The sequence below is a fragment of the Amycolatopsis sp. NPDC049253 genome, from assembly GCF_040678995.1.
Classification (GTDB): domain Bacteria; phylum Actinomycetota; class Actinomycetes; order Mycobacteriales; family Pseudonocardiaceae; genus Amycolatopsis.
Window position 1 is genome coordinate 1 of the sequence record NZ_JBFAQX010000005.1, and the last position, 55,426, is coordinate 55,426.

The window sequence follows — 55,426 nt, forward strand, 5'->3', positions numbered from 1 at the left end:
ACCGCACCCCGGTCGAGGCCTACCGTGATCACCTCACCGCGAGCGCGGCCTGAGGCAACCCACCGAGGACCGTCCAAGAACCTTGACACACCCCAAGACCGACCTCGCCGGCAGCAAAGCGACCCCGACCTACCAGACCACGCTGGCCTACGACTCCGGTGGGCACCTCTCGACCGTTACCGACCCGGGCCATCGCACCTACACCCTGACCTGGAGCGGCAACCACATCATCGGCCTCATCGACAGCGCCGGGCGCCAAGTCGACTACGGCTACAACGCCGCGGGTGACCTCACCGACGTCTACGGCGTCGGAACCACGCGCACGCCCACACGTGCCGATGATGACCACACCCAATACACCTACGACGGCCATCACCTGATGACCTCGATGCGCAGCCCGAACAACTTCGGCGGCCCCGCAGGCGCGGCGACGACCATGGTCTACGACACGGCCGAACGCGTGCACACCCAGACCGACGCCGACGGCGACGTCACCACCTTCACCTATGGGCCGGACGGCGGACTCTCCGCAGGGCAGGTTCTCGTCACCGATCCCTCCGGGCACAAGACCCTCGACACGTACCAGAACGGCCTGCTCGTCTCCGAGACCCACGGCTACGGTACGTCCGATGCCGGAACCAGCTCGTACACCTATGATCCTGTGACGCTCGGAGTGTCCACCCAGACCGATCCCGACGGCGGCTTCGAGACGTTCACCTACGACGACCACGGCAACAAGTCGTCAGAGTCGAACGCGCTCGGCTACACCACGAACTACTCCTACGACGACGCCGGCAACGTGATCGAAACCATCGACCCGAACGGGATCGCCACGGTCAATCAGTACGACCAAGCAGGGCAAATCCCCGCCTCCGCAAACGGAATCCGAGACCTCACCTCCACCACGACCACCCAGGTCGACAACGTCGTCGAGTCCACCACCGGCAACTTCGGAACCGAACCGGTCCGCACCGTCACCTACCACTACGACGACCCCGCCCATCCCGCCGACCGCACCCGGACAACCGACCCGCGCAACAACACCACCACCGAGACATACGACGCATACGGAGACAACACCTCCAGCTCCGACCCCCTCGGCGACACCACGAAGTACGGGTACGACACCAACACCGGCCAGCGCACCTCCAGCGTCGACCCGAACGGCACCGCCGCCGGCGTCACACCGAGTTGCGCACCCCCCGCCACCGGCTGCACGACCTTCACCCTCAATGCCAAAGGGCAACTGCTGCAGACGACCGACGCACTCGGGCACACCACCAAGAACACCTACGACAGCGATGGCAACAAGACTTCTGCCACCGACGCGAACAACCACGCCACCACCTACACGTACGATCCGGCCGACCGCATGACAACAACAACCATGCCGGACAACAGCACCCGGAAAACCGACTACAACCCTGACGGCACCATTGCCGACACGATCGACGGAGTCGGCGCCCGGACCTCGTTCGGCTACGACGGCCAAGGCCGCAGCCACACCCGTACCGACCCCGACAACCGGACGATCACCACCAACCTCGACCACGCCGGACGCGTCCACACCATCGTCGACGCCGCCGGCCGCACCACCACCATGGGCTACGACCTGGCCGGTGAACTCGCGTCCGTCTCCTACTCCGACGGCGCCACCCCCGGCGTGACCTATGACTACGACCCCGCCGGCCAACGGGTCGACATGACCGACGGCACGGGCACCTCCACCTGGACCTACAATGCGTTCGGCGAAGTGACCGAAAGCCAACAAGGCTCCGGTTCCACCGTCACCTACGGCTACGACGATGCCGGAAACCAGAACGCGATCACCTACCCCGGCCAAAGCGCCGCCGTGGCCCGCGCATTCGATCCGGCCAACCGGCTCACAAGCGTCACTGACACTGCCGGCAACGCCACCACCTTCGGCTACACCCGCGACAGCGACGTGCTGACGACGACTTACCCCAACGGCGCCACCGTCACCAACGGCTATGACACCGCAGACCGACTGCACACCACCGTCGCCACCACCGGAAGCACCACCGACGTCACCCAGACCTTCGACCGAGACCCACTCGGACAGCTCACCACCGAAAGCACCGGCGCCACGAGCAAAACGTACGGCTACTCCAGCCGTGAACAGCTCTCCAGCGTCACCACAGCAGGCAACACCGCCGGATACGGCACCGACCCAGCCGACAACCCGACCACCGTCGGCACCGCCACCCAGACCTTCGACCCCGCCGGACAGCTCTGCTGGACACTCCCAACCGGAACCACCCCCAACCCAGCCTGCACCACAGCACCGACCGGCGCCACCGGGTACACGTACAACACCCAAGCCCAGCGCACAGCCGCCACCCCAGCGTCAGGCCCCGCCACGACCGAGGCCTACGACCAGGCGGGCCACCTCACCACCTTCACCGGCCCCGCCGGAACCGCCACCTACCGCTACGACGGGCTCGGACAACGCGCCTCGAAAACCACAGCGACCTCGACGACCGCCTTTACGTGGGACGGGTCGAGTACCCCGAACCTGCTCTTCGACGGCACGACGGCCTACCTCTACGGCCCTGACGGACTACCGATCGAACAAACCGGACCCACGGGCGCCAACTGGTTCGTCCACAACAACATCGGCTCCACCATCGCCCTGCTGACCAACACCGGAACCGTCGGCGCGACCTACGCCTACAGCCCCTACGGCACGCCCTCCCACACCGGGACCGCAACCACCTCGCTGCAGTACACCGGCCAGTACCTCGATAGCGAATCCGGATTCCTCTACCTGCACGCCCGCTACTACGACCCCACCACCGCCACGTTCCTCACTGTCGACCCCGACGTCGACACCACGCATGCGGCCTACGCCTACGCCGGCGACAACCCCGTCAACGCCAGCGATCCCGGAGGACTGGCCAGCCTCTGCACGTACGCGCAGGAAAAGCACGACCCAGCCCTGATCGCCCGCGACTGCAAAGCACCCACCCAAACGCCGGACCCCAACCGCTGCCCACGAATCAACGAGGACGGCCTCGGGTGCGCGGACGCGACCTGGAACCAAGCCCATCCCTTCAGCCAAGGCACCAGCGGCGTCTGCTTGGGCGGCACTCTCGCGGTAGGCGTTGGGGTCACCGGCAACATCTGCCTCGCGGCCACGGGATCCAGCATCGGAGTGACGGGAAGCTGCGGGATCGTTCTCGGCGTCAGCGGCGAATTCGGCCTGACAGGGTTCACCTCGAACGCCAAGAAGATCAGTGATCTCACAAGGGGCTTCGGGTCTACTTCCGGATCCGGCCTCGGACCGTTTGGTGTCTCCGATTCGTGGGGGCCCTCAGACGACGGCTTCGTCAACGTGCTCGGTCTCGCTGTCGGCTTGGGGGCGGGTTTTTGGACCGGCCCCACCTACACGTGGCTAATACTCGGTGGGTGAACCAGCAATGACGACTGTCCGGCCCGTGGGCTCGAGGCTCGTGGCCTTGGGCATGTGCCTCGGCCCCAGTGCGCTCGCGGTGAAACTGGTCGCCATGGCGCCGCACTTCGGCGCATCGCCTGGCACCACGACCCTCTCCGCCGTCGTGACGATCAAACGTTGGGGCGCCCGCATCACCGCCGCGGACGAGGTCGCCGCCACGCTGCCGATCGGGCTCGGTACGTATGGCCGCAAGCACGGCATCGCGTTCGAGCTCGCCGACGGGACACTGTCCCCGACCTCCGCGGCAACCGCGTGGGTTGGCTCGAACTCGCGGCGTATCCTGCTCGACGCTCTCGACACCCACGCGACAGCCCACGGAGTCACCGTCCGGATCATCAATCCGAACAACGGCGGCCTCTTCGGCATTGGCTGGGACATTCGCATCGGCGACGGCATCCCGCGACCAAAGAAAGCCCGCACGTGAACAAAGAATCCGCCACACGAACCGACAACGAGGACCTGTCGTGCGCATAATCGCCCTGTGGTGCGCGCTCGCGGTGGTCGCCTCTCTTGCAGTTCTCGTCGACTCATTCCTCCCGGGCGCGCCACATCTGCCATTGCCGGTGTTGTTCACCGCTCTCGTCGGGATCTTTCCAGTGGTCGGGATTGTGTTTGCGGCAGTTGCGCTCCGTCGTTCCGAGTTGCCTGTGGCGACGATCGCGCCCCGCCTGTTGCGGCTGCTTCCTGCCATGCTGCGGTGGGGTGCTCCGCTCGTCATCGCGGGCGCGGCCATCGTCGCTGTACTCACCGGCCCGCGAGCGCCCGCCGGCGCCCCTGAGATCACCCCAGGCGGCTACCTCATGGACACCCGCGACGGCGACTACCCGATCAGTGCCAGCGAATACCTCCACGCCCAGGCCGAGAACCGGAGGCTGTTCGCCGCGATCTCCATCGCGCTGAACACCGCAGCAGGCACCGGCGCGTTCGCCCTGCGGCCACAATCCCGACGCCAGCCGCGACTCGACTCGAAAAAGCCGACTTGACGGTGGCTGCTGTCGACGACGGTTCGAAGCTGATCGTCGGCGGTTGACGGCAGCTTCGTGGACCGCCTTGGCAACGCCTCGGAAGTCGTTCTTCAGGATCGCGGCGCCGTTGCTTGTAGCCTCCGCATTCGCCTGGATGTTCGGGTTGCGGGCGGTGGCCGCGCTGACAGCGACGCGGATGCGCGGCGAACTCCGGCAGCGGTGGCGAACAGCATTTTCGTGTCGTTTTCGAGGAACACGAAACGCATGTCGTGGACGGTGCCCGCATCGTCTGCCCCGGCGAGGTTGCCGCCGAACGGGCTCAGGAACGCGCGCAGCCGCTGCGCTCCGCCGGGCGTGAAGGGACGATGATCGTCAGTTCGGAGACCTTGCCGAGCCGGCTCCCCACCCGGCCGACGCTTTCCACCGGCGGTGGCGGCTGCTGCGACACGGACCGACGTCAGCCGCCTGAGCACGTTCTCCATCGCCGTCTTGCCCACCTCCGGTGCGTCGGCGAACAGTCGGCGGCATGTCGATCTTCTCCTCGACCGTCCGCGCTTCATCGGCGCGTGCTTCGCTGGGAACGTTGATGGTCATTGTTGTCCTCCGACTTGTGTCGCGCCGGTGCCACGGCCACCGGCGAGGTGCGCAGTAATGGCTGCCAGTGATGACGGCCTCGGTACCTGAATAGCGCTGGTTTCCTAGGGCCGCCGGTTGAGGGGCAGGATCCGCGGCCGGCCAGGGGCGCGGCCGCGCCGTTACAAGCCGCGGCGTTCGTCCTGAAGTTGTTCCAGCTTGGGCCTGGTCGCGCGTTCGACGAGGATGGGCAGGTAGGCGTGGATCCGCGCGTGGGCGAAGCGGGAGCGCTCCCGCGCGATCTGGTCGCGTACCACTGAGGAGTCGAGCGCGGTGAAGTTGCGCGCGAGCCGGTTCTCCAGATGGGTGAACTGGGTGTCCAGTTGCTCGGACGCAATGGAGTCCATCGTGTGTGCGTCCACTGTTGCCTCCGGTCCGGTGCGGCGTGCATGCACCGGTCTGCCAGTGGGTTCATAGCGCACTGAAAAAGTGAACGACAGATGAACAAACGGGCTGGCATCGTGCACTGCTATGCGGTTGGAGAGTCAAGGCGCGCTCGGCAGGCGGGCCGACCTGTAAGAGTTTGCGACGCGATTTGAAAACGTGCGACCCCGAGGAAACTGATGGGCATCGAGAACGACCCCCCGCATCGAGCACCGGCACACCCGGCGGGCGGAGCCGCCATGGGCCGTGGACCAGTTGGCCGGCGATTCAGAATGGAACATCATCCGCCACCAGACCAGCGGTCAGTGGGTCACGGCCGAATGGCAGGCCGAGCGGCGGGGAGCTCTGTGGCGAATCGGCCTGACTCCGGTTCGGCCCGGCATCGTCGCCGCGATGCTGTGGTCCGGCGATCGCCTCGTCGATCACGCTCGCGGGGCCCAGCCGGCGATGTGGGCGATGGTGTGCAGTTGGGTCAACGAGCTCGACCACGACGACGAACCCAGGCCGGCCGCCTCGCCCATGGTCACCGGCCCGCACGCTCGGTGACCTGGTCGGCGGAGGCCGGAGCTCGAGCGCCCGGTGGCCGACGTGGTGCAGGCGCCGCGCGCCTTCGCCGCGGTGATGCGGGGCAAGCGATGGCCTTCTCCGATCAGTTGGGGGTGTTCAGAATTCCCGCGAGCAGCGGTTCGATGCTGCGCCGGTTGCTCACCCCGAGCTTGGTGCGGATCCGTACCATGTGGTGCTCCACGGTCTTGCCGGAGATGTGCAACAACACGCCGATCTCGCGGTAGGTGTGGCCGTCGACCACGAGGCGGCCGATGTCGCGTTCGCGCGGGGTGAGGGTGGGCGGCTCGGCTGAGGACGGCTCCGCGCCGGCCGCGCCGCTGGTACTGGCGAATCGTCTGGCGGCGCGGAGAAGGGTCAGCATCTCGGTGCGGTCGGTCACCCGGATCGCGGCCTGCCCGGCGAGCCGGCCGGCATCCCACCGAAGTCCGGCGCGGTGCAGCCGCTCCGCAGCTGCGAGCACAACGCCGACGTTGACCTGATGATCCAGGACGACCAGCCACTGCTCACCAGCAGCGGCGAGCACCCCCGCGAACCGGCCGGCCACCGGAAATTCTCGCAGTGCTTCGCGGGCGGTGTCGTGGTTTCCGGCCGTGATGGCGCCGTGGAACCCCGACCACGTGAGCCACACCGTCCACAGTGGAGGATTGCCGTGGCGCTCGAGCAGAGCCGCGGCTCGGTCACGGTGCGCGGCGACGCGGAAGCCCTCCCCCACCCGGGCCGCGGCCACGAGCAGTTCACCCAGCGGGAGCAGGCTGAACAGGTCCAAGGGCTGGCGCATCAGGGCTTCGTAGGCGGCTCGCCAGTGCCTGGCAACGGTGTCCGGGGTGCCGGCCCGCCGCGCCAGCCCAAGGCGCAGGGCGTGCCGGAAGAGGTCGTCGCGGGGCGACAGGTCGCCGCGCAGCGCGGCCTGCTGTGCTTCGGCGGAGGCGAGGTCTCCGCACAGCAGCGCGGTCCAGCCGAGCAGCAGCAGGTGGCGGTCAGTCCGAGGAGCCCGGCTCAAACACCGCGAGCCAGGTCGAACTCGCCCGAGTGCAGCGCCACCAGCGCGGCAAGGGTCGCAGCCGAATCCGGCAACACGGTCCCGCCGGCCGAATCGGCCGCGGCCAGCAAGGTCGCCAACCCGACCTCGGGGCGAGCGGAGAGCGACTCGGTGATTCCCTTGAGCATCTGCCCGGTGAGGTGCCCGCACGCAGACACAGGCGCGGACTCCCTCTCCGGTGTGATGCTCTCGCCCAGCGCGAGCGCGGCCAGGTCGGCGAGCGGCTGTGCGCTGGGCTCGGCGGACCAGCGCAGAAGTTCTCCGCCACGGGCCAGGTCGCCGCGCTGCGCGATGATCGCGCCGGACACGAGGGCGCCGCGGGTCCGGGCGGCCGGATCGGCGGCGGAGAGCAGCTCGTTGCCCAGCTGAAGGGCGACGTCGAACCGCTGGGCCAACATCGCCGCTCGGCTCCAGCCCGGTGCAAGTCGCGCGCGGGGCGCGCCGTCGCGGACGGCCGCCGCGTAGAGGTCGGCGGCCAGCACCGGATCATCGTCGAGCACTTCCTCGGCGGCCGCTTCGAGCCCAGCCCGCACCACCACGCCGGTGGCACCGAGCCGCAGGAGTTCCCGGATCGGCGCCAGCACGGGTTGTCCGCCGGCCAGGCCGTGTTTCACCATCTTGAGGAGCACCAGCCCAAGCCGGTCCGGGCCGACGTAGTCGCGGACCGCCCGCAGCACGATCGGAGGCACTGCATCGTCTGCGGCCAGCATTCCGGCGGCCCGAACCCGGGCGATCACCGCGGAGACGTCGGCGATCGGGCGCTGCACTGCGACCGCGAGCAGTTCAAGGTCGCGCCCGGCCCCGGCACCGGCCGCGATGAGATAGGCCAGCTCCGATTCCCCGAGCGCGGCCAGCTCGGCACGCAAGCCGCCGACCAATTCGTCGACATTCGCCGCCTCGACGCGCCGAGCCGCCAACCGCGGCACCCCGGCGGTGGCCGCGTGGATCTCGACGGACCGCTCGGGCGGCACCGATCTGCCCAGCGTCGCTCTGGCGAACCGGGCGACGTCGCCACGCACAACGCGTCGGTGCCGCATCAGTTCGGATTGACCTGGTTGACCTCATTCACCAGACGGACGGCTCCCCAAATGACCAACAGGTGTCGGCATGGCTGGCCCAGCTAACCGATGAGGAGGTGCTCGACAAATTCTCGAGGCTGAAGGTGACCCATACCTACGAACCCAGCGTTCTGCTTCACAACGCCGACGTCTTGCTGCGTTTGCGCGACGAAGTCCGGAACTTCGCCCGCGCCGAGAAGTCCGCCGAAGAATGAGTCATTATTTATGGCCACCAGCAGAGGCGTAGGGGATCGAGCTCGAATACTTCGCACGACTTATGCACTATTCGGTGGATAGTCTGACGCGATCGACCGCGGGCAGTCTCTACGCCCGCTCATTTCCCGCGCCAGCACCGACGACGTCAACCCGCGGATGCAGCACGTCACAGCCTGAGGTACCTCGGCTGAACAAGCTGAGCCTCAGGCGCTCAGCGAGGCAGAAGCCCTGTTGCGCGTCTCTGTAACGCGAGTCCAGCTCACACCGCGGGCGGGAGACTTGCAAGAATCGATCGAGTTCTACTCGAAGCTGCTCGGCACCGCGCCCACAAAACGACGTCTCGGCCACATCAACTTCGCCGCTACCAAGCCGCCACTCAAGCTCGTGCTACTCGAAGGCGATCCGGCCAAACCTTGGGGCATGGCCACCGCGGCGTCGAAGTCGACTCCATTTACCAAGGCAACGCCGCCAAGCGCCGCGGCGCGCGACCGCCGACCCATCGGCATTTGCTACTCGTGTGCCACCGCGTAAACGGCACGTGCCGCTTCTGCTTACTGGAATCAAACACGTGTTCCATCATTACCGGAGGTGGAAGTAATCCCCCACGCGATCTGCCGGATAATTGAATCGACGTGATTAGTGAACTGCTCCATTAGCTCGACCACGTCCTGTGTCACATCCTTGGCAAGAGCGAACGCTGGGTCATCCCTTAGAACAAGATTGAACTCGTGCATGACAATATCACCCATACCCGCATCTGCGCCCTCTATGTAGAACAAGATCGAGCCATGCTCCGATGTTCCATCACCGCGACTCATGCGCCTTTTGGATTCCCCATTACTTCCCCACCAGAACATCTCGGGCCACCATACTCCCGGTATCAGTCGCCGACGCTTGTCGATGTTCCAGAGCTTATCAAGCCTGTAGAGGAGGTGCCATTCTGAATCGGAGCCGATCTCCTTCCCTGTGGCAACGCCGTGCGCATGGGCCCGTTCCAGCTCCACGAACGGCTGGAACGCATGAAATGAACTACGAGCATGATCACTATAAAGGTCTTTACGTTGCCTGAAGAAATCTTCAAAATCAGCCGGGATCTTCTTGATCGGAAACGTCGACTTCCCCTCTTGTGCCGGCGTTAGCATGCCGCCGTGGCTTCGGCGGGCTAGCTCAAACGCCACACTCTCCAGGGACGCGCGGAGATTGTGCAGAATATCGCCAACTGTCGTGCTGATCATGATCGGTTGCGGTCGCCATATATGAAGTCGATACGCTAGCCTTTCGGGCACGTCCGTGGATTCAGGCTTCACCGCGTACGGTTCCGAGGCCCGGTACTCATTCACCTGCATTCGCAATGCATGCAGATGCTCCCGTGCACGCTCCAGCTTCGCGTTCCACGACGTTTGTGGATCAAGCCAGGTCTGGTCTAGAGAGAGGGTCACACTTCCAGTGTCGCACCAAACGCCGAGGCCTCGCGGCGACGCCCGGAGTGTGCTCCGCTTAAGGAGACCTGCTCCTGAGGGTGACACGCGTCCAAGACTGCAAATGAGCTCGGCCTTGCCGCTTATGTCGGCGCCAGACTTGCAATGACTAACTTTCTTCGCCGGCAGAGGTCCGTAGCGCTTGGGGCAGCACCTCGGAACGCACGGTCGCACAGAGCGACCGTGCGGTCGTAGTTCCGACCCCCAGCTGCTTTCGCAGCGTCTCCGCAGAGATCGGACGCCGGTGTGTTGTCCAGTGCTCGGCGTTCAGGATGCGGGCTCGCTCCAGCTTCGCGCCATCAGGCTGCACACGGCGACCTGGCTTCGCACCGCCTGACTCGCTCGAGGCAGCGGCCGTTGAAATCGACGGTTTCGGCGAGTGCTGGGCGGCCATCTCAGTGGCGGTGCTCACGATCCGATCTGGCGTGGTCACCGCAGCTCTAGCTAGCCCCGGCGTCTCCGCCCGCACCTCGACGTCCTGGAGGCCGCACAGCAAGACCGGTCCCACTTCCGCCCAGCCGATTAGCAGCAGCGGTCCGACCGCGTCGAATGCCGCCTTGTCCCATCGCTCCGCACAGACGGGATCGGCGACGTTCAACGCAAGGGTCACAGCGCTGGCCGCGAGCAGCAAACGCCGGGCCGGCTGCACAACGTGGCCCGGAGCACCGTGAAGAGCGAGGTGGCGGGTACCCACCAGCAACCCGAGGACCGTCAGGTCAACGGCCGGAGCCACGAGCGGGGCCACGTACGAGGGGACACCGATCCTGAGAGCCAACGCCAAAACGTTCCCGAACCCGAAAAGGAAGGTCAGTCCGATCACGATGCCCATCACCGTGGTCACGAACCTGGTCACACTCGACGAGGTGCCCATCATGACCTCCCGCGCATCGACGCGAGGTCATATATGTCTTCGATGACCAGAGTGCCGGTCAGAGCGGGCTCGTCACGCGATGATGGTCTGCGTGGTGCCCCCGACGGGGTTCGAACCCGCACTGGGTCGATTTTAAGTCGACTGCCTCTGCCAATTGGGCTACGGGGGCACGAACACTTTAGCGGGGCCCCTGGGGCCCGTCAGATGCGCGGCGTGTGATCCGCCACAGCGGACGCCGGCGACAGCTCCGAAGCGCCGGCCGGGGCGAGTGCGTCCATCAGCAGGTCCAGGTATCGCCGCCAGCCGTCGGAAGCGGTAGCGGGGAAGGACGGCAGCGTTCCGACCAGCATCAACACCAGGCGCGGGACGTCGTCCGGTACGAGGTCCGCGCGGAAGGTCCCCGTGGCCTGGCCGGAGGCGACCAGGGCGGCCACCGGAGAGAAGAAGCGCCAAGCCAGGTCCATCGTCAGCGCGCCCACGTTGTTCGCCGCGGCGAACAGGGGCTGCTCGGCGGCGGCCAGACCCACGGCGGCCTCCAGCGCGACGTAAACGCCCTCCCGCGGATCGTCCAAGGAGGCGGCCCGGGCCAACACCGGCGCGATCACCTCGTCGAACCGCGCCTCCAGTACCGCGCGCACCAGGTCCTGCTTGTGGGGAAACCGCCGGTACAACGTCGCGACCCCGACACCGGCCGCGTCGGCGATCTCCTCCATCGGCACGGTGACGCCGCCGGCGGCGAAGACCGAGTAGGCCGCGTCGACGATGCGGCGGGCGTTGCGGGCGGCGTCAGCACGCAGCGGCTGTGGGGACATGCCCTACACTACCAACTGATAGTTCACTATCATTTGGACAGGAACTCCCATGGCAGAAGGCATCTCCCGTCGACGGCTGTTCAAAGCGACCGCCGCCACCGCGGCAATTCCGGCCAGAGCACGAACCGAGGTAGACCTCCGCACCTTTCCCTCGCCCGACCTCCCGCCCTACGTCGACGAGCTGCCGATCCCGCAGACCCTCCGCGGCGACCACCGCCTCGCCATGGCCGAGTCCACCCACCGCTTCCACCGCGACCTCGCCCCCGCGCCCACCTGGTCCTACGGCGGCGCCGAGTACCTCGGGCCCACCATCGAGGCCCACACGAACGAGCGCCTCGAGCTGACCTTCGACAACAACCTGGGCAAGCACCTCTTCGCGAAAGACGTCGACCCCACGCTCGACGGCGCCTCCGAGGAAAGCCGCACCCGACCCCACACTTCGGTCCACCTGCACGGCGCCGTCACGCCGCCCGAGATGGACGGCCATCCCATGGACGTCTTCCTCCCCGGCGAACACCGCACCTACCGCCACGAAAACCGCCAGCCCGCCGCCGGCCTCTGGTACCACGACCACGGCATGGGCCTCACGCGCCTGAACGTCCACGCGGGACTCGCGGGCCTCTACCTCCTGCGTGACGAAGGCGACACCGGCGAGCGCACCAACGCGTGGCGCCTGCCCAGCGGCGAGTTCGAGCTGCCGCTGATCCTGGCCGACCGGCGCTTCCACGCCGACGGCTCGCTCAACTACCGCACCCTCACCCTCGTCCCGCAGGGTCACTGGGACGGCGGCCAGATCGGCGACCGCATGACGGTCAACGGCAAGGTCTCGCCGTACACGAACGTCGCCCGCGGCCAGTACCGGTTCCGGGTGCTCAACGCGTCGAACTTCCGCGCCTACCACCTGTTCTTCAGCGACCGCCGCCCGTTCCACGTGATCGGCAACGACGCCGGCCTGCTCGACGCCCCTGTTGTCACCACCGACGTCCGCCTCACGCCCGGCGAGCGCGCTGACCTCGTGGTCGACTTCGCGGACCTCGAAAAGGGCGAACACGTCGACCTCGTCAACGACCAGCGCGAAGCCGCCCTCATCGCCCTCGTCACGGGCGCGCAGCCGCTGCCCGATGTCGTCCGCTTCACCAGCACCGGCGCGAAAGGGCACCGGCAGGCGCTGCCGACCCGCCTGCGCGTCACGAAAAAGCCGTCGGCGCCCGACCACCGCCGCGTCGTCACGCTCACCCAGGACCTCAAGCTCACGCGCTGGCCGCCGGTCGGCATGTCGCTCAACAACCTGTGCTTCGAGGACGACCCGATCGCGATGCCGCGCCAGGGCACCACGGAGCTGTGGGAAGTCGTGAACCTCACCGTCGAGGACCACCCCGTGCACCTGCACCTGGTGAACCTGCACCTGCTCAACCGGCAGATGTTCGACCCCGTCGCCTACTCACTGGCGAACCCGCGCCCGCCGATGCACACGGAGTGGGCGCCGCCCCCGGACGACTTCCTCCTCGGCGCGCCCCAGCCGCCCGCGCCGTGGGAGGCGGGTCCGAAGGACACCGTGAACTGCCCGCAGAACACGGTCACGCGCTTCCTCGTGCACTTCCCGACGGCCGACGAGCTCGGCTTCGACCCGGACGCGACGTTCACCCCGGCCGGAACCGCGATGTCCCACCACGACATGGACATGGACCTCCAGGGCTACGTCTGGCACTGCCACATCCTCGACCACGAAGACGACTGCATGATGGCCCGCTACCGCCTCGTCCGGTAGCCGAAAACGACCGAAGCCGGACCTCCCGACAGGAGGTCCGGCTTCGGCGGAAAAACAAACTCAGCCCTTCGAAACCCGGGCGAACTCTTCCTTCGGGTTGTTGATCTGCCCGAGCGAGATCACCTCACGGCGGAACAGGCCGCCGAGCATCCAGTCGAACAGGATGCGGATCTTGCGGTTCCACGTCGGCATCGCCTTGAGGTGGTACGCGCGGTGGAAGAGCCAGGCCGGGAAGCCCTTGATCTTCAGGTTCAGCGCGTCGGCGACACCCTTGTGCAGGCCGAGGCTGGCGACCGCACCCAGGTTCTTGTGGAAGTAGTCCTTCGGCTGGCCACCGCGCAGGACCTTGATGATGTTCTTGGCCAGCAGCGTCGCCTGGCGCACGGCGTGCTGCGCGTTGGGCGGGCACGTCGCCGTCGGGTCCTGCTCGGTGCGCGAGAGGTCGGGGATGGCGGCGTTGTCGCCCGCCGTCCACACCTCGGGGTGGCCGACGACCTGCATCGCGGCCGTGGCCTCGACGCGGCCGCGCTTGTCGAGCGGCAGGTCGGAGCCGGCGAGCACCGGGTTGGCCTTCACACCGGCCGTCCAGATGAGCGTGTCGGTGTCGAACTCGGTGCCGTCCGACAGCACGACGTGGCCGTTTTCGAACGACTTCGCCGCCGTCGACAGGTAGACCTCGATGCCGCGCTTCTCCAGCTGCTGCACGGTGTACACGCCGAGCGTCTCGCGGACCTCGGGCAGGATCCGCCCGGCGGCCTCGACGAGCACCCAGCGGATGTCGGCGGGCTTGATGTTCGGGTAGTAGTTCTCCACCGCGAACCGGGTCATGTCCTCGAGCTCGGCCAGCGCCTCGATGCCGGCGAAGCCGCCGCCGACGACCGTGAAGGTCAGCAGGCGCTTGCGCAGCTCGGGGTCGAGCGTGCTGGCCGCCTCGTCGAGCTTGGTCATGATGTGGTTGCGCAGGTAGATGGCCTCGCCGATGGTCTTGAAGGCGATGCCCTCCTCCGCCAGGCCCGGGATCGGGAGGATGCGGGCGACGGCACCGAGCGCGACCACGAGCACGTCGTAGTTCAGCGTCTCGATGTGGCCGTCGGCGGCCTCGACCGTGACGGCCTTGCGGTCGTTCTCGATCTTCGTCACGCGCGCGGTGAGAACGTGGCAGCGCTTGAGCACGCGGCGCAGGGGCACCACCACGTGCCGGGGTTCGATCGCGCCGGCCGCCGCCTCGGGCAGGAAGGGCGCGTAGGTCATGTGCGGCTGAGGGTCAACGACGGTCACGGAGGCCTCGTTGGCGCGCAGCATCTTCTGGAGCCCGTACGCGGTGTACAGGCCGACGTATCCACCACCGAGGATCAGGATCCGAGTCGGTTCCGACTTAACAGCCATGTCTCCATAGTCGCACTTGCCGAGCCGTATCGCTCGGGTACCCCGCCCCGCTGTGACCAGCGTCGCCATGCAGGCGGTAACGATTCAGAAGAGGCCTCCGGCCCTGGCCGCGGAGGTGATCACGTCACACACCATCGCGTGAGTCACACGGCCCGTCTGGACATTACGGGGTGACACGTGGTAGCAGCCGTGCAGCTGTAAGTCACCGACCTCGACGACGATCCCGTGCCCGAACGCCGGCCTCGGCGACGGCACTGGCAGGGCCGCCTCGGCGAGCACCGGCAGCAGCGCCTGCCAGCCGAACGCGCCGAGCACCACGACGGCCTTCAAAGTCGGGCGCAGCAGCCGCAGCTCGTCGGCGAGCCAGTGGCGGCAGGTGTCGCGCTCGGCCGGCGTCGGCTTGTTCTCGGGCGGCGCGCAGCGGACGGGTGAGACGAGGCGGGTGCCGCGGAGGGTGAGGCCGTCCGACCGGTCCACCGACGTCGGCTGCGAGGCCAGCCCCACCTCGTGCAGCACGCGGAAGAGGAAATCGCCCGACGGGTCCCCGGTGAACATCCGGCCGGTGCGGTTGCCGCCGTGCGCCGAGGGCGCGAGCCCGACCACGGCCAGTGCCGCGTCCGCCGGCCCGAAGCCGGGCACCGGCTTGGCCCAGTACTCGTCACCGGCGTAGGCAGCGCGTTTGGTGACCGCCACCTTTTCTCGCCACGCCACCAGCCTCGGGCACGCCCGGCACTCGGTGACGGCGGCGTCGAGGTCGGCGAGGGAGTCCATCAGCGGCCGGCCAGAGCCGCGCGGCACAGGTGATCGGCCGCCCGCGTCGTCTCGGGCAGGCGGTAGCGCGGGGTCAACGCGAGCGTGAGCCGGCAGGCGTGGTCGAGGCTGATCAAGTGGCCCGCGGACACGTAAACCGGTTTCACCCCGGGCCGCGTTCGCACGACGGCGCCGAGCTGCTCGCCGCCGTCCAGCAGTGGCGCGGTGTCGCCGGGTTCCGGGCCGGGCTCCGCGTGCGTGCCGACGAGCCGCGTCTTGCCGACGCCGAAGGCCGGGATCCCCGTCAGCACCCCGAGGTGGCACGCGAGCCCGAAGCGCCGCGGGTGGGCGAGGCCGTGTCCGTCGCAGGCGAACACCTCCGGCGGGTGCGTGAGCCCCGCGACGGCGTCGAGCAGCGGCGGCAGCTCGCGGAAGGCGAACAGGCCCGGCTCGTACGGGAAGGTGACCTCGCCCGTGACCACGCGTTCCTCGACCACGCGCAGATCGTCGAGGGCGAGCGTCACCGCGGCGGCGGCGATGCGCGTGCCGGCCGGGTCGTAGGCGACGTCGAGGCCGGTCACCGTCGCCGGCGCCGGGCAGGCGTCGGTGAGGTCCACGCGGCCGCGGAGCGCGTCCTGGGCCGCGCGGGCCGCGGGAATCGTAGCGGGCCAGCGCATTCCGCCAGCTTTCCACAGCCGGGTTGGCTAGGTTGGGTCCATGTCGGACACCACCGAAGAGACCCCCGAAAAGCCGGCCAACGCGGAGAAGCCGCCGGAGCCCGTCGACGACCTCGTGACCACGCACCACACACTGACGGTCAAACGCCGCAAACTGGCCTACACCGCGCAGGCCGGGCGCGTGGTGCTGCGCCAGGAGGTACTGAAGGACGGGAAGTCGGAGGGCCACAAGCCCAAGGCCGAGGTCTTCCTCACCTCGTACACGCTCGACGACGCCGACCCGGGCACGCGCCCGGTCACGTTCGCGTTCAACGGCGGCCCCGGCTCGTCCAGCATCTGGCTGCACATGGGCCTGCTGGGCCCGCGGCGGGTGCTCTCGGGTGACGTCGACGACCTGGTCCCGCCGCCGTACGGTCTCGAGGACAACGCCGAGACGCTGCTCCAGCACAGCGACCTCGTGTTCATCGACCCGGTCTCCACGGGCTACTCGCGCGTGACCGAGGGCGGCGAGTCGAAGGACTACACCGGGTTCCAGGGCGACATCGAGTCGGTCGCCGAGATCATCCGCCTGTGGGTCTCGCGCAACGAGCGCTGGCTGTCGCCGAAGTTCCTGGCCGGCGAGTCGTACGGCACCCTGCGCGCGGCCGCGCTGGCCGGGCACCTGCAGGAGCGCTACGGCCTGTACCTCAACGGCTTGCTGCTCATCTCGTCGGTGCTCGACATGGGCACGCTGCGGTTCTACGAGGGCAATGACCTGCCGTACTCGCTCTACGTGCCCACCTACGCGGCCATCGCGCACTACCACGGCTTCCACGGCGACCGCCCCCTCGACGACGTCCTGGCCGACGCCGAGGACTTCGCGGCCAAGGAACTGCCGTGGGCCCTGGCCCGCGGTGCTCGGCTGTCCACTCAGGACCGCGCGGAGACCGTGGCCACACTGGCTTCGCTGACGGGGCTTTCGGAGTCCTATGTGGACCGGGTGAACCTGCGGATCGAGCACGTGCGCTTCTTCACGGAGCTGCTGCGCGACCGCGGCCTGCTCGTCGGCCGCATGGACGGCCGCTTCACCACGTGGGAGGTCGACGGCGGCCGCGAGCACATGAGCGACGACGCGTCGATCTCGCGCATCATCGGCGCGTACTCGGCCGGCTTCAACCACTACATCCGCGCCGAGCTCGGCTACCAGAACGACCTGCCGTACGAGATCCTGTCCGGCGACGTCTTCAAGGCGTGGTCGTACAAGGACTTCGAGGGCCGGTTCGTGTCCGTTGTGGACTCCGTGAGCGCCGCCATGCGCGCGAACCCGCACCTGAAGGTCCACGTCGCGTTCGGTCACTACGACGGCGCCACGGCGTACTTCGCGAGCGAGCACGTGCTCGCCCACCTGCAGATCCCGGACGAACTGCGCGAGAACATCGAGACGGCCTACTACCCGGCCGGGCACATGATGTACGTGCACGAACCGACGCGGATCCAGCAGTCGAAGGATCTGGGGAAGTTCGTGAAGTCGGCTTCGAACCGCTGATTTTTTCGGGTCTTTCGGGTCTTTCGGTCTAGAGGACGAGGTCGGCCAGCCGGTCGACCTCGTCCGGATCCGCGACGGTCGGCGTGAACGTGAGCTCGTTGAGCCCCGCCGCCTCGAAGTCCCGCACGATGGCCCTGATCTTCTCCGCCGTCCGCACCGCTCCGTCGGCGATCGTGTCGGCGTGGTCTCCGGCGTAGGCGTAGTACGAGCGCAGGTATTCGTCGCCGCTCTCGGGTTGAGTCGCCGAGAAGTAGGCCAGACCGAGCAACCGCGGCTCGCCTCCCCGGCCGGCTTCCGCCCACGCGTCGCGGATTTCCTTGACCGTCGGCTCCGCCCGCGCCGGCCCGCCACCGGCGCCGGTCCACCCGGCCGCGTGCTCCACCGTCCGCCGCACCGCGCGCTTGCTGTGCCCACCGATCAGGATCGGAATCCCCGGCGGCTCCGGCACTACGGCCCTTTTCTCGCCCGGGAAATCCCCCTCGGCCACCGCTTCACCACGCCACGCCTGCTTGAGGTAGCTCAACTGCCGGTCGAACGCCGCCCCGCGCCCCGCGAACTCCCGCTCCACCGGCAGGTAGTCCGACTCCCGCGCCCCCACGCCGAGGCCGAGCGTCAACCGCCCTTCCGCCAGCGACGCCACGGTGCCGGCCACCTTCGCCAGCACCGCGTCCGGGTACGTCGGCCCCAGCACGGCGTTGGTGACCAGCCCGATCCCGCTCGTCGCCCCGGCCACGCCGGCGAGCGCCGTCAACGAGTCCAGCGAGGGGTACGCCACGCGCCCGATCGTGGACACGAAGGCGAACCCGCGCCGTTCCGCCCGGCGCGCCCACTCGAGCACCAACGGCCCACTCGTGCCGGGCACCGTGTTGGGAATTCCGATACCGATCTTCATGCCGCCAGTGTGCAACCCCCGGGCAGCCACCGCAGCGCTCGGCTTCGGCTCGCCTCGGCTCGCCTCGCCTCGGCCACCAAGCGCCCCAATGTGGCGTTCGGTGCGCTGAACGCACCGAACGCCACATTGGGTGCACTGAATGGGCAGGCAGGTATCGATGGCGCAACCAACGCCACATTGGGGCGGGGCGGGCCGAACCTACTTCACGTACTTCGCCCCACGCGTCACAGCCGCGTAAGCGTCCACCGCACCATGTCCGTAGAACCCGTTGAACGCGGCATCCCCCGCACAGGTGGCCGTGAACGACTCGTCGCGGCCCTCGTTCAGGTAATCCACCGTCCGGGGCACCGGGCAGGCAATCGGCGAAGCCGTCCCCTCCAGCACGCGCTGCACGGCGTCCGGGTCCATCCCAAAACCGGAACCCGACTTCTTGCCGTACTCCGAAACGATCAACGCCGCGACACCGGTGGCGTGCGGCGTGGCCATCGAAGTCCCCTGGAGCCACTGGTAGTACCCGACCCGGCCGTCACGAGCGACGGCCTTCTGCACACCCGCGGCAACCCCCGCCGGAGTCACGTTCCCGGCCGCATCGACGTTCCCCTCGGCCACCGCCACGTTGCGCGGGTAGGCCGACAGGATCTCGTTCTCCACCTTCTGGAACCAAGGCGTCCCGAAGCCGTCCCGGTAGTACCCGCCCGGCGCGGAAACCGAGATCTGCTCGGTGCCGTAATTGGAGTAGTCCGCCTTCGCCTGCGAAGGACCGAAAGCGGCGACACCGATCGTGTGCGGACCTTCCGTGGGCATCGTCAGGCAGGACGCGTTGTCGATCTGCCGCGGGTGCGCCGAGGTGCTCGGGTAGTCCGGGCTGGTCGCGTCGGGCTGCGGCGCGCCGAGGTCCGTGTGCTCGTTGCCGAGGGCGACGACCATCGAAACGCCCTTGCGGTGCGCGTAGTTCAGCGCCCGCGTGGTGGCCTCGATGACGGTGCGCTGCTCGGCCTGCTCCTCGGCGGAGTCGGCCGGGTTCGCGCGGCAGTTGTAGAGCCACGGGTCGGTGTAGAAGCTCATGTTCACCACGTCGATGCCCGCGTCACCGGCGTAGGTCAGCGCGTCGACAGTCGGCTGGAGGAAGAAGAAACCCGAGTCCTGGCCGGCGCGGATGTTGACCAGCGAGACGCCCGGCGCGACGCCCGAGACGCCGAAGCCGTTCACCGCCGCGCCGATCGTGCCGGCGACGTGGGTGCCGTGACCGTTGTCGTCGTGGTCCACGGGATCGACGCAGCCGCGATACTCACACGGGCCGTCCACCACGGCGCCGTTCACGTCCGCGACGATGTCCCGCGTGAAGTTGCGCGAGTCGGCGCGGTCGAAGTTCGGCGCGATGTCCGGGTGACTGGCGTCGACGCCGGTGTCGATGATACCGACCTTCACGCGCTTGTCACCGGGCTGCACGGTGCGCGCGAGGTCCGACCGGGTGGACTTCAGGCCCCAGAGCTGGTCGTCCAGCGGATCGGTCCCCGACGGACCGGAACCGGAACCCGACGCCTTCCCCCGGCCCTCCTTCTCGACCGCGTTGTGCTTCACCTTCTTGCCGTCCCGCGGCGCCGACCCGATCGCCTTCGACCGGGCCGCGCCGAACACCGCGCTGCTGGACGAAACCCGCGCGACGAATCCCGAAGCCGGCGCCGAAGCCGTGATCAGCCCGACGGCGTCGTTCCGGGCCACCACCGTCCCGCCGGCGGCCTCGACCGCGGCCACGGCGGCGCCGACGTCCGAACGCGCCAGCACCGTGTACTCCGTGACCGGGCCGGAAACCCCTGCCGACGCGACCGGAACGAACGAGGCCGCACCGAGCAGGGGTACCGCCAATACGGCGAGAAGCAGTCTGGGTCTTTTCACGAGTCCTCCTCAACGCGAAAACCGACACCGCAACGTACATACCGGACACACGTTGCAGCAATCGTCAGAAGGAGGAACCAGACTAAAGTCAGGGCACCACGGACCGGGCTTCCGCGAAGTGGCACGCCGAGAGGTGCCCGTCGGTGCGCGGCGAGAGCTCCGGGTCCTCGGTGGCGCAGATGTCCTGCGTCTTCCAGCACCGCGTGCGGAACCGGCAGCCCGACGGCGGGTCGAGCGGGCTCGGCGGGTCGCCCTCGAGCCGGATGATCTGCCGCTGCCCGCGCACTTCCGGGTCGGCCACGGGCACGGCCGAGAGCAGCGCCTGCGTGTACGGGTGCGAGGGCCGCTCGTAGATCTCGTCCTCGGTGCCGATCTCCACGATCTTGCCCAGGTACATCACGGCCACGCGCGTGGCGAGGTGGCGCACCACCGACAGGTCGTGCGCGATGAACACGTACGACAGCCCGAACTCCGTCTGCAGGTCGCCGAGCAGGTTCATCACCTGCGCCTGGATGGAGACGTCCAAAGCGGACACCGGCTCGTCGCAGATGATCACCTTCGGCCGCAGCGCGAGCGCCCGCGCGATGCCGATGCGCTGGCGCTGCCCGCCCGAGAACTGGTGCGGGTAGCGGTTGATGTGCTCGGGGTTGAGCCCCACCACCTCCAGCAGCTCACGCACCTTCTGCGCGCGCGAACCCTTGGGCGCGACCTCGGTGTGGATCTCGAACGGCTCGCCGACGATGTCGCCGACCGTCATCCTCGGGTTCAGCGACGTGTACGGGTCCTGCAGCACGATCTGGATCTCGCGCCGCAGCCGCCGCAGCTCGGCGCCGCGCAGCTTGAAGATGTCGCGGCCCTCGAACGTCGCCCCGCCCGCGGTCGGCTCCTCCAGGCGCATCAGCACCTGCGCGAGCGTCGACTTGCCGCAGCCCGACTCGCCCACCACGCCGAGCGTCTCGCCCGGCGCCAGGTCGAACGAGACGCCGTCGACGGCCTTCACGTGCCCGATGGTGCGCTTGAACAGCACGCCCTGGCGCACCGGGAAGTGCTTCACCAGCTCCTGCACGCGGAGAATCGGATCAGCCACGGGTTTCCACCACCTCTTCGGCGAAGTGACACGCACTGACCCGGCCGAAACCCAGGCTGTGCAACGACGGCCGTTCCTCCGAACAGCGTTGCTCCGCCCGCTTGCACCGCGGGTGGAACGGACAGCCCGAGGGGATGTCGAGCAGGCTCGGCGGCAGCCCCTTGATCGTCTCCAGCGTCTGGCCCTTGAGGTCCAGGCGCGGCAGTGAATCCATCAGCGCACCCGTGTACGGGTGGCCCGGCGATTTGAACAGCTCGTGCACATCGGCCTGCTCCACGATCCGGCCCGCGTACATCACGGCGATCCGGTCGGCGACCTCCGCGACCACACCGAGGTCGTGCGTGATGAGAACGAGCCCCATCTGCCGTTCGCGCTGGATCTCGCCGAGCAGGTCCATGATCTGGGCCTGCACGGTCACGTCGAGTGCCGTGGTCGGCTCGTCCGCGATCAGCAGCACGGGGTCGAGCGCCAGCGACATCGCGATCATCGCGCGCTGGCGCATGCCGCCCGAGAACTGGTGCGGGTAGTCCTTCACGCGCCGCGCGGCGGCGGGGATGCGCACCAGGTCCAGCAGCTCGATCGCGCGCTTGCGGGCGTCCTGTTTGGACATGCCCTGGCGCACGCGCAGCTGTTCTTCGATCTGGAACCCCACGGTGAACACGGGGTTCAGCGCCGAGAGCGCGTCCTGGAAGATCATCGCGATCTCGGTGCCGCGCAGCTCGCGCCGCCGCTCGGGCGTGGCCGTGAGCAGGTCCTCACCTCGGTAGCGGATCGAACCACCGGTGATCACGCCCGGCGGCATGTCGAGGATGCCCATGATGGTCTGCGCGGTCACGCTCTTGCCGGAACCGGATTCACCCAGCACCGCAAGGGTTTCGCCGGCGTGCACGGAGTAGCTCACGCCGTTGAGCACGTTGGCGACGCCGTCGGACGTGCGGAACTCCACCTGGAGGTCTTCGACCTCGAGCAGCAGCTCGTTCGTTGGTTCGGACATCGGGTGAGCTACCTCGACTTCGGGTCGAGCGCGTCGCGGATCCCGTCACCGAGCATCACGAACGCGAGCACGGTGATGGTGACGAACGCACCGGGGAACAAGAGCATGTGGGGGTCGGCCCGGAAGTAGTCGCGCGAGTCGCTGATCATCACGCCCCACGAGATCACCGGCGGCCGCACGCCGATGCCGAGGTACGCGAGCGTCGCCTCGGCGCCGATGGCCGCGCCCAGCGCGATGGTGGCGTAGACCAGCACCGGCGCGAGCGTGTTGGGCAGCAGGTGCCGGAACACGATGCGCGGCGTGCTGGCGCCGAGCGCGCGGGCGGCCTTCACGTAGTCGAGCTGCTTCGCGACCAGCGTCGCCGAGCGCATGATGCGCATCGCGACCGGCCAGGTCAACACCGCGATGGAGCAGACCACCTGCACGATGATCGTCACGGCACCGGGGTTGGAGCCGGGCGCGTTGAACGTGGTGAGGATGACGATCGCGCCGAGCACGAACGGCAGGCCGGCGAAGATGTCGCCCAGCCGCGAGAGCAGGCTGTCGATCAGGCGGCCGTAGTAGCCCGCGAGGATGCCGACCAGCGAGCCGAACACCACCGTCAGGATCGTCGCGAACACGCCGACCAGCAGCGACGCGCGGGCGCCGTAGATGGTGCGGGCGTAGACGTCGTAACCCTGGTTGTCGTAGCCGAACCAGGCCTCGGACGACGGGCCCTGGTTGGCCTTCGTCAGGTCGCTGAACCCGGCTTCGCGGTGGGAGAACAGGCCCGGGGCGATCGCGATCAGCACCACCAGCAGGATGATCACCGCGGAGATCACGAACGCCGGCTTGCGGCGCAGCTGGCGCCACGCGTCGCCCCACAAGCTGCGGGGCTTCTTCGTCTCGGTGGCGGAGTCGTCGACGCGCGACAGCTCCGCCGCGTCGACAGCCGTGCCTCCGACGAGGTTGGGGTCAGTCATAGCGGATCCTCGGGTCGAGAACGGCGTAGAGCAGGTCCACGATCAGGCTCATCAGCAGGTACACCAGTACGAGCAGCACCACGACGCCCACGACGGTGGCGCTCTCGCGGTTCTGGATGCCGCGGAAGATGAGCCCGCCCAGGCCGTTGATGTTGAACACGCCCTCGGTCACGATCGCGCCGCCCATCAGCGCGCCCAGGTCGGTGCCGAGGAACGTCAGCACCGGGATCACCGAGTTGCGCAGCAGGTGCACGCCGACCACGCGGCTGTTGGGCTGGCCCTTCGCGATGGCCGTGCGGATGTAGTCGGCGTGGCGGTTCTCCGCGATCGACGTTCTCGTGAGCCGCGCGACGTACGCCATCGAAAGGCTGCCCAGCGCGATGCCGGGCACGATCAGCTCGCCGAAGGACGGGTCGTCCGACACGCTCGTGTCGATGATGCCGAGCTCGGTGCCCAGCACGAGCTGCAGCACGATCGCGGTGACGAACACCGGCAGCGAGATCAGGAACGTGGTGGAGACGAGCACCAGGTTGTCGAGGAAACCTCTGCCGCGCAGGCCGGTCAGCACACCCGCGGTCAGGCCGATCACGGCCTCGATGAGCACCGCGACGAGCGCCAGGCGCAGCGTGATCGGGTAGGAGGTGGCGATCAGCTCGCCGACGGAGGTGCCGTTGAAGGTCTCGCCCCAGTCGCCCGTGAACAGGCTGCCGAGGTACTTGAGGTACTGGAGGATCAGGTTGTCGTTCAGGTGGAACTTCTCGGTCATCAGGTCGACGTAGGCCTGGGGGCAGGCCGTTTGGCCGCACTTGCCCGAGAAGGGATCACCCGGGACGGCCCACACCAGCACGTAGATCAGGAAGGTCGTTCCGAAGAACACCGGGATCAGCTGGAGCAGGCGTCGCAGGACGTAGCGAATCATGCGTCAGTTCCTAGGAGTGCGCGCCGGGCGAGCCGCGGACCGTCCTTTTGAGACGGTCCGCGGCGGCCTTGGTGTTGGGAGGTCTTCTCAGCGCGTCACTTGGTGACCTCGACCGACGAGTAGTCGGCGCGGCGGCGGAAGTCGAGCGTCACGGTCTTGGTGTGCTTGGACTTCGCGGCCACACCCTTCTCGTCCCAGACCGGGATCGAGGGCAGGTCCTTGGCGATGGCGTCCTCGGCCTGCTGGTAGATCTTGATCGCGGCGTCCTTGTCCGGCGTGGAGTCGGCCTGCTCCAGGAGCTGGTCGACGGCCGGGTTGGAGTAGACCGAGTCGTTCGACGAGGCACCCGTGCGGTAGATCGGGTTCAGGAAGTCCTCGATCGACGGGTAGTCGGCCGACCAGTCCGAACGACCCATGCCGGTCAGCTTGTGGCCCGTCACGATGCTGCGCCACTGGCCGAAGTCCGTGGCCGGCACGAAGTCGCACTCGACGCCGAGCACGTTCTTGATGCTGTTGCACGCGGCCACCAGCGGCTCCTTGCGGCCACCGTCGGCGTTCGAGGCGATGGTGAGCTTGCCCTTGAAGCCGGACTTCGCGAACGCCGCCTTGGCCGCGGCCGGGTCGAACTTGCAGAACTCGCACACGGCCGGGCGGTAGCCCTCGATGCCCTGCGAGACGTAGCCGTCGGCCGGCACGTAGGTGTCGTTCATGACGGTCTTGGTGATCTGCGTGCGGTCGATCGCCATGGAGATGGCCTTGCGCAGGTCGAGGTTGTCGTAGCCGGGCACGTAGTACGGCACGGCGATGGCGCTGATGCCGAGCAGGTGACCGGTGACCAGGTTGTCCTTGAGGTCGGTCTTGTACTTGCTGCCGGCCAGCGCCGAGGGCGGGAGCGTCTCGATGAAGTCGAGCTTGTTGCTCAGCAGGTCCTGGTACGCGGTTTCCTGGCTCGCGTAGATCTTGATGTCCAGGTCCTTGAACTTGACCTTGTCCTGGCCCTTGTAGTCGTCATTGCGCGTCAGCTTGATGTCGACGTTCGGCGTGCGGCTGACGAACTTCATCGGACCGTTGCCGATCGGGTGCTGCGCGAAAGCCTTGGGGTCCTTGAAGAACACGTCGGGCAGCGGCGCGAAGGCCGTGTAGCCGATCTTGGTGGCGAAGACCGAGAACGGCGCCTTCAGCGTCACCTGGAACTCGTAGTCGCCCTTCACGACCAGGCCGGACATCTTGTCCGTGGTCGGCTTGGCGTTGTCGTCGGCCGGGTGGACGTCGTCGTAGCCCTGGATGTTCTCGAAGAACGTGCTGTTGATCTGGCCGTTGGGCGAGTAGGCGCCGTAGTTCCAGGCGTCGACGAAGTTCTTTGCCTTGACCTCGGTGCCGTCGTGGAACTTCCAGCCCTGCTTGATCTTGATGTCGAAGACCTTGGAGTCGGTCGTGGTGATCGACTCGGCCATCTGGTTGTAGGGCTGCGCGTTGTCACCCTTGAACGCGACCAGCTCGGCGAACATCGCGTCGACGGCCTTCGAGCCACCCAGCTCGTTGGTGTTCGTGGGGATCAGCGTGTTCTGCGGCTCGGTGCCGTAGACGGTGAAGGTCCCGTTGGGATCCACCTCACCGGACGACCCGCTACTGCTGGAGCCACCACCGCACGCGGCAAGGACCAATGACAAGGTTGTCACCACCGCGGCGGCTCCCCAGAGCCTGCGTGAACGCCGCATGTTCCCCTCCATCTCGTGTTCCCGAAAAGTGAGATGGACGTTAGCGGGCGGTGGGGGTTTGTAACCAGATCACTCGGTTGCAAAAGAGTGACAACCTTTTCCTACACCCTGGCAGAGCACTACCAAGGTATTAATGATCACCCAGCGTGCCCACGCTGCTCCGCTCAGGCGAGAGAGAGCGCGATTCCGTCGAGGATGTCGTGTTCGCTCACGATCAGCTGGTCCGGACCACCGCGTTTCGCGAGCTGCTCGGCCAGCACCTGGACGATCACCGCACCCCCGCCGATCACGTCCATCCTGCCCGGATGGATCACCGGGTTGGCCGCGCGGGTGGCCCGGTCGGCCGCCAGCAGGCTCGTCGCGAGGCTGTCGATCTGGGCGTGGGAGAGCTTCGACAGGTGCGTGCGCTCCGAGTCGTACTCGGGCAGCTCCTGGGCGATCGCTGACAACGTGGTCACCGTGCCGGCGACCCCGATCCACGTCTTGGCCTTGGCCACGTCGACGACGTCGAACGCCTCCTGGAGGATGGTCTCGGCGAGCTGCTTCGCCTCGGTGATCTCGTCCGCGGTGGGCGGATCCTGCGTGAGGGCGCGCTCGGTGATGCGGACGCAGCCGATGTCCACTGACTTCGCGGCGAGCACCTCGGCGCGCTGCCCGTCCCACGTGCCCAGGACCAGCTCGGTCGAGCCGCCGCCGACGTCGACGACCACGAAGGGACCGTCGTCCGGGTCCTGCTCCCCGACCGCGCCGGTGAAGGACAGCCGCGCTTCCTCGTCACCGCTGATCACCTCGGCCTCGACGCCGAGCGTCTCGCGCGTCATGGCGAAGAACTCGTCGCGGTTACTGGCGTCCCTGGTGGCCGAGGTGGCGACCATCCTTACTTTTTCGACGCCTTTCCGACGGGCGGCGATCGTGTAGTCGGCGAGGGCGACGCGGGTGCGTTCGAGCGCTTCGGGCGCCAGGCGGCCGGTGGCGTCGACGCCTTGGCCGAGGCGCACGATGCGCATCTCGCGGTGCAGGTCGCGCAGGTCCACCGTGCCGTCGTGGCGCGGCGTCAGCTCGGCGACGAGCAGGCGGATGGAGTTGGTCCCACAGTCGATCGCGGCTACACGAGGCATGGCGTCGACCTTACTGGGTCGAGGTCAGGACGCTGGGGCGTTGCTCGTCGTGCTGTCTGTCGTGCTGTCTGTCGTGCTGCTGTCGTCGGGCGGTGTGGAGCTCTCTTGGCCGCATGGCGGGAGGCTCGGGGTGGTCGTCGTCGTGGTCGTGGTGCTCGGCGGTGTGCTGTCGGCTGTCGTACTGGATTCGCAGGTCGGCGTGCTGGTCGTGGTGTCCGTCGACGTGCTGCTGCTCGTGCTTCCGCTCGGCGGCAACGACGTCTGCGGCGGCCCACTCGGCGGCGTACTCGACACCGGTGGTGGCGGCACGGCCGGCGGCGGCGGGTTGACGCCCGCGTTGGGCGCGCCGACGGGAATCTGGCTGTCCGGCAGCGGCGCGACGCCGTTGCGGTAGGCCTCGGCCCAGAGGATGACGGTGTTCACGTAGACGTCGGAGTTGTTGTAGCGGTAGATGGCCGTGCGCAGCTGGTCCGGGTTCGCGACGTCCAGGCCGCCGGAGCAGAGGTAACGCGCCGTGGCGAGCGAGGCGTCGAAGAGGTTCTCCGGGTCGGCGGTGCCGTCGCCGTTCCCGTCGGACGCGTACTGGCGCCACGTCGCGGGGATGAACTGCGCCGGCCCCACCGCGCGGTCCCAGACGGTGTCGTGGTCCAGCGCGCCGCCGTCGGTGTCGGGGATCGCCGCGAAGGGCCCGCTCCCGTTGAGCTCCGGGCCGAGGATCGGTTCGAGCGCCGTGCCCGCCGCGTCGACGTACCCACCGCGCGCGTGGTTGGACTCGATCCGCCCGATGCTGGCGACCAGCGCCCAGTCGATGTGGCAGTTCGGCTGCTCGTGGGCCAGGATGTCGGCCGCGTTGTGATACGCGGCCAGCGCGGTGGCGGGGATGCCGAGGGGCCCGTTGGGCAACTCGTACGCGGGCAACGGCAACGGCACCGGCGACTCGGGCAGGCTCCCGTCCACGGCGACCTTTTCCACCTGGGGGTTCTGCGGGTCGTAACCCTGTTCGAGCGCCACGTCTTTGGTGTGGGTCGTCGGCAGGCCGGCCGTCCAGGCCCCGATCGCCAGCGTCGCGGCAATCGCCGGCACGACGGCCAAGATCCCGACGGAGACGGAGACGACGTTCCGGTGCCTGGCCGTGACCGTTCGGCCGCGGTACCGAACTTTCCGCGTCGCGACACGCAGCCTTCTCGGCCCACGCCCCGCCGAGACTTGGTCCGGCCTTGACCAGCGGCGGGGTCGGTTTTGGGCTTCGGTTGCTTCGCCTTGACCTGCTTCGGCTTCGGGGTCTGTTTCTGCTGTTTCTGCTGTTTCTGCTTCGCCGGCTTCGCTTACTTCGGCGGTGGCTCCGGCTTCGCCTTGACCCGCTTCACCCGCTTCTCCGGCTTCGCCCGCTTCGGCAATGACTCCAGCTTCGCCCTGACCTTCTTGGCCCGCTTCCGCTTCAGCCTCTGCTTCAGCTCCATCGCCGACTTCAGTGGTGGCATCGGCTTCAATCTCCGCAGCCTGGGCTTCACCGGCGGCTTCGCCTCGAACCTCGCCAACCTGGGCTTCCGCCTCAGCTTCGGCTTCGCCCGCCTCGGCCGGAGCTACGTCGCTTACGTCGGCGCGGGCAGCTGCGGCCCCTTCGGATTGGGCTGCGACTTCGCCGAACGTTTCGGCTTCGGCCGCCTCGGTACGGGCACCTTCGCCCTCGCACAGCTCGGTCAGGACCGCTTCGCCTGGCTCGGCGCGGGCAGCTGCGGCCCCTTCGGATTGGGCCGCGGCTTCGCCGAGCACTTCGGCTCGAACCCCTTCACCCTGGCCCGAGTCGATCGGAGCCGCTTCGCCTGGCTCGGCGTGGGCGACTTCGACCGCTTCGGATTGCGCTGCGGCTTCGCTGAGCGTTTCGGCTTCGGCCGCCTCGGCACGGGCGACTTCGTCGGCGGGGGCGCGCACGGCTTCCGTTGCCTCGGCTGCTGCAGTCGCTGCGTCGGCCCCAATCCCGTGGGCTCCGTCTACTGCTTCAGCGTCGGCAGCTTCGGCTTCGCTGGTGCTGGCGAGGGCCTCGGCGTCCCGAGCTGTGCGACCCTCGTCAGTCGGGTCGTCCTGTTCAGACCGAGCTTCTGGAGCATCGCCGGGCTGGTCGAGGTCCGTGGCGTCCACGTCGAGGTTGTGGTCGCGACCGTCCACATCGTTCGCCTCGGCTTCGGCCGGCGCCGAGGCGCGGGTGGCGTCGCTGTGGGGTCCATTGCGGAGCTTTCGGGCGATGTGCCCGAGTCCGCGTGGCGCCCGCATGGTCCGAACCCTCCTCGGGGTCACCCGGTGGTAAGCCCGATGGTTGCCTACGTCGTGTGAAGATTCCGTACCCAGCTTGGCGGCGGGTCACCCATACGGGAACCCACAGATGCAGTAACTGCCCGCCTGTCCGGACTATCTGCACACGAGACGGGAGCGTTACCCCTCTTCGGCGGCGGCGCACTCGCCCGACGGCCAGCCCTGGGTGTGGAGCCAGGCGAGGGTCTCGTCGCCGAACGGATTGACGCCCGGGCCGGCGGCGAGGGTGTGGGCGAGGTGGACGTGGAGGCACTTCACGCGCCCCGGCATGCCGCCGGCGGTGACCTGCGTGCCGAGGGACTCGATGGCGTCGCGCTCGGCGAGGTAGGTCTCGTGCGTGCGCAGGTACGCCGCGGCGAGCTCCGGGTCGGTCTCGAGCCGTGCGGTCATCTCCTTCATCACGCCGGACGCCTCCAGCGTGCCGACGAGCGACGTCAGCCGTGGGCACGTCAAGTAGTAGAGCGTGGGGAACGGGGTGCCGTTTTCGAGCCGCGGGCTCGTCTGCACCACCGACGGGTGCCCGCTCGGACACCGCGCCGCCACGGCCCGCAACGCGCGCGGCGGACGCCCGAGCTGCTCCCTGATGATCTCCCGGTCGGCATCGGTGACCGGCTCGAAGCGGGGGGTTTCCGTGCTGCTGTTGCTGCTGTTCACGCCACCCAGGTTAGTGCCGCCGACGACCGGCCCGGCCGCCACCTCCGCCTGAACCCCCGACTTATCCACAACTCGGTTCCCCTGTGGACAACTCGGCCCCCGACGGCCTCGACCGCCGTTTTCGTCGGCCCCCGCCGGTGGAATGGGACGGGGACGCCCCCCTTGGGGAGGGTCGCCTGTGGTCCAGGCGCGCCATCCGATTCGTGCTCAAACACGGCTAGGGCGCCGACGAGCCAGGCGTTACGGCGCGCCCGCACCATCCGCGTGCCGGATCACAACCCGCCGACACCAGGCGTTTTCACACCCACCCGAGGCACCTCACCCTCGGCGGCACTGTCGGCCCCCGTGTCGTCCGCTTCCCACCGCAGTAAATCCCCCGGCTGACACTCCAGCACCTCGCAAAGCGCCGCCAGCGTCGCAAAACGCACCGCCTTCGCGCGGCCGTTCTTCAGCACCGCCAGGTTCGCCGGGGTGATCCCGACGCGGTCCGCGAGCTCGCCCACCGACATCTTCCGCCGGGCCAGCATCACGTCGATGTCGACGGCGATGGGCATCAGATCACCTCGTCGAGCTCGGCCTGCAGTTGCGTCGCCTCGACGTCGCGGGCGACGGCCTGGGCCAGGAGCATCCGGAGCACCAGCACGATGAGCGCGACGCCCAGGATGGCCACGCCGATCCCGCCCATGATGAGGGTGACGCCGGGGTCGTCGCGCTGGCCGGGGGCGTTGATGGCCGTGACCGTGAACCACACGAGGGCCGCCCCGACGATCGCGCCGATGACGGTGTCGACGTAGCGGAAGGCGGCGGGCGAGAACACCGTGCCGCGGCGCACCATCGCCACCAGCCGCCACACGCAGACCACGGCGACCTGCACCGTCACCAGGCCCACGATCGTGACGAGGCGCAGCGCGGTCAGCGGCAGCGTCCCGTCCTCCGGGTCGCTGCCGGTGACGAGCACCCACACCATCAGCACCTGGATCAGCGCGGTTCCGGTGAGCACCACCGCGAGCACCGCGCGCAGTGCGTTCACTGCCAGCTTTCCCACAGGGCCATCCTCCCATCGAGTTACGATGGGAATCTATCGATTTTCGATAGGTAAGACAAGAAGAAAAACGACGGGGCACCCGAAGGCACCCCGCCGCTCAACCCAAACCAAGAACTCACCCGCCGGAAACCGAGTTCCACAGCTTCTCGTACCAAGACCCCTGCGGAACCGCCGCCGGGTTGGCCGCGGGCGGCGGCGCGGAAGGCTGGTCCTCCGGCAGCTGCACCATGTACGGCGTCTCCCCCGGCTTCACGTACCGCAGGCGCCGGCGGGCCTCCGCCTCGATCTGCGCCGGGTCGCTGAGCTGGGCCTTGCGATCACGCAGAACGTCGACTTCCTTCTGCAGCTGGGCCTGCTGCGCCTCCTGGTCACGCACTTCCGACCGCTGGCTGAGGTACGTCCGCAGCGGCACCGCGACGGTGAACGCCAGCGCACACACGACGATCGCCACCACAGCCGCGCGCCGGGTGGTCGACATGCCGAGCACCTTGGCCGCGCCGGACGCGCGTTTCGCCGCGAGGCCACGGCGCAGCCGAGCCCTCGTCGTCTCCGAAGCACCAGAAGCGCCTGAAGACACAGAGCGGCGCCGGGCCGACGCGGGGCGCCGGGCCCGCGTGGACCCACCTGCCTCAGCGCGCCGGGCCCGCGTGGACCCGGCGCCGGTAGCGCCGCGACGGCTGCGCGCCCTCCCCCGGTCGGCCATGGAACCCTCAGGCCTCCGCGGTGAACCGCGGGAAGGCGAGGTCGCCGGCGTAGCGCGCGGCGTCCGCCAGCGTCTCCTCGATGCGCAGGAGCTGGTTGTACTTCGCGATCCGCTCGCCGCGCGCCGGGGCGCCCGTCTTGATCTGCCCGACGCCGGTCGCGACCGCGAGGTCCGCGATGAACGTGTCCTCGGTCTCGCCGGAGCGGTGGCTCATCATCGACTTGTAGCCGTACGACGTGGCCAGCGAAACCGCGTCCAGCGTCTCCGACAGCGTGCCGATCTGGTTCACCTTCACCAGCAGCGCGTTGGCGGCGCGGCGGGTGATGCCCTCCTCGAGGCGGTCCGGGTTGGTGACGAACAGGTCGTCGCCCACGAGCTGGACCTTGTCGCCGACCTCGGCGGTCAGCTGGACCCAGCCGTCCCAGTCGTCCTCGCTCAGCGGGTCCTCGATGGACACGAGCGGGTAGTCGCGCAGCAGTTCGGCGTAGTAGGCCGACATCTGCTCGGCGCTGCGCTTGGTGCCCTCGAACGTGTAGGCGCCATCGGCGAAGAACTCGGTGGCGGCCACGTCGAGCGCGAGCGCGACGTCGCGGCCCGGCGCGTAGCCGGCCTTCTCGATCGCCTGCAGGATCAGGTCGAGCGCCTCGCGGTTGTTGCCCAGGCTCGGGGCGAAGCCGCCCTCGTCGCCGAGGCCGGTGGACAGCCCGCGGCCCTTCAGCACGCCCTTGAGCGCGTGGTAGACCTCGGTGCCCCAGCGCAGCGCCTCGCGGAACGACTCGGCGCCGATCGGCGCGATCATGAACTCCTGGATGTCCACGTCGGTGTCGGCGTGGGCGCCACCGTTGAGGATGTTGAGCATCGGCACGGGCAGCACGTGCGCGTTCGGCCCGCCCAGGTAGCGGAAGAGCTCCAGCTCGGCCGACTCGGCGGCGGCCTTCGCGACGGCCAGCGAAACGCCGAGGATCGCGTTGGCGCCCAAGCGCGACTTCGCGGGCGTGCCGTCGAGGTCCACGAGCTTCTGGTCGACGATCCGCTGGTCCACGGCGTCGACGCCCACCAGGTCCGGACCGATCTCGTCGAGCACCGCGGCGACCGCGCGCTCCACGCCCTTGCCGTTGTAGCGGCCGGTGTCCCCGTCACGCAGCTCGACTGCTTCGTGCTCGCCGGTGGACGCACCCGACGGGACAGCGGCCCGCGCCAGCGTGCCGTCGTCGAGCGCCACCTCCACCTCGACGGTCGGGTTGCCACGCGAGTCCAGAATCTCGCGCGCGCCTACCTGCTCGATGAGAGCCACGCCATGCTCCTCAGTGGGTCGTGCCTGCGGTGACGCCGCCCAGAGTAGCTGTCCGCGGCTTTCACCCGTTGGAGGCACGGCCGTTCCGCACAGTGCCCGTCAGTGGCCTTCCGAGCCCTCCGGCCGCACTTCGCGCCACCCGGACGGCAGCTCGACGGTCTCCGACGTCTGCTGCCAGAACGTCCAGCTGTTGCCCCCGGGGTCGGCCACCGTGAAGACGCGCGCGCCGTACGGCTGGTCCTGCGGCGGCTCCGGCTCGGCGTCCTCGCCCAGCGCCGAACGCACGCGCTCGTACTGCGCGTCGACGTCGGTCACGTAGATGATGTTGAGCTGCCCGACCGGTCCCTCGACGCCTTTGGCCGCCCAGTATTCGGGACCCACGCCGGCGAGCTGGACCGTTCCGGTGCCCGCGCAGAGCGTCGCCTGGAAGACCTCCCCGGACGCGTCCTCGAACCGAACTTCCTCCCGGAAGCCGAAGACCCTGGTCAGCCACTCCAGCGCCGCCGTCGCGTCGGTGTAGTAGAGGTAGGGCGCCAGGCCCAGGTAGCCGGGTTCCTGTCCGCTGCTCATGGCAGGACAGTTCACCACGACCCGTCCGCCGCCTCGTGCGAGCCCCTCCGGAGCGGTATCGTCGGAGTGACCATGACGGACGCCGCAGCAGCACCAGAGCCCACCGGCGAAGACCGTTTCCGCGCCTTCCGCCAGGCCGAGGATCTGGTCGAACGCCACCGCCCGCTCGACGCGCTCAAGGCGCTCGAACCCCTGCTCGACGAGACGGACAAACCGAGCGTCCAGCTCCTCGCGGGCCGCGCGTACTTCCATTCCGCGCAGCTGCGCCGGGCGGAGCGCGCGTTCACGCGAGTCCTCGAGCTGGATCCGACGGATCACTACGCCCGCTTCGTCCTCGGACGGACCCTCCAGCGCCTCGGCCGATTGGCCGAGGCGCTGGCGCAACTGCGGATGGCTTCGGCGATGAACCCCGTGCCGGAGTACCTGGAGGCGATCGCGGAAGTGACGGCGCGGATCACCTTGCAGGATCGCTGACGCCCGGTTCGGGCTCCGCGTTCAGGCTCGGACTTTCGGCTGGTCAGCCGTTCCGCGGGTGTGGCCGTTCGGCGCCACCGCTCGGCCGGTCGGCTGATCCGGCGGACCCCCTTCACGAGCGAACCTTGAGTCATCACGGAGAACGACCCGAGGAGCTCGAGATGAACGTCTTCACCTTCATCGCCGTCTACGCCGGCCTTGCCGTCCTGCTGCTGGCGGCGCTCTCGCCGGTGATCGTCGAGCTGGACGCGCGGTTCCCGGCCGGCCGCCGCAAGCGCGCCGCCGCCGCTTCGCCCGCCGCGCCGCGTCAGGCCAAGGCCCTCAAGGGCACGCGGATCACCGCGCACGCCTGAGGCGCGGGTCAGGGCGCGACGCTCGCCGCGGCGTAGGAGTCCGCGGCCGAGAACACGCTCTGCACGTAGTCCACCGAAGAGTTGTAGAACAGCATCGCGCGCCACCAGCCCGAGGGGGTGCCGAGGTCGTCGCCGCCGGAGCAGAGGTAGCGAGCGGCCGTGAAGGCGGCGTCGTCGATGTTCTGGGGGTTGGCGGGTTTGCCGTCACCGTTGGCGCGTTCGGCGTACTTCTTCCACGTCGCCGGCGTGAAGTGCAGCGGGCCGAGCTCGTGGTCGGCCTTGCGGTCACCGTCCAGGGCGCCGGAGTCGGTGTCCGCGCCCACGGAAGCGCCGACGACAGCGGGCGTCACGTCGCCCGAGGAAGACACCGCCAGGGAAGGCGTGGCCAGGTGGCCGATGCCCGCGAGAGTCGCCCAGGACAGGTGGCAGGCCGGCTTCTGGCGGCGCATCCACATTTCCGCGCGGCCGTACGCGGCGAGAACCCGGGCGGACAGCTGGGTCTTGCCCGCCACGCGAGCGGCCCACGCATCCAGTTCGGCCTGGTCCGATTCCGTCGGGCGGTCGGGTGGGGCGGCCAAGCCGGCGCGCGGCGCCGAAGCACCCGATTGGGGGCGCTGCGGGGGCACCGAGAACGACGACGTCGCAGCAGCAGGAGCGGGCGGAGCGGCCGAAGGAGCCGGGTCGCGCACCCCGATCGTCACCACCAGCACGATCCCCGTGAGCACCAGCCCCAGCGACAACGCGATCCGGCTGACGTAGCGGCGAGGCGGAGACGTCGTCTGAGTGGTATCGGCCACCCGGACAGGTTACTTCTCCCACCTTCGCGTGACGCCACATCGGGTGATCACGAACCCGAACGCCACGCGGCGGCTCGGAGGTCCTCCAGCCCGTACACGGCCCGGCTCCGAACGAACACTCCCCGCGGCCGTTCCGTCTCGCCAAAGGCAAGCGGACGGTTAACTCCCAGCCCCGGCCGCCCACGTCACACAATTCGTTATGGATCCGCCGCTCACCTCGCTGACCTGCGGTTACCCTAACCTAACCCGACCGGGTAGTCCGATTTGCCCGATCGCGGAGACGGCCTCGGGCGTACGCTCCTCTGGACTTACAGGCAAGGCTTACCTAAAAACATCAGGTCAGGTATGCGGAGGAGGGCTGAGCAGTGGTGTTTTCGAGCGCGCTCATCGGGTTGCGCGAAGGGCTCGAGGCCGCCCTCGTGGTCAGCATCCTGGTGGCGTTCCTGGTGAAGACGGACCGGCGCCACGCGCTGAAGTTCGTGTGGCCGGGCGTGGGCGCGGCAGTGCTGCTGTCGGTCGCCGTCGGCGCGATCCTGACCTACAGCACGGCGCAGCTGAGCTTCGAGCACCAGGAGCTGCTCGGCGGCAGCCTCTCGATCGTCGCGGTCGCGTTCGTCACGGCGATGATCTTCTGGATGCGCAAGGCGTCCAAGCAGATGGCCGCGGAGCTGCGCGGCAAGATGGAGGACGCGCTCAACGTCGGCCCCGCCGCCGTGCTGCTGCTGTCGTTCCTCGCCGTCGGCCGCGAAGGCCTCGAAACGGCCGTGTTCTTCTACTCCGCCGTGCAGACCGCGCAGTCGGACACGATCCAGCCGCTCATCGGCTTCGTGGTCGGCATCGCCGCCGCGATCGTGATCGCGTACCTGCTCTACCGCGGCGCCGTGCGGTTCAACCTCGCGAAGTTCTTCACCGTCACCGGCGTGCTGCTGGTGTTCGTCGCCGCCGGGGTGCTCGGCTACGGCTTGCACGACCTGCAGGAAGCCGGCTTCATCCCGGGCTTGACCACCCTCGCGTTCGACGCGTCGAGCTCGCTGCCGGAAACCTCGTGGTACGGCGCGCTGCTCAAGGGGATCTTCAACTACTCGCAGCAGACCACCGTGCTGCAGGCGATCGCGTGGGTCGCCTACGTGGTGATCGTGCTCCCGCTCTTCCTCAAGCCCACCAAGAAGAAAACCGTCACGGCTGAAGCCGCTGCGGCCGCTGCCAAGGAGTGACCGTGCCTCTGTCCCCCAGAACCCCGCTGGCCGTGCTGGCCGGAGTCGGCGCCCTCGTGGCCCTGTCCGCGTGTGACAGCACCGATTCCGCGTCGAGCGGCTCCGGCGCCGCGGGCCCGATCAAGGTCGAGGCTTCCGACAGCACGTGCGCCGTCGCCGTGAACACCGCCAACGCGGGCAACGTGACGTTCGAGATCACCAACAAGGGCACCAAGGTCACCGAGTTCTACCTCTACGCCGAGGGCGACCGGATCATGGGCGAGGTCGAGAACATCGCCCCCGGCCTCAACCGCCGGCTCATCGTCGAGGTCCCCGAGGCCGGCAAGTACCAGACGGCGTGCAAGCCCGGCATGGTCGGCAACGGCATCCGCGGCGACTTCACCGTCACCGGCGGCGCGCAGAAGCAGACCGACACCGACGCGCAGAAGGCCGAAGCCACCAAGAGCTACGCCACCTACGTCGCCAACAACACCGCCGCGCTCGAGACGGAGACGCAGAAGTTCGTCGACCTCGTCAAGGCCGGCAAGGTCGACGAGGCCAAGTCCGAGTACGCCACCACGCGCGTGTACTACGAGCGCATCGAGCCCGTCGCCGAGAAGTTCGGCGACCTCGACCCGCTGATCGACGTGCGTGAGGCCGACCTCGAGTCGGGCCAGCAGTTCACCGGTTTCCACCGGCTGGAGAAGGACCTGTGGGTCACCGGACTGCAGCCCGACAGCTCGCAGGTCGCCGACAAGCTGCTCACCGACGTCAAGGACCTGGTCACCAAGACCAAGACGCTGCAGCTGAGCGCGCTCGACCTCGCCAACGGCGCCAAGGGCCTGCTCGACGAGGTCGCCACCGGCAAGATCACCGGCGAGGAAGAGACCTTCTCGCACACGGACCTGTGGGACTTCCAGGCCAACGTGGACGGTTCGAAGGGCGCGATCGCTTCGCTGCGCCCGATCCTGCAGGAGCGCGACCCGGCCCTGGTGTCCACTCTGGACAAGCAGTTCGCCAACGTGCAGTCGCTGCTGGACAAGACGCGCGTGGGTGACGGGTTCAAGTACTACAACCAGCTGTCGCAGGACGAGATCAAGGCGTTCGCCTCGGCGGTCGACGCGCTGAGCGAGCCGCTGAGCAAGGTCGCGGAGGTTGTGTCGAAGTGAGTGAAGAGGGCACCCGCGTTTCTCGCCGGAAGCTGTTCGGCCTGGCGGGAGCGGGGGTCGCCCTGGCCGGCGCGGGGGCGGCGGCCGGGGTCGGCATCGACAGGATCGGCGGCGGTTCCACCGCGCAGGCCGCGGTGACCACTGTGGACTTCCACGGCGAGCACCAGGCCGGCATCGTCACGCCGACCCAGCAGAACTTGCACTTCGCCGCGTTCGACGTGACGACGACCGACGTCGGCGAGCTGCGGCAGCTGCTGCGCACGTGGACTTCCGCGGCGCGGCGGATGACGGCCGGGCAGGAGGTCGTGCCAAACGGCGCCGTCGGCGGCGCGGCCGAAGCACCGCCGGGCGACACGGGCGAGGCGCTGGATCTGCCCGCGTCCGACCTGACGTTGACGATCGGCTTCGGTCCGTCGCTGTTCGACGGCCGGTTCGGCCTGGCGGCGAAGCGGCCGGCGCAGCTGATCGACCTGCCGCTGTTCCCGAAGGACAAGCTCGACCCCGCGCGCACCGGCGGTGACCTGTGCATCCAGGCGTGCGCCAACGACCCGCAGGTCGCCGTGCACGCCGTGCGCAACCTCGCGCGGCTCGGCTTCGGCGTCACGGAGGTGCGCTGGTCGCAGCTCGGCTTCGGGCGCAGCGCGTCGACGTCGCGCGAGCAGGCCACGCCGCGCAACCTGTTCGGCTTCAAGGACGGCACCAACAACATCAAGTCCGAGGACACCGATTTCCTGCGCGACGAGGTGTGGGCCACGGCCGGCGACGGTCAGGCCTGGATGGCCGGCGGCTCGTACCTCGTGGCGCGGCGGATCCGGATGCACATCGAGACGTGGGACCGCGAACCGCTGGAGGGCCAGGAGCAGATCATCGGCCGCACCAAGGGTTCCGGGGCGCCGCTGGGCCAGACGGCGGAGTTCGACGACGTCGACCTCGGCGTCCGCGGCGAGGGCGGCGTGCCCCTGATCGCCGACGACGCGCACATCCGGCTGGCTTCGCACCAGACGTTGAACGGGACCCGGATCCTGCGCCGCGGCTACAACTTCGTCGACGGTTCCGACGGCGTCGGCCACCTCGAAGCCGGCCTGTTCTTCCTGGCCTTCAACCGGGATACGCGCAAGCAGTACGTGCCGATGCAGCAGGCGCTGTCGTCGAAGGACGCGATGATGGAGTACGTGCAGCACACGGGTTCGGCGCACTTCGCGGTTCCGCCGGGCCTGACCCCCACCTCGAACTGGGGCGACGGCCTGTTCGCTTGACTTCAAGTGGGGTTGAACTTGCACGGTGGAGTGCATGTTCACCTCAGCAGAACTCGACTACCTCGCCACGCAGGGTCTCGGCCGGCTCGCCACCCAGCAGCCGAACGGGACCCTGCAGGTCAGCCCCGTGGGCTTCACCTACAACGCCGAGGCCCAGGCCATCGACATCACCGGCTACCACCTGACGCAGAGCCGCAAGTACCGCAACGTCGCCGCCAACGGCCGGGCCGCCTTCGTGGTGGACGACCGGCCGTCGCTGAACCCGATGCGCGTGCGCTGCCTGGAGATCCGCGGCCGCGCGGAGGTGCTGACCGACGTGTTTGCCCCGGACGGCCACCTCGACGGCGCGGTCATCCGGCTCCACCCGGAGCGCATCATCAGCATGGGCATCGACGACGGTGATGTGCCGCCGTTGGAGATGAAGCCGAACAACCGCAACGTGTAAAGGCCGCTACCGGATCGTCGCCAGAACCCGCACTGGTGCTCGGCCGCCGCGTCCACCGGCCGGATCCGGTCGGGCACCAGCCGGAGCCGCCCGTGCGCCGTGCCGGCGGGCCACCTCGGTGCGCCGGCGTGGTCCGGGTCACCGGTGCGGGCGAACGTGGTCCAGTACGCTTTCATGCTCGCCGCCAGGTCCTGCTGGGGCTGGGTTTTCAGCAGGTCGAGCCCGCCCAGGTCGAACAGGTACGGCAGGTCGGACGCGTGCGCGGCGCCCGGGGAGAACCCGGGGACGTTGATGCCGTTGACGTTGGCGGCGCCGGGATCCGCCGGTTTGCCGCGCATCCACGCCAGTTCGTCACTCTGGCAGCCGATGCCGTGCGCGGCCTCGACGCCGTCGGCCTGGTCCTGCCGCAGCGACGTGTAAGGCCGGTCCGCCGGCGCGCCCGGGAACAGCGCACCGGCCGGCTGAGCCGGCACGGCCCGGAGGACATGATCGCTTTGTCGACCAGGCCGCGGGCCGGCGGCGAGGTCAGCTTCGCGCACGCCGACATCCCCCCGGCCGACTCGCCGAAGATGGTCAGGTTGTTCGGATCCCCGCCGAACGCGGCCGCTAGCGGGCCTGTCCAATCGGTGCGACTGACCGGAAACTGGTGGAGCGCCACGCACCGGTGCGCGATCATGCCTGCATGGCGAGCAAATCCGAGGACGGGCGTTATCCGTCGACCGAGCCACACGAGTCAGGCATGCTGGGGGTCGGAGACGGCCATGCGCTGTACTGGGAGGTGTCGGGCAACCCTGGCGGGAAGCCGGCCGTCGTGCTGCACGGCGGTCCCGGCTCGGGGAGCTCTCCGGGAACACGGAGCCTGTTCGACCCGGACCGCTACCGCGTGGTGCAGTTCGACCAGCGCAACTCCGGACGCAGCACCCCTTCGGCGACCGACCCGGTCGTCGACCTGTCCGCGAACACCACCCAGCACCTCGTCGCCGACATCGAGGCGCTGCGGGCCCACCTGGGAATCGAGCGCTGGCTCGTGTGGGGCGGCTCGTGGGGCGTCACCCTCGCTCTCGCCTACGCGCAGGCCTACCCGGAGCGGGTGACCGAATTGGTGCTCGCGGCCGTCACCAACGGCAACCGGAGCGAGACTGACTGGATCACGCGGGACATGGGCCGCGTTTTCCCGCGCGAGTGGGAACGGTTCCGCGACGGCGTGCCCGCCGCCGAACGCGACGGCGACCTGTCAGCCGCCTACAGCCGGCTGCTCCACGACCCCGACCCGGAGGTCCGCGCCGAGGCCGCACGCGCGTGGTGCGAGTGGGAGGACACGCACATGTCGCTGGCCCCCGACGCCGCACCGTTCCTGTCGGTCGCGGACCCAGCGTTTCAGCTGGCCTTCGCCCGCATCGTCACCCACTACTGGTCCCACGGCTGTTTTCTGGACGACGGGCAGCTGCTGCGTGACATCGAACGGCTCCACGGGATTCCCGCCGTGTTGATCCACGGGCGCTACGACGTGAGCGGTCCGCTCAGCACCGCCTTGGAGCTGCACCGGGCCTGGCCTGGAAGCGAGCTGGTGGTTCTCGAAGACACCGGCCACGGCGGCGGCAGCATGACGGCGGCGATCATCGCCGCCACCGATCGCTTCGCTCGCGACCATTGATCGGCAGAACCACAGCACCGGTTGCCGTACCCGCCCCTCGTGCGAGTACGACAACCGGCGGTCCCCCAGGTCAGCGGCGCGCCCCCACCGCCGAGTACACCCCCGCGCCCAGCACGAACAGTCCGCCCGCTAGCCACCACGACACCGCGACGTCCGAGGGCTGCAAGGGCCACGCCAGCACGTGGAACAGCCCCACCGGATCGGGCGGCGCGAAGAGCGCGAGCACGAGCCACAGCAAGGGCAGCGTCCACCCGAACTGGCCGCCGAAGGCGAACGCGGCCAGGCCCGCCAGGCCGACGAGGCCGAGGCCGTCGCGCAGGATCACGGGGGCCGGGACGGCCGAGGCGCGCACGAGGAGCAACACGCCGACCGCCACGACGCCCACCAGCACCAGGTGCACGAGCCGCCGCGGGAACCAGCCGAAGGCAGCGGTGCGGTCGAGGTCCACGTCCTGGCCCGAGAGCCCGGTGGCCGCGACGGCGACGGCCGCGCCGAGGGCCAGCGAGGCGAACAGCACGGACCAGTCGGCGCCGGCCAGGATCCGGATCACGAGCGGGCACAGGACCAGCGCCGCGAGAGACACCGGCAGGCGGCGTGAGCGGGCGTAGAGCGTCAGCCACCTCATCGCGACGCCCCGGTCAGCAACGCGTACGGGTCACCGGAGCAGGTCTGCTGAGCCTGGTACGCGGCGGAGACGCGCGCGAGCTGCTCGGCAGCGGGCAGGGCGCGCAATTGCGCCCCCACGTCGTGCATCGGCGTGGTCAGCCAGGAACCGTAGACGCCGGCGTGGGGCGGATCGCCCGGGTCGCCGAGAAGCCAGGCGGCGATGATGTAGCGCGCCTTCGTGGCGGTCGGCGGGCCGGAGCAGAAGGGGGCTGTCGCGAGGAGCTCGTACTCGAGGTCGCGGCCGGAGACGTCACGCAGTTCGGAGTCGTCGCGGCGGACGACGAGCGCGGACGGGTCGCCGGGGCCGTGGGCGATGTTCTCCGGTGTCGTCGTTTCGACGACGCGCGTCGGTGCGGAAGGCAGCTTTGCCAGCAGGGCCAGGGCGTCCTTGCCCGGTCCGGACACAGTGGACAGCCAATCGGCGTGCAGAGTGGTGACGCACACCGAACCTTCGCACACGGGCGCGGCGGCGCTGGGGTTGTCGACGAAGTTGTCGGTCACCGTAGCCGGGAAGATCGGGATGGCGACGGCCAGCCCGACGAGGGCCGGCAGCACGGCGAACCAGCGCCGGACCGCCAGCACCAGGAATCCCGTCGCAGCCAGTCCGAGTAGCCAGCACAGCTGACCGACCGACACCGAAACAACCGGGTCCACGAACGCGCTGTACGGCTGCCCACCCGCGGGCGAGAGCAGCGCGATCCGGTTCGGCACCGTTTGCTGCACGGCACTCCCGCGCACCCCTCCCACCTGCAGAAACACACCCACCACCAGCGCCACGACCCCGGCGGCGGGAGCCGTCAGCGGGTGCGGCAGCAGCCGCCCGACGGCAAGCCCGACGGCAGCGCCTGCCACGACCGAGGCCACGCCGACCAGCAACGGCAGCACCCACGTGAAGGTGAACATCCCGTCGTTCGCGATCACCTGCCCGAGCCCGACCGCGACGATCACGAGGTAACCGGCCACAGCGGACAGTCCGATCACGAGCCCGATCTTCGCCGTGCGCCGCGCGACGGGCAGCGGGGTCGTGGCCAGCAGCTCCTCCATTCCGGACCGCCGGTCGCGCATCCCCTGCAGCGCAGCGCCGCACACGATGATGGGCCACAGCAGGGAAAGCAGGTAGCGCGACCACAGGATCGACGGCGTCCACTGCAGGTCCCAGGCGCTGGCGTTCTTCCACCACGGCCCACTGAACAGGAAGAAGAACCCCAGCCCGACGGCCAGGAGCACGAACACGAGCCAGGGCGCGATCGTCCGCCGCGCCTCGGTGCGCAGCACGCTCACCAGGAACCCCTCCCCCGGTCGTGGTTGAGCAGCGCCGAGTAGCCACGCTCGATGGGGCTGTCGCCGATGTCCTCGGGCGTGCCCGCGGCGGCCAGCTGGTCGGGCGTGCCCTGGAAGACGAGCTTGCCCTCGGCGAACAGCACCACGTCGGTGCACGCCGTGGCGACGTCTTCCACCAGGTGCGTCGACACGACGACACACGCGTCCTGCCCGAGCTGCGCCATGAGCTCGCGGAACCGCACGCGTTGCGCCGGGTCGAGGCCCGCGGTGGGCTCGTCGAGCAGCAAGATCTGCGGGTCGTTCACGATGGCCTGCGCGATGCCGACGCGGCGGACCATGCCGCCCGAGAGGGTTTTGAGCTTGTCGTCGGCGCGGTCCGCGAGGCCCACACGTTCGATCGCGCGCTGCACGGCGGCGGGGATGTCCTTTTTGGACATCTCTTTCAGCCACGCCAGGTACTCGACGAACTCACGCACCGTGAACCGCTTGTAGTAGCCGAACGTCTGCGGCAGGTAGCCGATCCGCCGGCGCAGGCGGCGCTGGTCGATGTGTCCCCCGACCGACTCACCGAGCAACGCCAGCCCGCCTTCCGCCGGCCGGAGCACCGTCGCCAGTGCCCTGATCAGCGTGGTCTTGCCGGCCCCATTGGGCCCGAGCAGGCCGTGGACTCCCTTGCCCAGAGACAGATCCAGGCCGTCGACGGCCATTTTTCGCCGCCCCACCCGTACTTTCAGCGCTTCCGCCTGGATTTCCCAGGCATAGGTCGACGGAGCGACCTCCGCGGCTTCGACTGCCCGCATGTCCATTGTCCCCTTCCTCCCTCAGTGATGCGCGCTGAGCCGGGTGAAAGCGCTCCTGCGGAGCACCACCACCACGGCCGTCAACGCGAAGATCCCGCCCCAGACCGGGAGCGATCCCGGTTGCAGTGCGAACGAATACCCCTTGGCCAGCATCGGCAGCACGAGCACCGCGATCCACGCGGCCACCAGCACCACGGCCGCCCGGCTCACGCCGATGAGCCCGCCCAGCGCCAGGGTTCCCGTGGTGAACGCGAGGCTCGGCAGCAGCGCCAGCCCCAGATTCGTGCCGGTGAGCCACCCCGCGACCAGCAGCACGGGAACCACGGCCACCAGCACCGCCGTGGTGCGGCGGAGAATGAGGTCCAGACCAGCCCGCGGACTGGCGGCGACCAGCTCGTACGCCGGGTCGAGGCCGCGCGACCACGACGCCGCGACCCCCAGCACCGGCAGCACCGGCGCGAAGATCTGGACGAACGACAGGTTGCCCTGGAACCCGCGGTCGAGCACCACGGCCACGACCGCCACCAGCACCGTCATCACCAGCCACGGCAGCATCACCGGGGTCGCCCAGCTGCGGGCCATGAAGCGACCGGGCACGGGTTGCGGCCTGGTGGTGAGCTGGGGCTGGAGTCCATTCCAGACCTCGGTGACCAGTGTGTCCGATGTGGACAGTTGCGCCAGCCTCGCCCGGCAGACGGCACACGTCTCCAGGTGGGCCTCGGCGGCCCACTCCTCGTCGCCCGGCAGCGTGCCGCCGTTGAGGTAGCCGGACAGAAGTCGATCGGAGACGTGTTTCATGTCAGTGCCTCTCGCATGGCGATCCGCGCGCGGCGCGCCCGCGTCTTCACAGTTCCTTCCGGCAGCCCGAGCAGCACGGCGGTCTCGCGGACGGACAGCCCGTCGAGCACCATCGCCTGCAGGACCTGCCGCAGCTCGGGGGCAAGCGTGCGCAGCGCGTCGCCGACCTCGTCACCCACGGTGCCCCTGAGCGCTTCCTCCTCCGCCGCCGGCGCGGTGACGTCGACCTCCGTCACGGTGGGCAACTGCGCGTGCTGTGCCCTCCGCCGAAACGCGTCAACCAGCCTTCTCGCGGCGATCGTCCAGACCCATCCGACCGCCGACCCGCCGGCGGCCGCCCCCGCGAACGACCCGGCCGCCCGCCACACCGCCAGGTACGTCTCCTGCATGACCTCGGCGACCACCTGCTCATCCGCACAGCGGCGCCTCAACCGCACCGCCAGCCACGGCGCCGTGCGACGGTAGAACTCCTCGAACGCCGCCCGATCCCCCCGCGCAGTCCGGCGGACGAGCTGCTCCTCGTCCACCTCTGGCGCGCGCTTCTGGTGCTTCACATCAGGCAAGACGCCGCGAATCATCCCACGGTTCTCGCGGTTGTGTGGTTTGGGTCACACCGTTGGGTGCAGGTGTGCGAGTGGCGGGTGGCGGGTGGCAGGGAAGGTGTGGACCGCCCGGGCGGTGAAGCGGCGAGGCTCACGCGGCGTGGATGCTCCGGCGTGCTCGCGGCGCCTACCCGCCGTTGCCACACGGAGGACGCGAGAGGGAATGCGGGCCTGCCGCCGGAAGGCCAGGGAAGTCGGCCGATTGGCGCAGCGCTCCGCCATCGGGGAAGCAGAACCCGCGAGCCAGCGGGGGTGGGCCAGCGCGGCGGTGGGCACACCACTGCGCGGCGGGCACGGAGGCCGCCGGCGACAGCCGCGGAGCGCGACAAGCCTGGACCGATAGGGCGGCGACGCGGCGATCTGCTCCGGCAACGATCACAACGCCTCGGAACCCCGACATCGCAAACGCGCCGAGCGCGCACGCCAGAGCCGAACCCATCGCCGTCGTCACACCCCGCGTGCAAGGCGAGCCGGAGGCGACAGCCGCGGAGTGGCACGGAAGCGCCCGAACCATCGAGGCGGCGAAGCGACGGCCTGCTCCGCCGCGGCCAGAGCGCGCCGGAACCCCGGAACTGGAACCCGCCGGCTTGCGAAGGTCGGCCGGCGCCGCCGCGGTTACACCACCGGCTGCAGAGGCATGCGGGCTGCAGGTGGCAGCGGGGACAGCTGCGGCGTGGCGCGAAACGCCTGGATCGCCAGCGCGGCGAAGCGACGGGATGCGGCAACGCGGGCGGCCGGCGAGGTGGCGTGGATGCCGTTGTTGGCCATGAGGACCAGGACGAGGTCGTCGACCACGAAGTCGGGGCGGAGGTGGCCCGTGGTTTTGGCGCGGCGGGCCAGTTCGGCGATCGAGGCGAGGGCCGAGTCGCGGGTGGTGGTGAAGTCGAAGGCGCGCGGGAAGCGCGTGAGGAAGGCCGCGGTGAAGCCGCGGTCGCGGGCGTGGACGTCGAAGAGTTTTTCGATGACCAGGCAGAAGCCGAGCCACGGGTCGGGGGTGGCGAGGCCCTCGTCGACGATGTGCCGGCAGACCTGGAGCTGAGCGGCGAAAGCCGTGCCCGCCAGGTCTTCCTTGGTCGGGAAGTGGCGGTAGAGCGTGGCGGGTCCGACGCCGGCGCGGCGGGCGATTTCGCGCATCGGGACGTCGAGGCCTTCGGTGGCGAAGACCTCGCGGGCCGCCGTGAGGATGCGGTCGCGGTTGTCGCGGGCGTCCGAGCGCAGGGGGCGCGAAGCGGCGGAGTGTCCGACCTCGGCGCGCGGCGCGGTGGGGCGCGAGGGATCCGGGTGCGAGGCGCCCACAGGCGAAACAGCGTCGCCCGCGGCACCGGAGCCGGGGTGCGAGGTCTGAGGCAAACGAGCTGTCACGCTCTCACTTTAGCCGAAACGGACGCCCCCGTCCGTTAACGTCGGCGGCGAGATCGAGAGGAGAACACGCAGGTGAAAGCAGTGGCGATTCAGGAGTTCGGGCCGGCCGACGGGTTGCGGGTCATCGAAACGCCGGAGCCCACGCCCGGCCCGGGCCAGGTGCTCATCGAGACCGAGGCCATCGGCGTCGGCGGGGTCGACGCGGTGATCCGGCGCGGCACGCTCGGCAGCTACGGCTTCAAACCCGGCCACATCCCCGGCAGCGAGGTCGCCGGCACGGTCGTCGCGGTCGGTGCCGGCCTGGACGAAAGCCTGAAGGGCCGGCGGGTGTGGGCGTTCACCGGAACTGGCGGCGGGTACGCCGAGAAGGCGGTGGCCGGCGACTTCCTGCCGATCCCCGAGGCCCTGACCAGCGAAGACGCCGTGGCCATCGGCACCTCGGGAGCCGTCGCGCACTTCGCGCTGGCCCATGCGCACTTCGAGCCCGGCGAGTCCGTGCTGGTGCGCGGGGCGGCCGGGAGCATCGGGGTGTCCGCGGTTCAGCTGGCGGCGAGAAGCGGCGCCAAAACCGTGGCCGTCACGACCTCGAACCACGAGCGAGGCGAGCGCCTCCGGAAACTCGGCGCGACGGAAGTCCTCGACCGCGTGGGGACCGGCGAAGGCAAGTACGACGTCATCGTCGACCTGATCGCCGGCCCGAACCTGCCGGACTTCTTCGACAAGCTCAACCCCAACGGCCGCCTGGTCGTCGTCGGCGTGGTCGGCGGGATGCCGCCCGGCGACTTCGCCGCGAAGCTCCTGCAGAACTTCCAGAAGTCGTGGGCGTTCATCACCTTCAGCGCCGACACCGTGCCCCGCGAGGACCTGCGACGAGTGCGCCTGGCGCAGTTCGAGGACGAAACGTTCCACAGCGTCGTCCACGAAGTCCTGCCGCTCGACCAAGCCGCCCTCGCCCACCAGAAGATGGACGACGGCGAGGTATTCGGCCGGATCGTGCTGAAACCCTAACCCTGGATGAAGTCGCGGACGGACGTCACCGGGTCACCCGAGCGCACCAGCGCCTCGCCGACCAGGACGACGTCCGCGCCCCAGCTGCGGTACTCCGCGACGTCACCGGGGCCGGCCACGCCCGACTCCGCCACGCGCACCCGGTCCGCGGGAATCCGCGGGCCCAGCTCCTTGAACACGGTCCGGTCGACCTCCAACGTCGTGAGGTCACGCGCGTTGATCCCCAGCACCTGCGCGCCGGACGTGACCGCGCGCTCCAGCTCGCCGGCCGTGTGCGACTCCACCAGCGGCGTCAAGCCCAGCTCCACCGCGAGGCCGTGCAGGTCGTCGAGCAGCGCGCCCTCCAGCGAGACGACCATCAGCAACGCCAGGTCCGCCCCGAACGCCCGCGCCTCCCACAGCTGGTACGGCTCCACGATGAAGTCCTTGCGCAGCACCGGAACTTCCACTCGCGCCCGCACGGCTTCGAGGTCCGCCAGCGACCCGCCGAACCGGCGACGCTCCGTCAGCACGCTGATGGCCGCCGCACCGCCCTGCTCGTACTGGCCCGCCAGCGCGGCCGGGTCGCTGATGTCGGCGAGCGCGCCCTTGCTCGGGCTCTTGCGCTTCACCTCGGCGATGATCGACACGCCGGGCGCGCGGAACGCCGCCAACGGGTCCCGCGTCGGCGGCAGATCGCGGACGCGCGCCTGCAGGTCGGCGAGCGACGTCGACCGCTTGCGCTCCTCCAGATCCTCCCGGACGCCCTCGAGGATCCCGTCCAGCACGCTCATAGCCCACTCCTCCACCAACGACCACTCAGCGACCATCGTCGGTCCCCCCGGGACCGCAGGCACGCGGGAGTGCGCGCGATCACTGCGTGACGTACCGCCCAGGGCACACAGCGTGGCCGAACAGGTGCGCGAACCCCACCGAAATGCCCGTTACGGCCAGAACTTGCGCCAGCCGTCCGCTTCCAGAGTCGACGGTTCCACGCCCGCGTCCCGCGCCGCTTCCTCAGCCGCCCGGATGTCGCGCGCGAACTGCTTCGCGACGGCGCGCAGCTCACCCTCCGGATCGGTGCCCGCCCGGCGCGCCGTGGCTGCCGTGCGGAACAGCTGCGCCGCCGGGTCCGAGCCGGCCGGGAACAAGTCCAGTGGAATCCCCGCCCGCCCGCTGCGTTGCCCGAGCTTCGCGGCCAACGCGATGGCGGGCTGACCGAGCGCCACACCGTCCACAATGGAGCGACGCTGCTTCTCCGCCTGCTTGAGCTCTTCCCACTTCAGGTTCTGCTGGTCGACCGTGGCCACCTTCGCGGCGTCGGTGAACACGTGCGGGTGCCGCCCGACGAGCTTCGCCGTCAACGCCCGCGCGACGTCGTCGATCGTGAACGGATCCTCGGTGTCCTCCGCGGCCACGCGGGCGTGGAAGAGCACCTGCAGGAGGACGTCGCCGAGCTCTTCGCGCAGGGCCTCGCGGTCGTTCTCCTCGATGGCGTCGAGCAGCTCGTAGGTCTCCTCGACGAGGTACTGACGAAGCGTTTCGTGCGTCTGCACCGCGTCCCACGGGCAGCCGCCGGGAGAGCGCAGGCGGTCCATGACCTCGGCGGCCTCCACCAGCGGCGCCACCGGAGCCTCGATCACGCGCGCGCCCGCGACCACCAGCGCGGCGGCTTCCGGCGACGACGCCGACCCGGTGATCAGCACGAAATCACCGGAAACACCGGACGGAACGGGCGAAACCCCGAACGCCGACGCATCGACGTCCGCAGCCGCGTACACCGCGGCGCCACGCAACAACCCCACGGCCGCGGCCGGAACGGCCGCCCCGTGAGCGACCACCACCACCGGCCCGGTCACGGTTGGACGAGCCACGCCTGAATCGGTCACTGCTGAGCCGGAGCACTACCCCGGACCGGCAGCACGATGCCCTGGAAGCTGTTCGCGTTGGCCGCGAGGTCCATGCCGACCGGGTCCCAGACGCCGTAGCGCGGGTTGATCTTGAAGTCCACGTCGTTCACGTACGGCTGCAGCAGCCGCACCCCGATCGCCCCGATCTGGTCGGGCGTCGGCTGCTGGACCTGGTCGGTCGCAACCGGCTTGCCGGTGGCGCGCTGCCGCACGACGGCGGTGACCCACCACGTCGGCGCCGACGTCGGGTTCGGCTGGAACGCGATGGCCGTGTTCGCCGGGACGCCGAACAGCACCGTCGCGGCGTCCTCCGGCGACGACAGCGCCGGCGCCTGCTGCCCGACGTTGCCCTGCGCGCCGTTCTGGATCTCGGCCTGGATGGCGTTCGGGTTGGCCGCGTACTCCTCGGCCTTCGCGATGGCCTGGCTCCGCGCGGTCGCCGCGTCGATGGCCGGCGCTTCGCTGTCGGACGTCGGCGCACCGATGCTCGTGTAGTCGAAGTTCACCGACAGTGTCGGCAGGTACTTCGCCGCGAGCTTCTGCTCCAGGTACTGGTCGGTGATCGCCTCGCGGTGGTCGCGCACGCGCCAGACGAGCTGCGTCACGGCCGCGGGCTGGTCCTGCGCGAGGTTCTCGGGCAGCGCCCCGGCCAGCGGGTCGCCCTGCGACATCGCGGCGGAGATGGCGGCGTCGTCGGTGGAGAGGCCCTCCTTCTGGGCGGCCTTGCGCACCACGGCGTGCAGCAGCTGCTGGCGCACGATCTCCCGGCCAACCAGGTCGAGCTTGTGCTGCGCGGCGAGCTGCTGCGCGTACGGCTGCTCCTGGACGGCCTTGTCCAGCAGGTCCTGCACCTGGTCGATGGTGGTGACCTGGCCGTCGATGACGGCCGCGGTGCCCACCTGGCTGGGCCCGGCGCCGCACCCGGCGAGCAGGAGGCCACTGGCAACGACACCCACCAGCGCGCTAGACCGTTTTTTCGAGCCGAGGCGCCCCATGATCCGCATCACAGGCCATACCCTCTCACACCGCCGCCCCCGAAACGCAACACCATCGGGGTGCACGAAGCGATATTGTCGACAAATGGACTCATGGTTGTCGATCGAGGTTCTCGACGGGGAGTTCGCAGCGCACAGCTGGCAACGCGCGCACGGCGACAACCTCACCGAAGCCGCCCTGACCCATGGCGCCGAACAGTGGACGTGGCACGTCCACCGCTGGGGCGTCACGCTCGAGATCGAGTTCGCCACGGAGGCACAACGCGACCGGTTCCGCGGGTTGCCCGCGGTGACGGCCGCCCTCGACGCCGTCCCCGACTCCGAACGCGGCCTGCTGGTGTACCCCGGCCGTGGCGGCGGCTCGGGCTCACGCGTGCCGCGCCACCCCCGCCCCCTGCCGAGAGCCGACGCGGGCGCGGTGCCCACGCCGAAAGAGGAAGTCCGTTTACAGCTGGCGACAGGTGAGCCGCCGCCGTTCCAGCTCAGTTCAGGCGGCTGAGCAACTCACGCCAGGCAGGCGCGGGGACGGTGATGTGGCCCGCCTCGCGGTCCTTCGTGTCCCGGACGTGCACGTCGCGACCAGTCGCCACCTCTACGCAGTCACCGGCATTGGGACTGTAGCTGCTCTTGCGCCATTCGAGGGACATTCGGTTCTGCTCCTTGTGGGTGCGGCCGGTCAAAACTGGAGCTGCAGGTCCTCGTCGGAGTCGGGGTAAAGCTCGGCGACGAGGTCTGTGATGAACTGCTTCGAGTCGGTCTCGTTCAGTGCCTGCGCGGTCAGCCCCCGGCAGACATTGCGGTACATGGAGATCTCTTCGGGGTCCTCGAGGAAGAGGTTCACCGCCTCGGTGTCGATGTACACCACCGGATCCGCTTCTTCGAAGTCCAGCAACTTGAAGCTGCCACCCACTCCCACATGGCAGCCCACGGAGGTGGGCACGACCCGGATCGTGATGTTCGGCCGCACCGCCAGCCGCAAGAGATGGTAGAGCTGCTCGGCCATGAGATCCGGTCCGCCGAAATCAAGCCTCAGCACAAACTCGTGCAGGAAGATTTCGAACTTGATCCGTGACTGGTCGAGTACATCGCGGCGCTTCATCCGCCGGTTGACATACCCCTCAAGGTCGCCCTGCAGGTTGACCGATGACTCCATCTGCGCGCGACAGTATCGCTCGGTCTGCATGAATCCGGGAATGAGGTTCATCTGGAAGGCGAAGATAGACGAAGCCTCAGCTTCGAAGTTTTCCAAAGTCCGCAACCGTCGCCTGCGCCGGTCCAACGGAGACTCCACGAGGCCGAGCTTGTCTATGTCTTCACAGAGCGCATAGATTTCGTCGGCCTCTTCGCCGACCACACCCATGAGAGTGACCATCTTGACCACGTCTATGTACTTGGTGCCACGCCTCGCGTAGAACATGTTGGAGATACGGGTTGGCGGCCAGTCCAACCGGCGCGCCATCTCCCGCACTCCCCAGTGATGTTCAGCCATCAGCTCTCGCAAACGGACACCAAGTTGGCGGCCGCGCACAGTGGAATAGCGATCATGCATGCGGAAGACGGTACGGCCGAACCGCTTACCCTCCAACGTTTGTGCTGGTGGTTCCCCCAAACGTCGGGGTGTTTCCAGTTGTGTACAACTACACTGTCGCGGGAGTTTTCGTCAGCTGGGTCAGGAACTTCGTGCACCAGTCGAGCAGTTCCTGGTCCCGCAGGGTCGGGGCGCCCATGCGGCCGCCGGCGGGGCCTTCCGTCGGCTTGGGTACGGAGACCGTGTTGGTCACCGCCTTGTACAGCGCCTTGGGGTACAAGCGTTTCAGCCGCACCATTTGCGAATCGGCGAGGGGCAGGGGTGCGAAGCGGATGGTGTTGCCCTGCACCGCGACCTCCGTGACGCCCGCCGCGCGGCAGGTGTGGCGGAAGGCGGCGACGGCGAGCAGGCGGTTGACGGGGGCGGGTGGCTGGCCGTAGCGGTCGATGAGTTCTTCGCGCACGGCGTCGAGGCCCGCGGTGTCGGGCGCGGCCGCGATCTTGCGGTAGGCCTCCAACCGCAACCGTTCGCCTTCGACGTAGTCGTGGGGGATGTGGGCGTCGATGGGGAGGTCGACGCGGACTTCGGCGAGTTCCTCCTCTTCGCTGGGCTCGGCGCCGGCGTGGCGGCGGAAGGCTTCGACGGCTTCGCCGACCAGGCGCACGTACAGGTCGAAGCCGACGCCCGCGATGTGGCCGGACTGTTCGGCGCCGAGGATGTTGCCCGCGCCGCGGATCTCCAGGTCCTTCATCGCGACGGCCATGCCCGCGCCCAGCTCGGTGTTCTGTGCGATGGTCGCGAGCCGGTCGTGCGCGGTTTCCGTCAACGGCGCTTCCGGCGGGTACAGGAAGTAGGCGTAGCCGCGTTCGCGGCCGCGGCCGACGCGTCCGCGCAGCTGGTGGAGCTGGGCCAATCCCAGCAGGTCACCGCGTTCGACGATGAGGGTGTTGGCGTTGGAGATGTCCAGGCCGGTTTCGACGATCGTGGTGCAGACGAGCACGTCGTACTCGTTTTCCCAGAAGCCCTGGATGATCTTTTCGAGCTTGTCCTCGTTCATCTGGCCGTGGGCGGTCACGACGCGCGCTTCGGGCACCATCTCGCGGATGCGTTTGGCGGCCTTCTCGATGGAGGAGACGCGGTTGTGGACGTAGAAGACCTGGCCGTCGCGCAGGAGCTCGCGGCGGACGGCGGCGCCGACCTGCTTGTCGTCGTAGCCGCCGACATACGTCAGGATCGGGTGCCGGTCTTCGGGCGGGGTGAGGATGGTGGACATCTCGCGGATGCCGGCGAGCGACATCTCCAGCGTGCGCGGGATCGGGGTGGCGGACATCGTGAGCACGTCGACGTGCGTGCGCAGCGCCTTGATGTGCTCCTTGTGCTCCACGCCGAACCGCTGCTCCTCGTCGACGATCACGAGGCCCAGGTCCTTGTACCGGATCCCGGTCTGCAGCAGGCGGTGCGTGCCGATGACGATGTCGACCTCACCCTCGGCGAGCTGCTCGAGGATCTGGTCGGACTCGGCCTTGTGCGTGAACCGCGAAAGGCCCTTGATCGTGACCGGGAACGACTGCATGCGCTCGGTGAAGGTGTTCAGGTGCTGCTGCGCGAGCAGCGTCGTCGGCACGAGCACGGCGACCTGTTTGCCGTCCTGCACGGCCTTGAACGCGGCGCGCACGGCGATCTCGGTCTTGCCGTAGCCGACGTCGCCGCAGATCACGCGGTCCATGGGGACGCCGCGTTCCATGTCGGCCTTGACCTCGTCGATGGCGGCGAGCTGGTCGTTGGTCTCGGTGAAGGGGAACGCGTCTTCGAGCTCGTGCTGCCAGGGCGTGTCGGGGCCGAAGGGGTGGCCGGGCGCGGCTTGGCGGGCGGCGTAGAGCTGCACGAGCTCGGCCGCGATCTCCTTGACGGCCTTCTTCGCCCTGGCCTTGGTGTTCTTCCAGTCGGAGCCGCCGAGCTTGTTGAGCGTGGGCAGCTCGCCGCCGACGTAGCGGGAAACCTCGTCGAGCTGGTCGGTCGGCACGAACAGCCGGTCGCCCGGGTGGCCGCGCTTGGAGCTCGCGTACTCCAGCAGCAGGTACTCGCGCGTGGCGCCGGCGACGGTGCGCTGCACCATCTCGACGAAACGGCCGATGCCGTGCTGGTTGTGCACCACGTAGTCGCCGGCCTTCAGCGCCAGCGGGTCGACGGCGTTGCGCCGCCGTGACGGCATCTTGGCGTTGAGGTCCTTTGTGGACGTTCCGGCGTTGGCGCCGCGGCCCGTGAGGTCGGCTTCCGACAGCACCACGAGGGCGCGCTCGGGTGAGACGAAGCCGTCGACGAGAGCACCGCAGGTGACGGTGACAACGCCGGCGCGCGGGGCCTCGGTGATGCCGTCCGCGGCCAGCGCGGCCGGCACCTCGGCGGTGGTGAGCTGCTCGACGGCGCGGCTGGCCGTGCCGTGGCCCGCGACCACGAGCACGCCGGTGCCGCCGGCGGCGACGTGGGCGCGCAGGTCGGTCATCGCGCGGTCGAACTCGCCGCGGTAGGCGGGCGCGGCCTCGACGCCGATGCGGTAGACGTCGGGGTCTTCGCTGCTCAGCTGGGTGATCGTCCACCACGCGCGCTTGGTGTCCTGCGCGTGCTCGGCGATCTCGGCCAGGTCGCGGTAGGCCGACGCGCCGAGGTCGATGGGCGCCTGGCCGCCGGCCGCGGCCGTGGTCCACGACGCTTCGAGGAACTCCTGGCCGGTGCGCACGAGGTCGTGGGCGCGGGCGCGGATCTTCTCCGGGTCGGCGAGCAGCACGTGGCTGCCGCGCGGCAGGGCGTCGGTGAGCAGGGTGAGCTCGCCGGCGCACAGGACCGGGATGAGGGCTTCCATGCCTTCGACGGGGATGCCGTCGGCGAGCTTGGTGAGCATTTCGGCCAGCTGCGCGTCGGCTTCGTAGGTGACGGCGAGCTCGGCGGCCTTGGCCTTGACGTCGGCGGTGAGCAGCAGCTCACGGCACGGCGGCGCGGTGACGTGCTGGATCTCGCCCGGCAGGGAGCGCTGGTCGGAGACGGCGAACGCGCGGATCTCGCTGACCTCGTCGCCCCAGAACTCCACGCGCACGGGGTGCTGGGCGGTGGGGCCGAACAGGTCGAGGATGCCGCCGCGGACGGCGAACTCGCCGCGCTTCTCGACCATGTCCACGCGGGTGTAGGCGAGCTCGACCAGGCGCTCCAGCAGGCCTTCGAAGCTCTGCTCCTCGCCGACGACCAGGTCGACGGGCGCCAGCGAGCCGAGGCCCGGGGCCATGGGCTGGATCAGGCTGCGGACGGTGGCGACGACGACCTTGAGCTCGTCGTCGCCCTGGTGCAGGCGGTGCAGCACCTCGAGGCGGCGCCCGACGGTGTCGGCGCGCGGCGAGA

The 55,426-nt window shown here is 69.1% G+C and carries 57 protein-coding genes, 1 tRNA gene and 1 pseudogene (1 of these 59 cut by a window edge); 18 read left to right on the forward strand and 41 right to left on the reverse strand.

From position 1 onward, the window contains the following. The first annotated feature begins 82 nt into the window (after positions 1 to 82). The 3 genes from AB0K15_RS13155 to AB0K15_RS13165 are packed head-to-tail and all read left to right on the forward strand — an operon-like array spanning position 83 to position 4,458. Positions 83 to 3,433 (forward strand): RHS repeat-associated core domain-containing protein, encoded by a 3,351-nt coding sequence (locus tag AB0K15_RS13155; protein ID WP_364049018.1) that lies wholly within the window; start codon positions 83 to 85, stop codon positions 3,431 to 3,433. Between the two features lie 25 nt (positions 3,434 to 3,458). Continuing rightward, positions 3,459 to 3,899 (forward strand): hypothetical protein, encoded by a 441-nt coding sequence (locus AB0K15_RS13160; RefSeq protein WP_364049020.1) that lies wholly within the window; start codon positions 3,459 to 3,461, stop codon positions 3,897 to 3,899. Positions 3,900 to 3,939: 40 nt separating this feature from the next. Further along, on the forward strand, positions 3,940 to 4,458 hold the full coding sequence (locus tag AB0K15_RS13165; RefSeq protein ID WP_364049022.1) for a hypothetical protein: 519 nt from the start codon (positions 3,940 to 3,942) through the stop codon (positions 4,456 to 4,458). A gap of 92 nt (positions 4,459 to 4,550) precedes the next feature. Here the strand turns inward: AB0K15_RS13165 and AB0K15_RS13170 are convergent, their stop codons facing one another. Both AB0K15_RS13170 and AB0K15_RS13175 read right to left on the reverse strand, forming a co-directional pair. Then, positions 4,551 to 4,922 (reverse strand): hypothetical protein, encoded by a 372-nt coding sequence (locus AB0K15_RS13170; protein WP_364049024.1) that lies wholly within the window; start codon positions 4,920 to 4,922, stop codon positions 4,551 to 4,553. Between the two features lie 273 nt (positions 4,923 to 5,195). Then, entirely contained in the window at positions 5,196 to 5,435 is a 240-nt protein-coding gene (locus AB0K15_RS13175; protein WP_364049026.1) for a three-helix bundle dimerization domain-containing protein, read from the reverse strand. Between the two features lie 268 nt (positions 5,436 to 5,703). On the opposite strand from AB0K15_RS13175, the gene AB0K15_RS13180 reads away from it, so the two are divergent. After that, on the forward strand, positions 5,704 to 6,003 hold the full coding sequence (locus AB0K15_RS13180; RefSeq protein ID WP_364049028.1) for a hypothetical protein: 300 nt from the start codon (positions 5,704 to 5,706) through the stop codon (positions 6,001 to 6,003). Positions 6,004 to 6,106: 103 nt separating this feature from the next. Here the strand turns inward: AB0K15_RS13180 and AB0K15_RS13185 are convergent, their stop codons facing one another. Then, positions 6,107 to 7,024 carry a LuxR C-terminal-related transcriptional regulator gene (locus tag AB0K15_RS13185; RefSeq protein ID WP_364049030.1) on the reverse strand — a complete coding sequence of 306 codons (918 nt, stop codon included), beginning with the start codon at positions 7,022 to 7,024 and terminating at the stop codon, positions 6,107 to 6,109. Beyond that, positions 7,021 to 8,082: a hypothetical protein gene (locus tag AB0K15_RS13190; RefSeq protein ID WP_364049032.1), complete on the reverse strand. Its 1,062-nt coding sequence runs from the start codon at positions 8,080 to 8,082 to the stop codon at positions 7,021 to 7,023. The genes AB0K15_RS13185 and AB0K15_RS13190 overlap by 4 nt, the downstream gene beginning before the upstream one ends. Positions 8,083 to 8,162: 80 nt before the next feature. On the opposite strand from AB0K15_RS13190, the gene AB0K15_RS13195 reads away from it, so the two are divergent. Both AB0K15_RS13195 and AB0K15_RS13200 read left to right on the forward strand, forming a co-directional pair. Further along, positions 8,163 to 8,336, forward strand: a complete 174-nt coding sequence (locus tag AB0K15_RS13195; protein WP_364049034.1) for a hypothetical protein — start codon at positions 8,163 to 8,165, stop codon at positions 8,334 to 8,336. A 280-nt stretch (positions 8,337 to 8,616) separates the two neighbouring features. Then, positions 8,617 to 8,868 (forward strand): hypothetical protein, encoded by a 252-nt coding sequence (locus AB0K15_RS13200; protein WP_364049036.1) that lies wholly within the window; start codon positions 8,617 to 8,619, stop codon positions 8,866 to 8,868. A 29-nt stretch (positions 8,869 to 8,897) separates the two neighbouring features. Here the strand turns inward: AB0K15_RS13200 and AB0K15_RS13205 are convergent, their stop codons facing one another. The 4 genes from AB0K15_RS13205 to AB0K15_RS13220 form a co-directional block, all read right to left on the reverse strand. Further along, on the reverse strand, positions 8,898 to 9,776 hold the full coding sequence (locus AB0K15_RS13205; protein ID WP_364049038.1) for a hypothetical protein: 879 nt from the start codon (positions 9,774 to 9,776) through the stop codon (positions 8,898 to 8,900). A 148-nt stretch (positions 9,777 to 9,924) separates the two neighbouring features. Next, positions 9,925 to 10,686, reverse strand: coding sequence for a hypothetical protein (locus AB0K15_RS13210; protein ID WP_364049040.1), 762 nt, complete (start codon positions 10,684 to 10,686; stop codon positions 9,925 to 9,927). 92 nt (positions 10,687 to 10,778) lie between these two features. Next, positions 10,779 to 10,855 (reverse strand) — tRNA-Leu (locus tag AB0K15_RS13215). Between the two features lie 31 nt (positions 10,856 to 10,886). Beyond that, the gene (locus AB0K15_RS13220) at positions 10,887 to 11,498 is read right to left on the reverse strand and encodes a helix-turn-helix domain-containing protein (protein ID WP_364049042.1); all 612 of its coding nucleotides are present in this window, start codon (positions 11,496 to 11,498) and stop codon (positions 10,887 to 10,889) included. Positions 11,499 to 11,547: 49 nt separating this feature from the next. Here AB0K15_RS13220 and AB0K15_RS13225 point away from each other — a divergent pair, with 49 nt between their 5' ends. After that, positions 11,548 to 13,266, forward strand: coding sequence for a multicopper oxidase domain-containing protein (locus tag AB0K15_RS13225; RefSeq protein ID WP_364049044.1), 1,719 nt, complete (start codon positions 11,548 to 11,550; stop codon positions 13,264 to 13,266). Between the two features lie 60 nt (positions 13,267 to 13,326). Here AB0K15_RS13225 and AB0K15_RS13230 read toward each other — a convergent pair whose 3' ends face one another. The 3 genes from AB0K15_RS13230 to AB0K15_RS13240 form a co-directional block, all read right to left on the reverse strand. Further along, complete coding sequence (locus AB0K15_RS13230) at positions 13,327 to 14,652, reverse strand: NAD(P)/FAD-dependent oxidoreductase (RefSeq protein ID WP_364049046.1); 1,326 nt, start codon at positions 14,650 to 14,652, stop codon at positions 13,327 to 13,329. A gap of 84 nt (positions 14,653 to 14,736) precedes the next feature. Then, positions 14,737 to 15,423 carry a uracil-DNA glycosylase gene (locus AB0K15_RS13235; RefSeq protein ID WP_364049048.1) on the reverse strand — a complete coding sequence of 229 codons (687 nt, stop codon included), beginning with the start codon at positions 15,421 to 15,423 and terminating at the stop codon, positions 14,737 to 14,739. Next, positions 15,423 to 16,079 carry an endonuclease V gene (locus tag AB0K15_RS13240; protein WP_364049050.1) on the reverse strand — a complete coding sequence of 219 codons (657 nt, stop codon included), beginning with the start codon at positions 16,077 to 16,079 and terminating at the stop codon, positions 15,423 to 15,425. Before AB0K15_RS13240 ends, AB0K15_RS13235 begins: the two co-directional genes overlap by 1 nt. A 40-nt stretch (positions 16,080 to 16,119) precedes the next feature. Between AB0K15_RS13240 and AB0K15_RS13245 the strand changes: the two genes are divergently transcribed. Continuing rightward, positions 16,120 to 17,604 (forward strand): peptidase S10, encoded by a 1,485-nt coding sequence (locus AB0K15_RS13245; RefSeq protein WP_364049052.1) that lies wholly within the window; start codon positions 16,120 to 16,122, stop codon positions 17,602 to 17,604. A gap of 28 nt (positions 17,605 to 17,632) precedes the next feature. Here the strand turns inward: AB0K15_RS13245 and AB0K15_RS13250 are convergent, their stop codons facing one another. From AB0K15_RS13250 to AB0K15_RS13290, 9 genes are all read right to left on the reverse strand, one after another. Continuing rightward, complete coding sequence (locus AB0K15_RS13250; RefSeq protein ID WP_364049054.1) at positions 17,633 to 18,496, reverse strand: LLM class flavin-dependent oxidoreductase; 864 nt, start codon at positions 18,494 to 18,496, stop codon at positions 17,633 to 17,635. Positions 18,497 to 18,694: 198 nt separating this feature from the next. Beyond that, entirely contained in the window at positions 18,695 to 20,392 is a 1,698-nt protein-coding gene (locus tag AB0K15_RS13255) for a S8 family serine peptidase (protein WP_364049056.1), read from the reverse strand. A gap of 88 nt (positions 20,393 to 20,480) precedes the next feature. After that, complete coding sequence (locus tag AB0K15_RS13260) at positions 20,481 to 21,479, reverse strand: dipeptide ABC transporter ATP-binding protein (protein WP_364049058.1); 999 nt, start codon at positions 21,477 to 21,479, stop codon at positions 20,481 to 20,483. Further along, the gene (locus tag AB0K15_RS13265) at positions 21,472 to 22,473 is read right to left on the reverse strand and encodes an ABC transporter ATP-binding protein (RefSeq protein ID WP_364049060.1); all 1,002 of its coding nucleotides are present in this window, start codon (positions 22,471 to 22,473) and stop codon (positions 21,472 to 21,474) included. The genes AB0K15_RS13260 and AB0K15_RS13265 overlap by 8 nt, the downstream gene beginning before the upstream one ends. Before the next feature lie 8 nt (positions 22,474 to 22,481). Then, the gene (locus tag AB0K15_RS13270) at positions 22,482 to 23,435 is read right to left on the reverse strand and encodes an ABC transporter permease (protein ID WP_364049062.1); all 954 of its coding nucleotides are present in this window, start codon (positions 23,433 to 23,435) and stop codon (positions 22,482 to 22,484) included. Continuing rightward, positions 23,428 to 24,354 carry an ABC transporter permease gene (locus AB0K15_RS13275; protein WP_364049064.1) on the reverse strand — a complete coding sequence of 309 codons (927 nt, stop codon included), beginning with the start codon at positions 24,352 to 24,354 and terminating at the stop codon, positions 23,428 to 23,430. Before AB0K15_RS13275 ends, AB0K15_RS13270 begins: the two co-directional genes overlap by 8 nt. Before the next feature lie 95 nt (positions 24,355 to 24,449). Further along, positions 24,450 to 26,072: an ABC transporter substrate-binding protein gene (locus AB0K15_RS13280; protein WP_364049066.1), complete on the reverse strand. Its 1,623-nt coding sequence runs from the start codon at positions 26,070 to 26,072 to the stop codon at positions 24,450 to 24,452. A 164-nt stretch (positions 26,073 to 26,236) separates the two neighbouring features. Beyond that, on the reverse strand, positions 26,237 to 27,190 hold the full coding sequence (locus AB0K15_RS13285; RefSeq protein ID WP_364049068.1) for a Ppx/GppA phosphatase family protein: 954 nt from the start codon (positions 27,188 to 27,190) through the stop codon (positions 26,237 to 26,239). A gap of 24 nt (positions 27,191 to 27,214) precedes the next feature. After that, positions 27,215 to 28,273: a lytic murein transglycosylase gene (locus tag AB0K15_RS13290; RefSeq protein ID WP_364049070.1), complete on the reverse strand. Its 1,059-nt coding sequence runs from the start codon at positions 28,271 to 28,273 to the stop codon at positions 27,215 to 27,217. 177 nt (positions 28,274 to 28,450) lie between these two features. On the opposite strand from AB0K15_RS13290, the gene AB0K15_RS13295 reads away from it, so the two are divergent. Beyond that, positions 28,451 to 29,521 (forward strand): hypothetical protein, encoded by a 1,071-nt coding sequence (locus tag AB0K15_RS13295; RefSeq protein ID WP_364049072.1) that lies wholly within the window; start codon positions 28,451 to 28,453, stop codon positions 29,519 to 29,521. Between the two features lie 99 nt (positions 29,522 to 29,620). On the opposite strand, the gene AB0K15_RS13300 is transcribed toward AB0K15_RS13295, so the two are convergent. From AB0K15_RS13300 to AB0K15_RS13325, 6 genes are all read right to left on the reverse strand, one after another. Next, positions 29,621 to 30,154, reverse strand: a complete 534-nt coding sequence (locus tag AB0K15_RS13300) for a DUF501 domain-containing protein (RefSeq protein ID WP_364049074.1) — start codon at positions 30,152 to 30,154, stop codon at positions 29,621 to 29,623. 272 nt (positions 30,155 to 30,426) lie between these two features. Then, entirely contained in the window at positions 30,427 to 30,708 is a 282-nt protein-coding gene (locus AB0K15_RS13305) for a helix-turn-helix transcriptional regulator (protein WP_364049076.1), read from the reverse strand. Next, the gene (locus AB0K15_RS13310) at positions 30,708 to 31,199 is read right to left on the reverse strand and encodes a DUF2975 domain-containing protein (protein WP_364049078.1); all 492 of its coding nucleotides are present in this window, start codon (positions 31,197 to 31,199) and stop codon (positions 30,708 to 30,710) included. The genes AB0K15_RS13305 and AB0K15_RS13310 overlap by 1 nt, the downstream gene beginning before the upstream one ends. Positions 31,200 to 31,314: 115 nt before the next feature. Next, complete coding sequence (locus AB0K15_RS13315) at positions 31,315 to 31,677, reverse strand: septum formation initiator family protein (RefSeq protein ID WP_364049080.1); 363 nt, start codon at positions 31,675 to 31,677, stop codon at positions 31,315 to 31,317. 232 nt (positions 31,678 to 31,909) lie between these two features. Then, positions 31,910 to 33,196: a phosphopyruvate hydratase gene (gene eno, locus AB0K15_RS13320; RefSeq protein WP_220244276.1), complete on the reverse strand. Its 1,287-nt coding sequence runs from the start codon at positions 33,194 to 33,196 to the stop codon at positions 31,910 to 31,912. Between the two features lie 99 nt (positions 33,197 to 33,295). Continuing rightward, a complete protein-coding gene (locus AB0K15_RS13325) occupies positions 33,296 to 33,766 on the reverse strand; it encodes a VOC family protein (protein ID WP_364049082.1) in 471 nt (156 codons plus the stop codon). A gap of 72 nt (positions 33,767 to 33,838) precedes the next feature. Here AB0K15_RS13325 and AB0K15_RS13330 point away from each other — a divergent pair, with 72 nt between their 5' ends. Both AB0K15_RS13330 and AB0K15_RS13335 read left to right on the forward strand, forming a co-directional pair. Further along, positions 33,839 to 34,240: a tetratricopeptide repeat protein gene (locus tag AB0K15_RS13330; RefSeq protein WP_220244278.1), complete on the forward strand. Its 402-nt coding sequence runs from the start codon at positions 33,839 to 33,841 to the stop codon at positions 34,238 to 34,240. A gap of 161 nt (positions 34,241 to 34,401) precedes the next feature. Then, positions 34,402 to 34,593 (forward strand): hypothetical protein, encoded by a 192-nt coding sequence (locus AB0K15_RS13335; RefSeq protein ID WP_364049085.1) that lies wholly within the window; start codon positions 34,402 to 34,404, stop codon positions 34,591 to 34,593. 8 nt (positions 34,594 to 34,601) lie between these two features. On the opposite strand, the gene AB0K15_RS13340 is transcribed toward AB0K15_RS13335, so the two are convergent. After that, positions 34,602 to 35,318 (reverse strand): murein transglycosylase, encoded by a 717-nt coding sequence (locus tag AB0K15_RS13340; protein ID WP_364049910.1) that lies wholly within the window; start codon positions 35,316 to 35,318, stop codon positions 34,602 to 34,604. 437 nt (positions 35,319 to 35,755) lie between these two features. Here AB0K15_RS13340 and efeU point away from each other — a divergent pair, with 437 nt between their 5' ends. Genes efeU through AB0K15_RS13360 form a run of 4 tightly spaced genes read left to right on the forward strand, consistent with a single transcriptional unit; the run spans position 35,756 to position 39,453 of the window. After that, positions 35,756 to 36,604 carry an iron uptake transporter permease EfeU gene (gene efeU, locus AB0K15_RS13345; RefSeq protein WP_364049087.1) on the forward strand — a complete coding sequence of 283 codons (849 nt, stop codon included), beginning with the start codon at positions 35,756 to 35,758 and terminating at the stop codon, positions 36,602 to 36,604. Next, on the forward strand, positions 36,601 to 37,752 hold the full coding sequence (gene efeO, locus AB0K15_RS13350; RefSeq protein ID WP_364049089.1) for an iron uptake system protein EfeO: 1,152 nt from the start codon (positions 36,601 to 36,603) through the stop codon (positions 37,750 to 37,752). The genes efeU and efeO overlap by 4 nt, the downstream gene beginning before the upstream one ends. Further along, positions 37,749 to 39,008 (forward strand): iron uptake transporter deferrochelatase/peroxidase subunit, encoded by a 1,260-nt coding sequence (gene efeB / locus AB0K15_RS13355; protein ID WP_364049091.1) that lies wholly within the window; start codon positions 37,749 to 37,751, stop codon positions 39,006 to 39,008. The genes efeO and efeB overlap by 4 nt, the downstream gene beginning before the upstream one ends. Positions 39,009 to 39,042: 34 nt before the next feature. Then, positions 39,043 to 39,453 (forward strand): PPOX class F420-dependent oxidoreductase, encoded by a 411-nt coding sequence (locus AB0K15_RS13360; protein WP_360593992.1) that lies wholly within the window; start codon positions 39,043 to 39,045, stop codon positions 39,451 to 39,453. A gap of 107 nt (positions 39,454 to 39,560) precedes the next feature. On the opposite strand, the pseudogene AB0K15_RS13365 reads toward AB0K15_RS13360, so the two are convergent. Together AB0K15_RS13365 and AB0K15_RS13370 are read right to left on the reverse strand one after the other, a co-directional pair. Continuing rightward, positions 39,561 to 39,746 (reverse strand): annotated as a pseudogene (locus AB0K15_RS13365) (carboxylesterase family protein); the annotation flags it as partial. Beyond that, the gene (locus AB0K15_RS13370; protein ID WP_364049094.1) at positions 39,662 to 40,129 is read right to left on the reverse strand and encodes a carboxylesterase family protein; all 468 of its coding nucleotides are present in this window, start codon (positions 40,127 to 40,129) and stop codon (positions 39,662 to 39,664) included. The pseudogene AB0K15_RS13365 and the gene AB0K15_RS13370, both read right to left, overlap by 85 nt. Positions 40,130 to 40,135: 6 nt before the next feature. Between AB0K15_RS13370 and pip the strand changes: the two genes are divergently transcribed. Beyond that, a complete protein-coding gene (pip, locus tag AB0K15_RS13375) occupies positions 40,136 to 41,107 on the forward strand; it encodes a prolyl aminopeptidase (protein WP_364049096.1) in 972 nt (323 codons plus the stop codon). Positions 41,108 to 41,177: 70 nt separating this feature from the next. Here pip and AB0K15_RS13380 read toward each other — a convergent pair whose 3' ends face one another. From AB0K15_RS13380 to AB0K15_RS13405, 6 genes are all read right to left on the reverse strand, one after another. Next, positions 41,178 to 41,732, reverse strand: a complete 555-nt coding sequence (locus AB0K15_RS13380) for a hypothetical protein (protein WP_364049098.1) — start codon at positions 41,730 to 41,732, stop codon at positions 41,178 to 41,180. Continuing rightward, on the reverse strand, positions 41,729 to 43,054 hold the full coding sequence (locus AB0K15_RS13385; RefSeq protein ID WP_364049100.1) for a hypothetical protein: 1,326 nt from the start codon (positions 43,052 to 43,054) through the stop codon (positions 41,729 to 41,731). Before AB0K15_RS13385 ends, AB0K15_RS13380 begins: the two co-directional genes overlap by 4 nt. Next, on the reverse strand, positions 43,051 to 43,854 hold the full coding sequence (locus AB0K15_RS13390) for an ABC transporter ATP-binding protein (RefSeq protein WP_364049912.1): 804 nt from the start codon (positions 43,852 to 43,854) through the stop codon (positions 43,051 to 43,053). The genes AB0K15_RS13385 and AB0K15_RS13390 overlap by 4 nt, the downstream gene beginning before the upstream one ends. A gap of 21 nt (positions 43,855 to 43,875) precedes the next feature. Then, on the reverse strand, positions 43,876 to 44,652 hold the full coding sequence (locus AB0K15_RS13395) for a zf-HC2 domain-containing protein (RefSeq protein WP_364049102.1): 777 nt from the start codon (positions 44,650 to 44,652) through the stop codon (positions 43,876 to 43,878). Beyond that, on the reverse strand, positions 44,649 to 45,206 hold the full coding sequence (locus AB0K15_RS13400) for an RNA polymerase sigma factor (protein WP_364049914.1): 558 nt from the start codon (positions 45,204 to 45,206) through the stop codon (positions 44,649 to 44,651). The genes AB0K15_RS13395 and AB0K15_RS13400 overlap by 4 nt, the downstream gene beginning before the upstream one ends. Before the next feature lie 663 nt (positions 45,207 to 45,869). Continuing rightward, positions 45,870 to 46,472, reverse strand: a complete 603-nt coding sequence (locus tag AB0K15_RS13405; protein WP_364049916.1) for a helix-turn-helix domain-containing protein — start codon at positions 46,470 to 46,472, stop codon at positions 45,870 to 45,872. Positions 46,473 to 46,688: 216 nt separating this feature from the next. Between AB0K15_RS13405 and AB0K15_RS13410 the strand changes: the two genes are divergently transcribed. Beyond that, a complete protein-coding gene (locus AB0K15_RS13410; RefSeq protein ID WP_364049104.1) occupies positions 46,689 to 47,624 on the forward strand; it encodes a zinc-binding dehydrogenase in 936 nt (311 codons plus the stop codon). Here AB0K15_RS13410 and trpC read toward each other — a convergent pair. The 3 genes from trpC to AB0K15_RS13425 form a co-directional block, all read right to left on the reverse strand. After that, on the reverse strand, positions 47,621 to 48,397 hold the full coding sequence (trpC, locus tag AB0K15_RS13415; RefSeq protein ID WP_364049106.1) for an indole-3-glycerol phosphate synthase TrpC: 777 nt from the start codon (positions 48,395 to 48,397) through the stop codon (positions 47,621 to 47,623). The genes AB0K15_RS13410 and trpC overlap by 4 nt on opposite strands. 150 nt (positions 48,398 to 48,547) lie before the next feature. Continuing rightward, entirely contained in the window at positions 48,548 to 49,462 is a 915-nt protein-coding gene (locus tag AB0K15_RS13420) for a MazG family protein (RefSeq protein WP_364049918.1), read from the reverse strand. Between the two features lie 26 nt (positions 49,463 to 49,488). Next, positions 49,489 to 50,469 carry a hypothetical protein gene (locus tag AB0K15_RS13425; protein WP_364049108.1) on the reverse strand — a complete coding sequence of 327 codons (981 nt, stop codon included), beginning with the start codon at positions 50,467 to 50,469 and terminating at the stop codon, positions 49,489 to 49,491. Between the two features lie 124 nt (positions 50,470 to 50,593). On the opposite strand from AB0K15_RS13425, the gene AB0K15_RS13430 reads away from it, so the two are divergent. Then, positions 50,594 to 51,007 (forward strand): hypothetical protein, encoded by a 414-nt coding sequence (locus AB0K15_RS13430; protein WP_364049110.1) that lies wholly within the window; start codon positions 50,594 to 50,596, stop codon positions 51,005 to 51,007. Here AB0K15_RS13430 and AB0K15_RS13435 read toward each other — a convergent pair. The 3 genes from AB0K15_RS13435 to mfd all read right to left on the reverse strand — a co-directional run. Next, on the reverse strand, positions 50,991 to 51,155 hold the full coding sequence (locus tag AB0K15_RS13435) for a DUF397 domain-containing protein (protein WP_364049112.1): 165 nt from the start codon (positions 51,153 to 51,155) through the stop codon (positions 50,991 to 50,993). The two genes, AB0K15_RS13430 and AB0K15_RS13435, sit on opposite strands and share 17 nt — an antisense overlap. A gap of 29 nt (positions 51,156 to 51,184) precedes the next feature. Continuing rightward, positions 51,185 to 52,057 (reverse strand): helix-turn-helix transcriptional regulator, encoded by an 873-nt coding sequence (locus tag AB0K15_RS13440; protein WP_364049114.1) that lies wholly within the window; start codon positions 52,055 to 52,057, stop codon positions 51,185 to 51,187. Positions 52,058 to 52,145: 88 nt separating this feature from the next. Beyond that, a protein-coding gene (gene mfd / locus AB0K15_RS13445) for a transcription-repair coupling factor (RefSeq protein ID WP_364049920.1) crosses the window boundary here: on the reverse strand, positions 52,146 to 55,426 show its 3' portion. 283 nt of this gene lie beyond the right edge of the window; the window shows 3,281 of its 3,564 coding nt (coding positions 284-3,564); its start codon lies beyond the right edge, outside the window; its stop codon occupies positions 52,146 to 52,148.

What these genes read in the sequence shown, in the direction of transcription:
- AB0K15_RS13170 (WP_364049024.1), bottom strand. Translation starts at nt 4,922, where the DNA reads ATGGAGAACGTGCTCAGGCGGCTGACGTCGGTCCGTGTCGCAGCAGCC.
- AB0K15_RS13210 (WP_364049040.1), bottom strand. Translation starts at nt 10,686, where the DNA reads ATGGGCACCTCGTCGAGTGTGACCAGGTTCGTGACCACGGTGATGGGC.
- AB0K15_RS13220 (WP_364049042.1), bottom strand. Translation starts at nt 11,498, where the DNA reads ATGTCCCCACAGCCGCTGCGTGCTGACGCCGCCCGCAACGCCCGCCGC.
- AB0K15_RS13225 (WP_364049044.1), top strand. Translation starts at nt 11,548, where the DNA reads ATGGCAGAAGGCATCTCCCGTCGACGGCTGTTCAAAGCGACCGCCGCC.
- AB0K15_RS13230 (WP_364049046.1), bottom strand. Translation starts at nt 14,652, where the DNA reads ATGGCTGTTAAGTCGGAACCGACTCGGATCCTGATCCTCGGTGGTGGA.
- AB0K15_RS13235 (WP_364049048.1), bottom strand. Translation starts at nt 15,423, where the DNA reads ATGGACTCCCTCGCCGACCTCGACGCCGCCGTCACCGAGTGCCGGGCG.
- AB0K15_RS13240 (WP_364049050.1), bottom strand. Translation starts at nt 16,079, where the DNA reads ATGCGCTGGCCCGCTACGATTCCCGCGGCCCGCGCGGCCCAGGACGCG.
- AB0K15_RS13245 (WP_364049052.1), top strand. Translation starts at nt 16,120, where the DNA reads ATGTCGGACACCACCGAAGAGACCCCCGAAAAGCCGGCCAACGCGGAG.
- AB0K15_RS13250 (WP_364049054.1), bottom strand. Translation starts at nt 18,496, where the DNA reads ATGAAGATCGGTATCGGAATTCCCAACACGGTGCCCGGCACGAGTGGG.
- AB0K15_RS13265 (WP_364049060.1), bottom strand. Translation starts at nt 22,473, where the DNA reads ATGTCCGAACCAACGAACGAGCTGCTGCTCGAGGTCGAAGACCTCCAG.
- AB0K15_RS13270 (WP_364049062.1), bottom strand. Translation starts at nt 23,435, where the DNA reads ATGACTGACCCCAACCTCGTCGGAGGCACGGCTGTCGACGCGGCGGAG.
- AB0K15_RS13275 (WP_364049064.1), bottom strand. Translation starts at nt 24,354, where the DNA reads ATGATTCGCTACGTCCTGCGACGCCTGCTCCAGCTGATCCCGGTGTTC.
- AB0K15_RS13280 (WP_364049066.1), bottom strand. Translation starts at nt 26,072, where the DNA reads ATGCGGCGTTCACGCAGGCTCTGGGGAGCCGCCGCGGTGGTGACAACC.
- AB0K15_RS13285 (WP_364049068.1), bottom strand. Translation starts at nt 27,190, where the DNA reads ATGCCTCGTGTAGCCGCGATCGACTGTGGGACCAACTCCATCCGCCTG.
- AB0K15_RS13305 (WP_364049076.1), bottom strand. Translation starts at nt 30,708, where the DNA reads ATGCCCATCGCCGTCGACATCGACGTGATGCTGGCCCGGCGGAAGATG.
- AB0K15_RS13315 (WP_364049080.1), bottom strand. Translation starts at nt 31,677, where the DNA reads ATGTCGACCACCCGGCGCGCGGCTGTGGTGGCGATCGTCGTGTGTGCG.
- AB0K15_RS13325 (WP_364049082.1), bottom strand. Translation starts at nt 33,766, where the DNA reads ATGAGCAGCGGACAGGAACCCGGCTACCTGGGCCTGGCGCCCTACCTC.
- AB0K15_RS13330 (WP_220244278.1), top strand. Translation starts at nt 33,839, where the DNA reads ATGACGGACGCCGCAGCAGCACCAGAGCCCACCGGCGAAGACCGTTTC.
- AB0K15_RS13335 (WP_364049085.1), top strand. Translation starts at nt 34,402, where the DNA reads ATGAACGTCTTCACCTTCATCGCCGTCTACGCCGGCCTTGCCGTCCTG.
- AB0K15_RS13360 (WP_360593992.1), top strand. Translation starts at nt 39,043, where the DNA reads ATGTTCACCTCAGCAGAACTCGACTACCTCGCCACGCAGGGTCTCGGC.
- AB0K15_RS13370 (WP_364049094.1), bottom strand. Translation starts at nt 40,129, where the DNA reads ATGATCGCGCACCGGTGCGTGGCGCTCCACCAGTTTCCGGTCAGTCGC.
- pip (WP_364049096.1), top strand. Translation starts at nt 40,136, where the DNA reads ATGGCGAGCAAATCCGAGGACGGGCGTTATCCGTCGACCGAGCCACAC.
- AB0K15_RS13380 (WP_364049098.1), bottom strand. Translation starts at nt 41,732, where the DNA reads ATGAGGTGGCTGACGCTCTACGCCCGCTCACGCCGCCTGCCGGTGTCT.
- AB0K15_RS13390 (WP_364049912.1), bottom strand. Translation starts at nt 43,854, where the DNA reads ATGCGGGCAGTCGAAGCCGCGGAGGTCGCTCCGTCGACCTATGCCTGG.
- AB0K15_RS13395 (WP_364049102.1), bottom strand. Translation starts at nt 44,652, where the DNA reads ATGAAACACGTCTCCGATCGACTTCTGTCCGGCTACCTCAACGGCGGC.
- trpC (WP_364049106.1), bottom strand. Translation starts at nt 48,397, where the DNA reads ATGAGCGTGCTGGACGGGATCCTCGAGGGCGTCCGGGAGGATCTGGAG.
- AB0K15_RS13430 (WP_364049110.1), top strand. Translation starts at nt 50,594, where the DNA reads ATGGACTCATGGTTGTCGATCGAGGTTCTCGACGGGGAGTTCGCAGCG.
- AB0K15_RS13435 (WP_364049112.1), bottom strand. Translation starts at nt 51,155, where the DNA reads ATGTCCCTCGAATGGCGCAAGAGCAGCTACAGTCCCAATGCCGGTGAC.
- AB0K15_RS13440 (WP_364049114.1), bottom strand. Translation starts at nt 52,057, where the DNA reads ATGCATGATCGCTATTCCACTGTGCGCGGCCGCCAACTTGGTGTCCGT.